Here is a 45,674-nt window from a genome sequence, read left to right as displayed (position 1 = left end):
ATATATAGACAGCAATCAGAATTGAAAGCGGGTGGAGGATAAGTGGAATTGCTTGAATGGATACATAATATTGATGCACAGATTCTGCTTTTTATACAGCAGTATTTAAGAAGTGATCTGTTTACCTGGCTGTGGAAGGGAATTACCTTTCTAGGAGACGGAGGCTGGTTCTGGATTGTTTTGGGGCTGCTCTTTCTTTTTCCAAAGAAGACAAGAAAGGCAGGTGTAACCGCACTTCTGGCACTAGCTATAGGGGCAGTGGTTACGAATTTATGCCTTAAGGATCTGGTAGCGCGTATAAGACCTTATGATTCTGTGGAGGGACTTGTGCCTCTGGTTGCCAGGCTGAAGGACTATTCTTTTCCATCAGGTCATACCTGCGCATCTTTTGCCTGTGCAGGCGTATATTATAAAGCCTTTCCTGGAAAATGGGGAAAAGCAGCCATGGTCCTGGCAGTACTGATCGCTTTGTCCCGATTGTACGTGGGAGTACACTATCCTACAGATGTGCTGGCTGGAGCCCTTGTAGGCACTTTTAGTGCGTTGGCGGCGCTGAAGCTAGAGCACGCTCTAGTTAGATATTATGAAGAACGAAAAGCAAAATAAAGATAAGGGAGAATTTATGGAAGAGAAAAAAACACAGACAGTCTGTCCATACGCAAAAAAGTGCGGTGGGTGCCAGTATCAGGGTGTGCCTTATTCCGCACAGCTTAAAAAGAAACAAAATCAGGTACAGGGGCTTTTGAAGAAGTTTGGGAATGTGAAGCCGGTAATTGGAATGAAAGATCCTTATTTTTACCGGAATAAAGTTCATGCTGTATTTGACCGTGACCGGAAGGGAAATATTATTTCTGGAATTTATGAGGCTGGTACCCACAGAGTGGTTTCTATTGAACAGTGTCTGATTGAGGATAAGAAGAGTCAGGAAATCATCCGTACCATTCGGGGAATGCTGAAGTCTTTTAAGATCAAAACATATGATGAGGATACCGGATATGGACTTCTGCGCCATGTACTGGTGCGTCGTGGCTTTTCTACAGGTGAGGTAATGGTAGTACTGGTGGTCGCCTCTCCTATTTTTCCATCCAAGAATAACTTTGTGAAGGCATTAAGAAAAGTTCATCCAGAGATCAGTACTGTGGTATTAAATATTAATGACAAAAATACAAGCATGGTTCTTGGCGAGCGGGAAATCGTACTTTATGGTAAGGGATTTATCCGTGATACCCTTTGTGGAAAATCCTTCCGTATTTCACCAAAATCCTTCTATCAGGTAAATTCAGTGCAGACCGAAATTCTTTATGGAAAAGCTGTGGAATTTGCAGGGCTGACAGGGAAAGAAAAAGTCATTGATGCATATTGTGGAATTGGCACCATTGGTCTGGTAGCTTCTGGTAAGGCAAGAGAAGTGGTCGGAGTGGAACTGAATAAAGATGCAGTCAGGGATGCAAGGATCAATGCAAGAGAGAATAAGGTGGTAAACATATCTTTCCGCCAGGGTGATGCCGGTGAATTTATGGAGGCAATGGCAGAAGCTGGTGAAAAGGCAGATGTGGTATTTATGGATCCTCCCCGCTCAGGCAGCAGCGAGAAATTCCTGAATTCCGTAATAAAACTCTCTCCGAAGAAAATTGTTTACATTTCCTGTAACCCGGAAACACTTGCAAGAGACCTTAATTTCCTTACGAGAAAAAATTATATAGTTAAAGAAATCCAGCCTGTGGAAATGTTTTGTTTTACAGATCACACAGAAGTGGTGACCTGGCTGGAGCAAAAATAAGAAACTGTTGCTGTTTACAGGCTGTGTAGCAATGAAAATATATTCTGTAAGAAAAGGTATCCTGTCAGCAGGAAAAAGGAGGTACCTATGATGACGACCATAACTGGAATTATGGAGTGGGTTCTGGAGAATATTGCTGGTTTCGCCATTGTAATTTTTGAGTTTATTGGAGTTGCCATTATTATCTGGAGTGGAATTACCGGATTTATCAAGTGGCTGAAACATGCCGGAGATACTGGTGTCTATCTGGCGAGGGGACTTGCCATGGGACTGGAATTTAAAATGGGAAGTGAGATTCTACGTACTGTAGTGGTACGTGAGTGGAAGGAAATCGGAATTGTAGCCGGAATTATTGCTCTTCGTGCAGCTCTTACGTTCCTGCTTCACTGGGAAATCAAGGAGGAAGAAAAAAGCGGCGGACATGAGGAATAGAGGTTCGCTGTTTATAGATGATATCTGCGGGTTTATAGGAGCACACATAAAGATTGATAAAGGTATAATAAACAATGGAAATGAAAGTAATTGCTCATATCAGAAGTGATTTTCCAACGAAATTTGGAATTCCCCATCAGAGCGGCAGAATACAGGAACTAAAGGCGGATATTATTTTTGAACCGGAATATCGGAACCATGAGGCATTTCGAGGGCTGGAAGAGTATACCCATATCTGGCTGATCTGGGAATTTTCACAGGCTGTCCGCAAGGAGTGGTCTCCTACAGTGCGTCCTCCAAGACTTGGGGGAAACGTCAGAATGGGCGTTTTTGCTACAAGGTCTCCTTTTCGTCCAAATCCCATAGGACTTTCCAGTGTAAGGCTGGAGAGCGTAGAGTTTTCTGAAAAGTATGGACCGGTGCTTCATGTATCAGGAGCGGATCTTATGGACGGAACACCTATTTATGATATAAAGCCCTATCTGGCTTACGTGGACAGCCATCCGGAAGCAGCAGGCGGATTTACCGACCAGATTCAGGATCATAAGCTGAAAGTAGAGTTTCCGGAAGAGCTTTTGAAGAAGATTCCAGTGGAAAAAAGAGAAGCGCTTCTTGCTGTCCTTGCAAACGATCCAAGACCTGGGTATCAGAAGGACCCTGAAAGAAAATACGGAATGTCTTTTGGATCCTGGGATATTCATTTTAAAGTAGATGGAGAACAGCTGCGGGTATTGGAGGTATTTAACACTTTCACGAATTAAATCGAAAAAACCCTTGCAAAAAGTCGAATTTTTTCATAAAATGGAGAAAAAGTTTTTGAGGAGCATAAGGATTATGAGAAAAGTTGTAAAGTTTGGCGGAAGCTCCCTTGCAAATGCGGAGCAGTTTGAAAAAGTCGGAGATATTATCAGAAGTGAAGAGAGCAGACGTTTTGTTGTTCCTTCTGCACCAGGTAAGAGATTTGACGGGGACACGAAGGTAACAGATCTTCTTTACAGCTGTTATGACGCAGCTGCAAATGGCGGTGATTTTGAAAAGGTTTTAGAAGAAATCAAATCTCGTTATTATGAGATTATTAAAGGGCTTGGCCTTGCTCTTTCCATGGAAGAGGATTTCCAGTTGATCAAAGAGAATTTTAAAGCACAGATTGGCAGGGATTACGCCGCTTCCCGTGGAGAATATCTGAACGGCAAAGTGATGGCTGCTTATCTTGGTTATGAATTTGTGGATGCAGCAGAAGTAATCCGTTTTGATAAAAACGGAAATCTGGATTCAGAGAAGACAGACAAACTTCTGAACAAGCGTCTTTCCAAATGTGAGAATGCAGTTGTGCCGGGCTTCTATGGTGCAAAGGACGATGGAACTGTGACCACTTTTTCCAGAGGTGGTTCTGATGTGACAGGTTCTCTGGTTGCCAAGGCAATTAAGGCTGATATGTATGAAAACTGGACTGATGTATCCGGTTTCCTTGTAACAGACCCGAGAATTGTAAAGAATCCGGCTGTGATTGAGACCATTACATACCGTGAACTTCGTGAGCTTTCCTACATGGGAGCTACTGTTCTTCATGAAGATGCTATTTTCCCTGTAAGAAAAGAGGGAATTCCGATTAATATCCGCAACACCAACCGTCCGGAGGATAAGGGAACTTTTATTGTGGAGAGTACCTGCCGCAAGCCGAAATATACCATAACCGGTATTGCAGGAAAGAAAGGTTTCTGTTCTATCAACATTGAGAAGTCCATGATGAACAGTGAAATCGGATTTGGCAGAAGAGTGCTTCAGGTATTTGAAGACCAGGGAATCAGTTTTGAGCATGTTCCATCCGGTATTGATACCATGACAGTATATGTTCACCAGGATGAGTTTGAAGAAAAGGAGCAGCAGGTAATTGCGGGAATCCATCGCCTGGTTCAGCCGGATTTTGTGGAAATGGAATCTGACCTTGCCCTGATCGCAGTTGTAGGACGTGGAATGAAATCCACCCGCGGTACAGCCGGAAGAATTTTCTCTGCCCTCGCACATGCAAATGTAAACGTCAAGATGATTGACCAGGGTTCCAGTGAGCTGAATATTATTATCGGTGTGGAAAACCGTGATTTTGAAAATGCAGTGAAAGCAATTTATGATATTTTTGTGCTGACACAGATTTGAAATTGAGTGGATAGGTCACCTGTCGGCAGCATTCACATATATGAAAATCTGCTCATACGTTCAGAACGTCTGGTATTCATGAATTCGCTGATGTAAGCATGTACCATTTCTGGCTGTCGTCCGGGAGCTTTAATAGTAAAAGAATGAGATAAGAGCCGTAAATCAAAGGTAGTGTTAGAATTAATCTTTGATTTATGGCTCTTTTTGTATAGAAAAAATTTCGTGCCGTTTTATGATATTGACAAAACAGAACATATGTTCTAAAATGAAACAAGAACAAATGTTCTGAAATTGAGAATAATAAAGAATGCGAAACACAGATTACATAAAAGGAGCTTTGTTACGGGATGATTATTCAGGAATCAATGACATTGAAGCGGAAGCTGGAGATTTTATCGGATGCCGCGAAATATGATGTGGCTTGCACATCCAGTGGTGTGGATCGAAAGGGAGATGGAAAGGGCATGGGAAACAGCATTGCTGCCGGAATCTGTCATAGTTTTGCTCAGGATGGCAGATGTATCAGTCTTTTGAAGATCCTTTATACAAATGAATGTGTATTTGACTGTAAATACTGTATAAACAGAGCCTCCAATGATGTGGTGCGTACCAGTTTTACCCCAGAAGAAGTGTGTCGTCTGACTATGGAATTTTATAGGAGGAACTATATTGAAGGACTGTTTTTAAGTTCCGGAGTAAAGGAAAGTCCAGACAGGACTATGGAAGAACTGCTTTGTACAGTAAATCTTCTTCGTAATAAATATCATTTTCAGGGATATATTCATTTGAAAGCCATTCCAGGTGCTGCTCCTGAACTGATCGCCAGGGCGGGGTATCTGGCAGATCGCATGAGCGTGAACCTGGAACTTCCTACTGCAGACGGGCTTAGGAAACTGGCACCGCATAAGAGCAGGCAAACCATTCTTCGCCCCATGAAGCAGATTCAGCAGCAGCGAGATCAGAATAAGGAGGAATTGGTTCTGTACCGTCATGCCCCTAAGTTTGTATCAGCCGGTCAAAGTACCCAGATGATTATTGGAGCTATGGGGGAGAGTGATTATCAGATCGTGTCAGTAGCAGAATCTTTGTATAAGAACTTTGCATTAAAAAGAGTTTTTTATTCGGCTTTTGTCGCCGTAAATGAAGATAAGGATCTGCTCATGTCCTTATCAGGTCCGCCTCTTCTTCGAGAACACCGACTTTATCAGGCAGACTGGCTTATGCGGTTTTATGGTTTTCGGGCTTCAGAACTGCTTTCAGAGAAGCATCCGGATTTTAACCTTCTTCTGGATCCCAAGGCAGACTGGGCAGTGTCACATCTGGAGTTTTTTCCGGTAGAGATCAACCAGGCAGATTATTATGAACTTCTTCGTGTACCGGGAATCGGTTATACCTCTGCCAGAAGAATCATTGGGGCCAGGAGAACCCATTCCCTGGAATTTGCAGATTTGAAGAGGATTGGTGTGGTTCTGAAGCGTGCCTTATATTTTATTACCTGTAATGGCCGCATGATGTACAATACCAGGTTGGAGGAATCTTATATTACCCGTAATCTTCTGGATGAAGAGAACTGCCGGAAGCATGGGAATGAAGCTGCATTTCAGCAATTATCCCTCTTTGGAGATGAGATGGGGAGCAGAAGACTGTATACAGAAAATACAAAGAATCATGTGGACAGAAAGGTGGGAGCTATATGAATCAAGAGAAAAGAATCCTGGTATGTGAGGACTCTATGGAGGGAATTTTTTCTGCTGTCTATGATGGATGGAAAGAGTGTGCAGGCGGCTGTAAAGTGAGCATTCAGACCAGTTTTCCTGTAAGCATGGAATTGTTCACTTCTTATCGGGAGATTGCTACAGATCAGAGTAAGGCTGGTAAGGTTATGAGGACGATTCTTATGAGACTGGGAAGCGAGGTTTACGAACAGATTTGTCTGGCGGCAGCTTCGGCAGATGAAGACAGGGGAACTGCCATTTATTATGTGCTGCACCGGGCTTTTTGGGGAGGCAGATGTGAAAAACGTGTGATGGAGGCACTGGCAGATCCATATGTATCCAGAGTTGCGAAACTGGCACTCTGTGTGAAAAGGGAATATCACCACTATTTTGGGTTTGTCCGTTTCAGAGAGATTAGCGGAAGATTTCTGTTGGCGAAGATCCAGCCGGGGAATGATATCCTGTCTCTTATGGCTCTTCATTTTTCCAATCGCTTTCCCAATGAGAACTGGGTAATCTACGATGAGAAGAGGCAGAAGGCGTTGTGCCATGAGAAAGGGAAGGAGTGCGTCATGAGAAAAGGGGTGCGTATACAGGTGCCAGGGAGCACCGTAGGGGATATGGGAGAGTACGAGGAACTGTGGCAGACATTTTGTGACAGCATATTCATTGAAGCAAGGAGAAATGAGAAACTTCAGAAGCAGATGCTTGCTTTGCATTTTCGGAGTAATATGCCGGAGTTTTCTATGAAAGGATAGGCCGATAAGTAAAATTCGTGTTATAATGCTTACAGATAAGGTATCTTTGTTTGGAAGGCAGCAGACCAGTAAAAGGCGGTAAATTGGAAATGGACAATCCGGTAACACGAATATCAGTAAGAAATCTTGTGGAGTTTATATTGCAAAGCGGTGATCTTGATAACCGAAGAGGTACTATAGACAAAGATGCTATGTTAAAGGGCAGCAGACTGCATCGGAAGCTTCAGAAACAAATGGGCGGAGACTACAGAGCAGAGGTTGCTTTGCGGATGAATTGCAGCTATGAGGACCTGGACATTCGGTTAGAAGGTCGTGCAGATGGAATTTTTACAGAAGATGAAGTTGTCTGGATCGATGAGATTAAAGGAATATATGGAAATGTGGAACAGATGGAAGAGCCTGTGAAGGTTCATAAGGCTCAGGCTATGTGTTATGGCTATATTTACGGTGTTCAGGAAGGCTTGTCGAAGATTGGAATCCAGATGACATATGCCAACCTGGAGACAGAAGTGGTGAAAAGGTTCCGGGAGGTGATCTCCATAGAGGAACTGAAAGAATGGTACCAGAAACTTCTGGATGAATATCATAAATGGCTCAGTTATCAGAAAAAATGGAAGGAAGAGAGAAATCATTCTCTTCAGAGCCTGGAATTTCCATTTTCCTACAGAGAAGGTCAGAGAAAGATGGTGAGCAGTGTTTACCATACAATTGGAGCCAGTCGTCAGATTTTTATTCAGGCACCTACCGGCGTAGGAAAAACCATGTCTACCATTTTTCCGGCAGTTCGCGCTGTTGGCGAAGGGAAAGGGGAGACGATCTTTTATCTTACAGCCAAGACTATTACAAGAACAGTGGCTCAGGAAGCTTTTGAGGTGCTGCGGGAAAAGGGAATGAAATACAAAGTGGTGACCATTACAGCCAAGGAGAAGCTGTGTTTTATGGACGAAACCAAATGTGATCCGGTACATTGTCCTTACGCCAGGGGACATTTCGACAGGGTCAATGACGCTGTCTATGAGCTGTGGACGATGAAGAGCAGATATGACAGGGAGACTATCCGGGAGCAGGCAGAGAAATGGCAGGTATGTCCTTTTGAAATGTGTCTGGATCTGTCTGTGTGGGTGGATGCTGTAATTTGTGATTATAATTATGTGTTTGACCCTACGGTTCATTTGAAACGTTTTTTCGGGGAAGGTGCAGGTGGAGATTATATCTTTCTCATTGATGAAGCTCATAATCTGGCAGAACGGGGAAGAGAGATGTACAGCGCTTCTATTTGCAGGGAAGATGCTGTTCGGGTTCGAAAAGTTATGAAAGAAAGAGCACCCCGGCTTTACCGCTCCCTTGGAAAGCTGGATAAACAGCTGAAAGAACTACAGGTGGACTGTGGAAATTACCTCGTTCTCCCAGGCACGGGTTCCATAATTATGACGATTTTAAAGGTTCAGGGAGAATTTGATGCTTTTCTGGAAGCACATAAGGATGTGGAACTGGAAGATGAAGCAATAAAGTTTTATTTTGATATTCGCAATTTTCTGAATATTGCAGAACTGATAGATGAGAACTATGTAGTTTATGCTGAGAATGGAGAAGATGGTCTGTTTCGCCTGAAACTGTTCTGTGTAAATCCGGCAGTGAACCTGGGGGAATATCTGAAGAAAGGCCGCAGTGCCGTATTCTTTTCTGCCACATTGCTGCCCATGAACTACTACAGGAAATTGCTCAGCAACAGGCAGGACGATTATGGAATCTACGTGGAATCACCGTTTTCACAGAAGAACCGCTGTATTTTAAATGCCGGCGATGTAAGTTCCTTATATAGCCGCAGGGGATATGAGGAATATCACAAAATTGCGGAATATATAGCGAGGACGGTATGGCAGCACAAGGGAAATTATATGGTATTTTTTCCTTCTTACAAAATGTTGGAAGAGGTTTATGCAGTCTACGAAGAAGAATTTTCTGTAAACTGGGTGAAGTGTATCTGTCAGAACAGCTCTATGAAGGAACAGGAAAGAGAAGAGTTTCTTCAGGAATTTGAACAGAATCAGGAATCACTGGTAGCTTTTTGCATTATGGGTGGTATTTTTTCAGAGGGAATTGATCTGCTGGGAGAAAAACTGATTGGAGCCATTTTAGTGGGAACCGGATTGCCCCAGTTGGGAAATGAGAGGGAAATTCTTCGTTCTTTTTACACAGAAAATGGGGAAAATGGATTTGATTACGCCTATAGGTATCCTGGCATGAATAAGGTTCTGCAGGCTGCTGGAAGAGTAATCCGCACAAGGGAGGATCATGGTGTTATTCTCCTTTTGGATGAACGGTTCCGGCAGAGAGAATACAGCAATCTTTTTCCGGTGGAGTGGAATGACAGGAAAACGTGTACATTGTCAAATGTGGAAGCACAGCTGCAAAAATTTTGGGAGAGTATTCCGGACAAAATCTCTCACAAATTGTGACGTACATCCTGCAGAAAGTCTTTTCAAACACATTCCAGAGCCTGTAAAAATGTTATGGAAAACAAAGAGGTTGCATACAAAGCAGAAACAGGTTATACTGCCCTTATTAAAAGGAGAATAACATGAAAAAAGGCAAAAAAACCAGATGGCTGTATAAAGCAGCTGGAATGGCAGTCCTTTTGGGGGCAGCATTTTGGTGCAGCAACAGCGGGCTCCTGTTATGGAAGCCTGAAGTTCTGACTGTATTGGCGGAATCAGAAAGTGGCGGCAGCCTGTCATCTGTTACAGAGGAAGCTAAGATACTTCCTATTCCCAACAGTGATGGCAAATATATGTTGAAAAGTGACGGCTTTTACTGTCTGAATGAAGATGGTTCAGGAGACTGCGTTCAGGCTATACATTATTTCGACCATTTTGTTGTAGATGGAACAGTGTTTAATGGATATTATTATCACGACGAGACAGGAAAATTTAAAGCTTCTGAAGCACATCTTACAGCCATTTCACAGGAAGCACTCCCGAAAGCAGAAGATGGAACTGTGGAAGCAGGATGGACTTCGGGGATTTATGTGGTAAATAACCTTGGAAGGCTTTCCAGTACCGGAAGAGTTTGTATTCTAAAAGAAGAGATTGGACAGATAAAACTAGATGGCGGGTATTATGTTGATAGGAATGGAAGAGTGTGCCAGGAAGGCGGTATTTATTATATCCCGGAAATGAATGTGGGAGAAAAGAGATTTTCCGGGTATTATTATTTTGATGAATCAAGCGGCGTATTAGCGGAAGAAGCTGGTACTACACCAGAGGGCTTGACAATCCAAAAAGATGGCAGCATCAAAGAACTGACGGATCCGGGGATCAAAAATCTGAAGAAAGCTGTGAAGAAATTTACAGAAAATTTGGAAGGGGACTGGAGCGTCTATGTGAAAGATCTGAAGAGCGGAGAGAAGTTCTCTATCAATGATAAAGCCATGTCTTCTGCAAGTCTGATAAAAGCATTTACAATGGCTGCAAGTTATGAAAATATGGAAAAAATCAGGATAGCTGAGGGGATGCTTCTGAAAGCAGATTCAGCTAGTCAGACTGTGACAGACAAGCTGTTTCGGCTTATGGAGAATATGGTAACCTACAGTGACAATGAGTCTTTTAATGAAATGGTAAGGCTTCAGACTGCTTCCAATCAATTCAATGCAGGTGCACGTGTAATTAACAGGTATCTTAGGGAACAGGGCTATAAAGAGACCGCTGTGCTTCATACGCTTGCGCCTTCGAATACAGATTCGGAAGGGATTGGCAGCAGTAATATGACCTCTGTGGAGGATTGTGGCACTCTGCTGGAGAAGATTTACCGAAGAGAATGTGTAAGTCCGGAGGATTCTGACCAGATGCTGTCTTTGCTTCTGAATCAGGATACCAGAACAAAGATTCCTGGCGGGCTTAAGGAATCTGTTCAGGTAGCGAATAAAACTGGTGAAAATGATAAAAGCCAGCACGATATTGGAATTGTCTATGGAGCTAGAACGGATTATATTCTGTGCGTAATGTCTGAGAATGCAGGAAAGGAAGCAGATGCTGTTTCCAATATTCAGAGGATTTCAGCGATGGCTTATTATTATTTGAATTAGAGCGTATTTGAAAAAGGCTTTCTACAAGATGTGCGTCACAATTTGTGGGAGATTTCGCCCGGATGAGGGCGCCGTAGCGGGCTACGGCAACCGAATTCGGGTGAAATCTCCCACAAAGTGGGGCGTGCAGATTGCGGGAATGATTTTTTAAACACGCCCTAAGACTGTGCAGCAAACATTATTTATGTAATAGGAAAATCCTGCAAGGCAGAATCCGTTCCAGACTTGTACAAAAAAATTACTTTCCAGATTCGTACAAAAAAATTGCTTGACACTAATAAAATTTTGCGATAGCATGAAGACAATAAAAGAAAAATTGAAAGGAGATTTACACCATGAAAGTAGTTTATACAGAGAAGGCACCAGCAGCAATCGGACCATACTCCCAGGCAATGATCTTAAATGGAGTATTATTCACATCTGGACAGATTCCGGTAAATCCTGCAACAGGCGAGATCAACGGAGATACCATTGAGACTCAGGCAGAGCAGGTTATGAAGAATCTTGGCGAAGTACTGAAAGAAGCAGGAAGTAGCTTTGAGAAGGCAGTTAAGACAACATGCTTCCTTGCTGATATGGGAGATTTTGCCAAGTTTAATGAAGTATATGCGAAATACTTTGTAAACAAACCAGCACGTTCCTGTGTCGCTGTGAAAACTCTTCCGAAGAATGTTCTTTGCGAAGTTGAGGTAATCGCAGAAGTTTAATAGTACTGTCCACAGGAAAATGTGTCAAATGTTTTTGTATTTAAAGATATGCAAATATTTAGAATATATATTGTCAGGCCTTCTGGGGTTCACCCGGGAGGCCTTTGTCATAAATAAAAATTGTGCAGAATTCTGTTGCAACGCAGTCTGGAATGTCAGACAGAAATCCCTGGCATATTAAACTGTTGACGGATTGCTTTTTAGTTGGAAATCATGTATAATAGCGAACGATAGCATGGGGATTTTTTGCTATGCAGGAAAATCCCTTTCAAGAAGAAAGGCAGGGACGAAATGTGGATAATCTTATGAAAGTGGGAATGGGATATGATGTACACAGACTGACAGAGAACCGGAATCTGATCCTTGGCGGTGTGAAGATACCGTGGGAGAAAGGCCTGCTGGGACATTCAGATGCAGATGTACTGATTCATGCGATTATGGATGCTCTTTTGGGAGCTGCAGCTCTTGGAGATATTGGACAGCATTTTCCAGATACAGATCCGGCATACGAGGGGATTTCCAGCGTAAAGCTGTTGGAACATGTAGCCTCTCTTCTGGAAAAAAAAGGATATGGTGTAGGAAATATTGACGCTGTGATCATTGCCCAGAAGCCGAAGATGGCACCTCATATTCCACAGATGAAGGAAAACATTGCGAAAGCGCTGCATATGGAGCCTGACTGTCTGAATATCAAGGCCACCACAGAGGAGAAGCTGGGTTTTACCGGAAGAGAAGAGGGAATTGCTTCCCAGGCAGTCTGCCTTTTATACAAGAAATAATGTTGTTGTGCGCACAAGTACAAAATGCTGCAGAAGTCTGGAATTGGTAGCTGCGAAATAACATTTAGAGAAATTGACCGGAGGGAGAAATAAAATGAAGATTTTTAATACGCTGACCCGTCAGAAAGAGGAATTTGTACCCCTTGAAGAGGGAAAGGTAAAAATGTATGTCTGCGGACCTACTGTATACAACCTGATCCATATTGGTAATGCACGTCCAATGATCATTTTTGATACAGTCCGCCGTTATCTGGAATATAAAGGATACGAAGTAAACTATGTATCCAACTTTACAGACGTAGATGACAAGATCATCAAAAAAGCAATTGAAGAGGGAGTTTCTGCAGAGGAAATTTCCCAGAGGTATATTGAAGAGTGCAAAAAGGATATGGCAGGAATGAACGTGAAGCCTGCTACTACACATCCTCAGGCAACTCAGGAAATTGACGGCATGATCAGCATGATCCAGACTCTTATGGATAAAGGATATGCTTATGCAGTGGCAGACGGAACTGTATATTTCCGTGTAAAGAAATTTAAAGAATATGGAAAGCTTTCCCACAAAAACCTGGATGACCTGCAGTCTGGATTCCGTGCACTTCAGGTATCAGGAGAGGACCAGAAAGAAGATCCGCTGGATTTCGTACTCTGGAAACCGAAGAAAGAAGGGGAACCATACTGGACTTCTCCGTGGTGCGATGGCCGTCCGGGCTGGCACATTGAGTGCTCTGTTATGTCTAAGAAATATCTTGGAGACGAGATCGATATCCATGCCGGTGGTGAGGATCTTATTTTCCCGCATCACGAGAATGAAATCGCACAGAGCGAATGCTGCAATGACAAAATTTTTGCAAGATACTGGATGCACAATGCGTTCCTGAATATTGATAACCGTAAAATGTCCAAGTCCCTTGGAAACTTCCGTACTGTGCGTGAGATCAGCGAGCAGTATGACCTGCAGGTGCTTCGTTTCTTCATGCTGAATGCACACTACAGAAGTCCGCTGAACTTTAGTGCTGATCTTATGGAGTCTTCCAAGAATGCCCTTGAGAGAATTACAGAGGCAGCAGGACGCCTGAAAGACCGTAAGGAGAAGGCATCTGCTGTTGAACTTACTGAGGCTGAGGAGAAACTTCTTGCAGAGGCAGAAGGATATGTAAAGAAATTTGAAGAAGCAATGGAAGACGATTTCAACACAGCTGATGCGCTTGCTGCTGTATTTGAACTGGTCAAATTTGCCAATACAAATGTAACAGAAGAAAGCAGTGCCGCTTTTGCAGAGGGAATTCTTGAAATTCTTGTGAAGCTTTGTGATGTGCTTGGACTTGCTGCTGTGAAGAAAGAGGAAATTCTGGATAAAGAAATCGAAGATCTGATTGCAGAGCGCCAGGAAGCAAGAAAAGCAAAGAATTTTGCAAGAGCAGATGAGATTCGTGATGAACTTCTTGCAAAGGGAATCATTCTTAAGGACACACGTGAAGGAGTAAAATGGAAACGGGCTTAAGTGAATTAAAAGAACTGTTTGATCTGAAAGACAGGGATCTGCGAACCTATTCCCCGCTGACACTGGCTTATATTGGAGATGGTGTTTATGAACTGGTGATCCGGACAGTCCTTGTTAAAAAAGGCAACTGTCCCGTGAATCAGCTTCATAAAAAGGCCAGCAGCCTGGTAAAGGCAGGAGCGCAGTCAAAGATGATGGAGCTTCTGGAACCTGATCTTACAGAAGAAGAATTGGCTGTCTATAAAAGAGGCAGAAATGCACATTCCCCTACAATGGCCAAGCATGCTACAATGGCAGATTACCGCAGGGCTACAGGCTTTGAAGCACTGATGGGATATCTGTACCTGAAAGAAGACTATTCCAGAATTGTGGAACTGGTGAGAAAAGGAATTCCGGAAGAGAATTTATAAAGAATAACAGCAACGATTTTACAAAGGCAATAAGAGACAGGAGGCTGCAAATGAGCGAGCAGATTGAAGGAAGAAATGCGGTATTAGAGGCATTTCGCTCAGGAAAATGCGTGGACAAGCTTTTTGTTCTGGACAGATGCCAGGATGGACCAGTACGCACCATTATCCGTGAGGCAAGAAAAAAAGATACGATCATTAATTTTGTACAGAAAGAGCGTCTGGATCAGTTAAGCGAGACAGGCGCCCATCAGGGCGTGATCGCGCAGGTGGCTGCATATGAATATTCCACAGTTGAGGATATTTTAAATAAAGCAAAGGAAAAAGGAGAAGCACCTTTCATTTTTCTTCTTGATGATATCGAAGATCCCCATAATCTGGGAGCTATTATCCGTACTGCCAACCTTGCAGGCGCACATGGTGTTATCATTCCGAAAAGACATGCGGCAGGGCTTACATCAACAGTTGCAAAAACTTCTGCAGGGGCTTTGAACTACACACCAGTTGCCAAGGTATCTAATCTTGGACAGACCATCGAAGAGCTGAAAAAAGAGGGTATGTGGTTCGTATGCGCAGATATGGGCGGAGATCTGATGTACAATCTGAATCTTACCGGTCCTATGGGTGTGGTAATCGGAAATGAGGGAGAGGGCGTGAGCCGTCTTGTAAAGGAAAAATGTGACTTTGTGGCAGCTATTCCTATGAAGGGAGATATTGATTCTCTGAATGCGTCTGTTGCAGCAGGAATCCTTGCCTATGAGGTGGTTCGCCAGAGAATGAAATAAAATCCGGAGGAAATATGGGAAAGTTCGATGGTGTAAGTGATGAAGAACTGATTGCCCGTCTGCGGGCTGGAGAGACAGCCATAGAAGATTATCTGATGGAGAAATATAAGGGGCTGGTGCGTCAGAAAGCCCGGGCCATGTTCCTCATCGGAGGAGATACAGATGACCTGATTCAGGAAGGAATGATCGGTTTGTTTAAAGCAGTCCGGGATTTTCAGACAGATAAGGAGGCATCTTTTGCAACTTTTGCCAGAGTGTGTATTGACAGGCAGATATACAGTGCCATTCAGAATTCTAACCGCCAGAAGCACCAGCCTCTGAATTCCTATGTATCGTTGAATCAGGAGGATGAAAGCAGTCCAATCTGGGAACTGAGCGTGGAGAATCCGGAATCTATCATTATTGATCAGGAGACTACAGAGGATCTTCGGAAAAGAATTTCAGATTATTTAAGTCCTATGGAAAATAAAGTGCTGGATTTGTATCTGAAGGGAAAAGGATATGTGGAAATTGGAGGAATCCTGAATAAATCTCCAAAATCTGTTGATAATGCTCTGCAGAGAATCCGCTCCAAAATCCGCGAGGTAATAAGCTAGAGCCTTTTCTAGTCCAGGAGCTGGTACAGGAAATAGAAAAATTCTATTTCCTGTATTGACTTTTTCAAAAAACATGTTATCATATCAATTAATCAATGCGTCACAGAAGACGCGTCAATTTAATCTTTAATTCAAATTTGTTAATTCAGTTATTAAAATCCATTTAATTAATTATTGTATCTTAGAAATTGTTAAAATATTAATAATTATAGTTTCTATTTATTTCACTGATCTCAGATGTATTTATAAATCAAATCTTTTATTCTTTTTACTATTTAATTTTCGAAAAAATCCCTAATGACAGATATGACCGTTCTGGTTCTTTGTAAAGGAGGTGGTACCCATGTGCTGATTTTATGGTTACTGGTCTTTTTGAGCAGTAGCTGTTTTGCAGCGGGTCTGCAAAATAACAGAAATTCCAGGAGGAAAGGAGTAAGCAGGAACGGTTCCTGCCGTGATTGATCCATGAGAAAGAAATGGATGCTGTTTGTACTAGCGTTCTGCCTTTTGGCGGGAGCAGCAGGTTCTATGGTGTATGCCTATTTAATTGACCGCCAGGAAACTGTTAACAGGATAAAGATAGTGGAGAATAAGACACACATTGAAGAAGAGTTTGATCCTCCGGCCGATCCTGGACCAGGATCGGTCATAAAGAAAAAGCCATGTATTGTAAATGATTCTGTGATTCCGGTATATGTCCGGGTCAGGGTAGTATTCAGCAATCTGGATGCACAGGCGCAGTGTGAGCCTATTAAGATAAAAGACAGTTGGAAAACAGGAGAAGACGGATACTATTATTATCAGAAACAGCTTCAGCCAGGACAGCGAACAGATACGGTTTTTGATAATATTGTTATAAAAAACATAGTAAAAAAAGAAGATTTAGTTCCATTTGATATTCTTGTGTATGAAGAGTCGGTTCAGAGCGAAGGATTTTCTTCTCCGGAAGAAGCCTTTGCAAGACTGTAAGGAGGTGCACATGAAAAAAATGAAAAAGGCAGCACTGATCTTTGGAACCGGGTTATGTCTGGCTGTGGGAACTGGCGGCACACTTGCTTATCTTGGTGACACAGGACAAGTTGCAAACAGGCTGACATTTGCCGGGGAAAAAGGCCTGGATGCAGTTCTTACAGAGCCGTCATGGAATCCACAGAAAGGATTACTTACTGTTCCAGGTTCTTCTGTTGCAAAAGATCCTCAGATAACCAATACATCAGAACTGAATATGAATGAGCTTGCAGCATTGAAATGTGAGTTCGTTTACAGTCAGAATTGCCCGGATAAGAGCAAAAGAGGAAAAGTCTTAAGCGCTCAGGATATGGAAAAAGTAGTCCAAGTTTATACCATTGATTATAACAGTGATGATGCCGCTAAAGGAGAATGGGTGCGATTTGCTGAGCAGAAAAAGACAGACCCTGTACAGTATTTTTACTACTCGAAAGTTTTGAAAAGGAACCTGAATGGTACAGGAGAAACAACTGTTCCTCTATTTACAAAGGTCTGGGTGGATAAAAAGGTAAATAACCGCAGGCAGACCTGGATTCAGGAAATGGGCGGGGTGGAAATTAAGATTTCCGGACAGATTCTTCAGCAGATGACAGGAGAAGAATATTTTGGTCTTAACAATCCAAAAAGTGCGTATGAAGCAGGATTGTTTCATTTTTAATGAGAGAAAGGAAGAGAAAATATGAAAATGAGCAGAGGAAAAAGAAATGTATTATTTGCGGGAGTACTTTCATGTGCCATGTTATTTGGAATTGGAAACACAATGGCTTATTTCACGGAAAATTCTGTGCAGACCAATGTTTTTACCACAGGGGACCTTGATATTGGTCTGAAAGAACCGGACTGGGATCCAAATGAAAACGATGGAAAGAATATGTATCCGGGATACACGGTATACAAAAATCCAACTGTAAAGAACATCACCTCCGACAAAAACGGGGACGAGCCCTGTTATGTGAGAATGAGTGTGGACATTCTGAATAGTCAGGGGACACCGATCACAGACGATCAGGCGTTGAATCTGATTTATAAAACCATTTATTTTGATAAGACTTTTACCGGTGGATATGACAAAAAAGAAGGTAAGGCTACCGGACTGATTCAGGATAGGATTCCTGGCTACAACCTTGCACAGCTGGCAGCCTATCCAATGGTAAATCCATTGTGGACAAAGGACACGGCACGCTCCACTGCTTCAAAACTTGTTTTCAATTATATGGGAGCAAAAGGGGATGGAATTTTAAATATTGGAGAGGAGTCTACCCTGTTTACCAATATTGCGATTCCTACAGACTGGAACCAGACACAGATGCAGAAAGTTGGAAATTATCAGCTGAAAGTAACAGCACAGGCAATTCAGAGCAAAGGATTTGCAACCCAGTCAGAAGCTTACCGTATGTTGGATGAAGAAATTAAAGGAGGAACCTTGCAGGAAATAAACCGCGGCAGTGAGAACTGATCAGAAAGGAAGAGATACCATGAAGAAGCATAAGTGCACAAGTATCTGCATAACTGTGGTGGCAGTACTGCTGCTTGCATGCGGTACTGCGCTGGCTGCCTGGAATGTATCTGAATATGCAGTAAATCTGCTGTCCATGTCCTCTTACAAAAATTCCATACAGGAAAATTATGTAAGGCCAGATCATGTAGATCCGGGACAGAAAGTGGTGAAAGAGGTAAATATAAAAAATGAAGGAACTGTGGATTCCTTTGTCCGGATAAAAATTGGAAGAGTGTTTGGGAGTATCAGTGAAACCGGTCAGTTTCTGGAAAATCGGGAACTGGATCCTGAGATGATCGAAATTCATTACAACACCGATCTCTGGAAGCTGTGTGAGGACGGCTACTGGTACTATAAGGATGTATTGCCGGCAGGAAAAACCACGAAAAAGCCTCTGATGGACAGCTACTATCTCTCTGAAAAAGCAGACAACCGTTATAAGAACAAAGAGGCAAGAATTATTGTAAATCTGGAGAGTATACAGGCAGAGAGCGGCGAAATGAAAGCAATATGGGGAAAAAATGAGAAGGATCTTGGAATTACCTATCAGCCATGTACTTGCGAAGTTGTTACCAGTGTGATTTTTGACAAAAATCATAAGCTGATCATTGGCGGCGAGAAAACAGATCTGTTTGCAAATTTTAAGAACCTGCAGCCTGGATGTACAAGAAGCCAGACAATAAGGCTTGCTAATAACTCGGATTTAAACATTAAGATGAGCCTTCGGGCGGAAGCTGCCAAACAGAACAAGTACAGCAAAAAGAATCTGGAGCTGATACGGAAGCTTCTTACCAGTTATGCAAAGATTGAAATTCTGGAGAACAATAAAGTTCTTTATCATGGAACTGTAGATGGAAATCTGACGAAAAAAGGCTGGAGCATGAAAAAAGACATTTCCCTTGGTGAGTTTAAACCAGGAGCAGGAAAAAATCTGATTGTAAAATTGTCTTTAAGTGAAGAGATGGATAATGAATATCAGGAACTGTTGGGAAAAGTGAAATGGGTATTTTCTGCGAGTCAGGCCTCTTCGGATTCATCTTCCGGTCAAAATGGAAATGGTGACCGGGGGCACAATGACGATGAGAACAATGGAGATGACGGAAATAACGGAAATAACGGCGGAAGTGGAAATAAAAGCGGAAATGGAAAGTATGGCGAAAACGGAAACAGTGGTGGAAGTGGATACAACAGTGGAGGGGAAAGCTTAAATGGAGCAGCAGGAGAAAAAGTGTATGCAACTGCGTCTGCAAGCCCTAAAACCGGAGATAACACAAATCTGCTGGCAAGATGGTTTGCGTTATTTGCAGCTGCGGTGGTTCTTGCAGTAACTGCAAGAAAACTGTACAGAAAGGAAAAAGACAGATGAGATTAAAAATCTGGGGAAAAGGTCTGTTGAAAATCATATGGGTGATTTTTGTCATTTTGTTAGTCGGACTTTCGTTTCCCCAGATATATGGCATGAAATGTTACAGCGTAATGTCTGGAAGCATGAGCCCTGATTTGCCAGTTGGAAGTGCCATATATGTGAAGGAAAAGGAGCCGGAAAAAGTAGAAAAAGGGGAGATCATTACATTTACCACAGAACAAGGGAGAACAATGATTACACACCGGGTAGCTGAAAACAATAAGGAAAAGCATTTTTTTGTAACAAAAGGGGATTCCAATCAATATCAGGATACAAAACCGGTAAAGTGGGAAAATCTGCATGGCACGGTTGTATTTTGCATCCCTTTTGCCGGATATGTGCTGAACTTTACAGGAAGCAGAACGGGTAAAATTGCGGCAGTCTTTTTCCTGTTTGCAATTTATCTGGCAACAGAAATTTTTGAAGGGCAGACAAAAAGGAGAGTGAGATAAGTTGAGGAAAAAAAGAAGCTTTTTGGCAGTTATGGGGCTGCTTGTCGGAACTATGTCTTTTGCCGGGGGAACAGCTGCGTATTTAAGCAAATCCGCCGGCGAAGTAAAGAATGTTTTTACGGCAGGATCTGTAAAGGCGCAGCTTACAGAAGCCCACTGGGATACGCAAAAAGCGTCAAAGGTTTATCCAGGTCAGATCCTGGAAAAAGATCCGGTTGTAAAAAATATAGGGGAAAACAGTGCAAATGTTTTTCTGGAGGTAAATGTTCCTATGAGAAGTATAGCTGTTCTGGATGGCAGTACAGGCAGAAAAACAATAAGAGAAAACAGAGAATTGTTTACATTTCAGGCAGACGAGACGAAGTGGACTCTTCTTTATCAGGAGAAAACCTCAGGAAACAAAAAATATATTTACGGCTATAAAAGTGTTTTGAACCCAGGAGAATCCACTACACCGCTATTTCGAAAACTTGCTGCTGTTTCCTATTTAGAGGGGGAATTGGATGCAAGTGTAAGCTATGATGTACCTGTGATTGCCAGCGTTATTCAGGAACAGGATGGAAGCAAAACCATGAAAGAAATCTATCAGGAATATTTGAAACAGGCTGATATTGACCAGAAGGAGGCGAGGGGATGAGAAAAAGAAATCTGAAAAAAACTATATTGGCCGCGGCTCTGGCTGTGCCTGTAGCGTTCTCCTATCCTGGCTGGGCAGTAAGGGCACAGGAAGATGAGAAGGTGTCAACTGAAACGGAAGCGCAGGAAGTAATGCAAGACAATACAGCGCCTGAAGAAGCTGAATGTGAAGAAAATCCTGCTCATGATGAAATGGATGGGGCAGAAACAGATAGTACAGAAACAGACAGTACAGAAGCCGACAGGAATGTTTCAGAAGAGGAGAAATTTTTTCAGAGTGGACTGATTGCAAATGAGGATGGAGAATTTTTGTCTTCTTTGGAGGAAATAGAAACTTCAGGAGAGGATTCCATGTTTTTTCAAGATGGTCTGGAAGTGCTTGAAGATGGCAGCACAGATGACTTGATTGATGCATATGTTGCTCCGGAAAATTATGCACAGGAAGGAACTCCTGTAAGAGAAGGAAAGGGCGGTTTTACCGCTGTTGCAAATGGAAGTACGCTTTTCAGCAGCAAATATACAAGACTTGGCTGGAATGCGGATACCCAGGTTTATTCATGGAACAATGCAGGAAATGACGTTATTTCAGGAATGAAGCAGGGAGCAATGGTAGAGGGACCGTATTTTGTTCCACTTAATAACAATGCAAAAGGAAAATTTGGTTTTCGTGTTACACATGTAGGATACAATAAAGAAGCAAATACGAAGGTAGACCTTCTTCTTACCTGTAATAATTATCAGGATTATACCTACGATTACAAGGGAAATAAAATAACGGGAATTTATCCTATGTTTGGTGTCAGCAATTCAAATGAATTGTGGATCAGCTTTAAGGATGAGCTCTCTACACAGGAAATCAAAATTGATATTGTAAAAAGCGGTACAGATATTCCGGTTGCAGGCAACTATCGTTTTCGATGGCTGGATATTGATTTGTACCAGAGATTTGGAATCAATCTTCAGAATGGTTCTATAGGACACCGGTATGCGACAACTGATTCTGTAGTAAATGTAGTGAAGAAAACTTTATTTTCCAAAAACTTTGAAGTTCTTACCGCACCGGCATCTGCCGTTGACGGAGAGATTCCGCAAAATACAGTTGTCTATGAGCTGGACAATTCATCCGGCTTCTATCTGGCAATTCTGCGGCCTGGTTGCGGAGCTTATTCTATTGAAACAGCAAGCAGGATCAAAAGTGTATTTGCTGATGTACAGACTGGAACCTGTAAAACGTCTGCCGGACTTAACTGGGATGCGAAAGGCTATGGTCCGGTAGAGTATCCTGGCCTTGTAAAAAAGACTGGAAATACACTGGCTTCCCAGGGAACGTCAAACACCTTGTCTGACAGTACCTCGGAATTTTATTATACCTTGCAGACAGATATCCCGGAAGAGCATTCAGCGTATTATTACAGCTCTTGCGAAGTCAGTGATACCCTGCCGGCAGGAGTCGATTTCGCTGGTTACGCAGCTGTAAAGATGCTGCCTTCAGAGAATGATGTAACCTCATGGTTTAGTATTTCTACAGATGGGGATGTGATAAATTTTCAGGCTACACAGGCAGCATTGTCACAGGCGGACTTTTATGGAAAAACATATGAGTTTCAGATAAAAGTGAGAATGGATCCTACTGAAATAACACCGGTTTACAGTGGTGACAGTTACCGTTATGAGGTAAAAAATAAGGCTTCGATTACCTGTCAGCATATAAATGGGCTCGCAGGAACTTCCTGGTCAGATGAAGTGACTACAGATTGTACAAGATATAAAAACAAAGTAGTGAATGCCTCTGTAAAGAAGTATACTGCCAATTTGCAGGATGGGGTATGGAGAGAAGACCTTCTTCTTCCAGGTCCGGACAGTGAGTATAAATATAAACTGAATATAAATGTGCCGGATAATGAATTTGGCGGGTATATGACCAGAATGGAAATTGCAGATACATTGCCGGCGGGAGCAGAATTGACAGCTGCAACAGCGGAGGTTTATGAAAACGGGCAGAACAGAGTGGATGGACGGTTCCAGATATCTGTAAATGGAAAGAACATTACCTTAAAGGCAACAGAAGCTGCTCTTGGTGACAGAGGATTTTATGGGAAATCCTATGATGTGATTTTTAACGCCAGAATGGTACCAGGAGAGATTTCCTGTACTTATAACGGAACTGTAGCTTCTTATGTGACCAGCAATCATTTTACTGTTACGACACAGCATAAAGGAGACTCGCAGGCTGTAACAATTACCTCGAACAATGTTGCAGATAGGGCAAGCGTAAACAGAACCGAACCAAAGAATCCTCAAAAATGGATTCTAAGGGAAAATCAGAGAATAGTTACTGCAGAGTATAATGGCAGAGATTTTGAAAGTGTGTTTGAAATTGTTCAGGAAATTCCTTCCAATAAAAGAGAATGGAAAATTTCCAAATTTAAAATCCAGGATACTTTGGCAGACTGTTTTGAACTGAAAGGGGTTCAGATATATCTTGATCAGACAGTAGAAGCTTCATTTGGCGCTTCTGACAGTGTACGCGGAGATTGGAGTCTGAATGTTGCTGGAAATTCGATTACCTTGTTTTCAGTGGCAGAATTGCCAGGGCGCTGTTATGGAAAATCCGTGCGTCTTTTACTTACTGTTGGATTGAAGAGTAACAGTGACTTACAGCAGTACTATGTAGCAAATCAAGATCCGGATGTACTGGAAGCCCATATATACAATATTGCTACAAGTACTTTTAACTGGATTGGAGGAGAACCTTCTTCCACATCAAAAAATACAGAAAAGACCAGGGTGATTGTAAAGGAAAAAGTTCCAAAAGGTCATATTACTATAAGAAAAGTGGATGAGACAGGAAAGGCACTGCAGAATGGAAAATTTCAGATCACAGCTTTGGAGGACATCCGTTCTGCTTCTGGAAATATTTTGCTGAGAGCTGGGACTGTAGCAGATACTATAGTAACGGATAGAAATGGAACAGCCATTTCAAAAGATATTTATCTTGGAAAATATAAGGTAAGTGAGGTAAGACCACCGGAGGGATATGCAATCAGCCGGCAGGTATTTGAGGCGAATTTAAGCAAAACAGAGCCTGAAAAAGCGATCCTTGTCAGAAATCAGAAAATGCATCTGTACATCAAAAAAGTAACAGAAACGGAAGAAGCAGGAGGAAATCGTCCTCCTATTGAAGGCGTAAAATTCCGTTTATGGGAAAGCAGTGCAAATGCAGATTCGGCGGGAACAACATACACAACAAACAAAAACGGATTAATAAAATTGGAAGGGCTGTCACCTGCCACATATTGTATACAGGAGACAGCAGTACCTGCCGGATATGTTTTGGATAACACAGTTCATAAATTTACTGTGGATGTAAATGGATTGGTAAAGAATGAGCAAGGTTATACAATGGTAATTGAAAACCGTTATATAAAAGCGGAATTTTTAAAGACGGATAAGGTGACAGGTGAAGCTGTTGCAGGAGCTGTTATGCAGTTGACGGATAAAAGCGGAAAAGTGATCGACACCTGGACGTCCGGGAAAACTGCTCATAGGATTAATAAACTGCCAGCCGGAGAATATGTACTTACAGAAATAACAGCTCCTTCCGGTTACAAAAAAGGAAAACCGGTGATTTGTACGGTAAAAAGTACATCTGGAGTTCAGAAGTTCCAGATGACAGATGTGAAGATGGTGACTCTTACAATAAACAAAATTCTTCATGGAGATGAAATTGTCTGGGGACAGGGAAATCCGGCCTTTACATTCACGGTGAAAGGAACAGATCTGGATGGAGAAGAACGTATTTACTCTAAAACTGTGGAATTTACAAAAGAAAACACAGACACCCGGGCAGATGTAAGCAAAAGGGCTGTATTCGCACTTCCGGCAGGGAAATACCAGGTTCAAGAGAGTAAAGTTATGCGGTATAAACTGGAGAAAATTGACCAGGTAGTAAATGGAACTGTACAGGGAAATACTGTTCAGTTTGATCTGTCTGGAAATCAGAATGGGACCGCTTCCTTTACAAACAAGAAAAGCGGAGATGGCTTACTGACAGATACAGATTATGTGCGGAATATTGTTATTCCTGAAAAATGAAAAATGCAGTATAGCAGTACCTGCCAGGTTGCAGCGGCAGGTGCTGCAGCAAAGAATTTTAATTATTTTATATTTTTTGAAAAAATTTGAAAATAGGTGTTGACAATAAGATAACCTTCTGGTAATATAATCAACTGTGAGCGGCAGAAATGCCGGACATGAGAGTGCTGATGTGGCTCAGTCGGTAGAGCGTCGCCTTGGTAAGGCGGAGGTCACGGGTTCGATTCCCGTCATCAGCTCTTTTTAATCCCTGATTATATATCAGGGATTTTTTTGTGGCATAAATTAATATATTCTCATAGATAGGGATAAAAATCAATATTTTTGTAAGAAAAACTTTTAAAATGCACCTATTTATGATAAGATAAATCATCAAAGAACAGAATATGTTTGAGAAATTATTCCCGATACACATATTGAAGAAAATTTTTTAACATGCTCTGACAGATATTGGAATTTATGCTATAAAAGAGTTGATATCAGGAGGGAGAACCATGGAGAACGAAAAGGTTTCCAAAAATTTTATTGAGAATATCATTGATAAAGACCTGGCAGAAGGAGTTTATGACACCGTTCATACACGTTTTCCGCCAGAGCCAAACGGTTATCTTCATATAGGACATGCCAAATCCATTCTTTTAAATGCTGGACTGGCGAAAGAGTACAATGGTAAATTCAACATGCGCTTTGATGATACCAATCCGACTAAGGAGAAATCTGAGTTTGTTGAGTCCATTAAAGCCGATATCAAATGGCTGGGAGCTGACTGGGAGGACAGACTGTTCTTCGCTTCCGATTATTTCGGACAGATGTATGAAGCTGCAGTAAAATTGATTAAAAAGGGTAAGGCATATGTCTGCGATTTAACTGCGGACCAGATCAGAGAATATCGTGGAACTTTAAAGGAGCCTGGCAAAGAGAGTCCGTATCGCAACAGAACTGTAGAAGAGAATCTTCAGCTTTTTGAAGAGATGAAAGAAGGCAAATATGCTGATGGTGAGAAAGTTCTGAGAGCAAAGATTGACATGGCTTCTCCAAACATGAACATGCGAGATCCGGTTATCTATCGTGTAGCTCATGTAAGCCATCACAGAACAGGAGATACCTGGTGTATTTACCCGATGTATGATTTTGCTCATCCTATTGAGGATGCAATTGAGGGAATTACACATTCCATTTGTACTCTGGAATTTGAAGATCACAGACCATTATATGACTGGGTTGTAAGAGAACTGGAATATCCACATCCTCCGAAGCAGATTGAGTTTGCAAAGCTGTATCTGACGAATGTAGTAACAGGTAAGCGTTATATTAAGAAGCTGGTAGAGAATGGAATTGTTGACGGATGGGATGATCCAAGACTGGTATCTATTTCCGGTTTACGTCGCCGTGGTTACACACCTGAATCTATTCAGAAGTTTGTGGAACTTTGTGGTGTATCCAAAGCTGACAGTTCAGTAGACTATGCAATGCTCGAGTACTGTATCCGTGAGGATCTGAAATTAAAGGCTCCTCGCTATATGGCAGTCCTTGATCCGATCAAACTGATCATTGACAATTATCCGGAAGGACAGGTGGAATATCTGGATGCTCCGAACAATATGGAAAATGAAGCCCTTGGTAGCAGAAAGGTTCCATTTGGAAAGGAACTTTATATTGAAAGAGAAGACTTTATGATCGATCCTCCAAAGAAATACAAACGACTTTTCCTTGGTACGGAAGTTCGTCTTATGAATGCATATTTTGTTACATGCACAGGTTTCGAGGCATTGGATGATGGAACAGTTACTGCTGTACATTGTACTTATGATCCGGAAACAAAGGGCGGAAATGCACCTGACGGACGTAAAGTAAAAGGAACCATTCACTGGGTTGAAGCGTCAAATGCAGGTAAGGTTCCGGTACGTCTTTATGAGAATATCGTAGATGAGGAAAAGGGTGTTTATGATAAAGAGACAGGAGAACTGAATCTGAACCCGAATTCTCTTATAGAGATGTCTGCTTATGTTGAACCAGAGCTTCTGAAAGCCAAAGGACTGGATAGTTACCAGTTTGTAAGAAATGGCTTTTATTGTGCAGACATTCATGATTCTAAAGAAGGGGCACCGGTATTTAACCGTATTGTTTCTCTTAAGAGTTCATTTAAACTTCCAAAAGCGTAAAAGAAACCCCCACGGAAAATTATATTCAAATTGCCGTGGGGGGTTTTACAATAGAAAATTCTGTTGGAACTTCTTCTTGCAAAGTGAAATCTAAATACTGTCAACGAAAGTGGCAAGCCTGATTGTCACTATTTGTAAAATGTGGAATAATTATGAATTTACCTGCAATTAATCAATGTGGATAGAAGCTTCTTCTTCGTCCTGCTCTTTCTCAGCTTCAGCAAGTTCTTCCTCGAATTTATCTTCATCTTTCGCTGCTTTTTCAAGAGCATCGGCTATAGCATTATCCTGCTCTTCTGCATTTTCAGCAGAATCCTCTTCTGTATCCTCTGAACTTTCTTGTGAATCAGGCTCCTCAGAGCCTTCGGTTTCATCATCTTTTTCATCTTCGGAAGTAGCTTCCCAGGTTACGAAATCTTCGTGGACATCCTTTGCTTCAGGCTGCTCGTCATCTTCCTGCTCATCTTCAAAATCATCTTCAAGGTCAGCTGCCTCTTCCAAAGCATGTCTTTTGGCAAAAGCTGCTGCTACGGCACCGGCTACTGCTGCTGTTGCTGCTCCGAGTGCAACCATTCCCCAATATTTGTTAATCTTAGCCATATTGTCTGCTCCTTTCGGTATTTTCCATCTGTCTAAACAAAGCTTAATGGAGTTGTCTATATTGTAATACTTTTTACGCAAAAAGAAAAGAAAAAAATCGTTGCACCCATATAAATGGAGGGTTATACTGTTAAGACAGAAAAGGAGAGATTATGGAGAAAATTGTTTTAGCTTCGGGGTCCCCACGAAGAAAGGAACTGCTTGCAAGAACCGGTGTGGATTTTTCTGTGGTTGTAAGCAATGGGGAAGAGAACACCAACCTGACAGATCCAGCGGAAACGGTGGAAAAGCTTTCGCAGGATAAAGCAATATCGGTTGCAGACAGACTTGAAAATGAAAGTGAACCTTGTCTGATCATTGGTGCGGATACCGTAGTTGCATTTGAAGGAAAGATTCTTGGAAAGCCGTCAGATGAAGAAGATGCATTAGATACATTGTTAAAACTTCAGGGGAAATCCCATCAGGTCTATACCGGTGTAACTCTTCTTGTAAAAGAACAGGGTATCTGGAAGCCTTATACTTTCAGTGAAAGGACCGATGTTGAATTTTATCCTGTTTCAAGAGAAGAGCTTCTGGAATATATAAAAACAGGGGAGCCTATGGATAAAGCAGGAAGCTATGGAATCCAGGGGAAATTTGGAATTTACGTAAAAGGAATCTGCGGAGACTACAATAATGTGGTTGGGCTTCCTGTAGGAAGACTGATTTATGAACTTAAGAAAATGAAAATCAATATAAGGGGAATGAGAAAATGATAAAAGCATGTATTTTTGATCTGGACGGAACTTTAGCCTACACATTGGATTCAATGGCTGTTGTAGGAAATGAAGTTGTAAGAAAATACGGTTTGAAACCAATGCCTATAGAAAATTACAGATACTATTGCGGAAACGGTGCTGACATGCTGGTGAAAAGACTTCTGGTCGATGCAGGAGATCCGGAATTGCTGCACTATGAGGAAGCAAGAGCGTTATATAGAAAAGAATTTGATAAAGACCCATTTTACAAAATACAGCATTATCCGGGAATGCCGGAAACCTTAAAAGAGTTGAAAAAAAGAGGCGTGAAGCTGGGGGTGTGCTCAAATAAACCACATGAAGCAGCCGTGAAAGTGGTAGAAAGAATGTTTGGGTCTCAGATTTTTGATGCAGTTATGGGACAGAGTGATTCTGTAAGAAAGAAACCAGCACCGGATGGTCCGCTTAAAATCGCGGAGCAGTTTGGAATTAAGCCAGAAGAGTGTATGTATCTGGGAGACTCCGGAACAGACATGCAAACTGGAAAAGCAGCCGGGATGTACACGGTAGGTGTTCTGTGGGGATACAGGGAAAAAGAAGAACTGCTGAAAAATGGAGCGGACTATCTTGTGGATTCTCCAGAGGATATTCTTGATTTATATGAGGAAAAATGCGAAGAGTAAAATTTTGATAATTATTCAGCATGCTCTAAACAGTTATAACTTTTATTATAAAACAGGAGGTCGGAAAAATGTATACAGAGGAGTGTATTCAGACATTTTTGGAAAAACAGGAGCAGCTTTTTGATGAACCGGTTGCAGAAACTTACGAAGAAGCAGAGGAATTCCTGGAGGATTGCATGGCTGTAGTTGCAGATTCTATTGACGAAGTGCGAAAATATCTGTCTGGAATGGGTGCAGATGTGGATGGCATGAGTAATGAAGAATTAGAAGAAGCAAGTGAAGTATTTGCCCTTCCAGATGGAAAATATCTGATTGTGGAGGGATGATCTTTTGAAGCAGAGGTTTGCAGCTGCAGAGTAACTGACTTTCACATAAGGTGATGAAACTGGCGAAAAGGCAGTATGTCCGGTTGGAATTCCGAACAGTTATCGGATAAATTCATATTACATAAGTATAAAATCAGGTTGCTATAATGACACTAAACAAGAGAACATAATGTGTTACTGTTCAGAAGAGAAGATACATCCCATAAGATGTTTTCCGGAGAAAGAAGTGACCAGCAACTATCGCGTTATGGTTCACTGGCAATGTTCCGCGAGGTGTTTTTTGTAAACAAATTTCACAGAAAACCCGAGAATCTGGGCGCGGAATCATGCGGATGCATGATTCCTGTGCAGCGCGAAGTGGTTGCGGTGCGCGGAGCGAACAGTAGCACTGTCACATGCACTGTAAGAATTACAATAAAATAAAAGTGCTTGTGAAAATGTTTAAAATATGTTACAATAATGTTACAGGTCAGCCTAAAAGGGGAATGTAAAGGAGGATGGCATATGAGACCTAGGAAAATTATAGCAATGGTCATGACTTTTCTTATGATGCTTTCATTGCTTCCGTCTCTGGTATTTGCGGCAGCAGCACCAGAGGGAGAACTTGGAGGTCAGCTTAAGATTAAGGGAACTGCAGCTGTAGGCTCTGAGCTTAGCGCCGATTATGAAAAGGTTACACCGGAAGGACTTACAGACGATTATGTAACGTTCAGCTGGTCAAGAAAAGTTGGAGATCAGCTTACTGAAGTAGGCACTGAGAAGACCTATAAGCTTGTTGATGAAGATCTTGGAAATAAGATCGAGCTGAAAATTACCGGAAAGGCCGAAATGGGCATAACCGGAGAACTGAAAGTAAATACAGTTGAAATTGTGGCTACACCGGAAGAAGCTCCGGAAGAGACAACAGAGCTTCCAGAGGGAGAGCAGGAGGCTGCACCGGCAGAGGAAACCCCTGCTCAGGAGATCGCAGCAGAGGATACACCTGCGGAAGGTTCCCAGACAGATGAGAACACACAGCCGGCTCAGGATGTAGCAGAAGATACACAAACCGAGGAAGTAATTGACATTGGTGCTGATGAACCAACTGATTCTTCCGCTGATGTTATGCAGCCGGCAGATGGACAGGACACAGAGAATTCTGCTGACAATTCCCAGTCTGAGATCACTACAGATGACAGTGTGATTAACATTGGAACAGAAGACTATCTGGAAGTTCCTGAAAATGGACAGGCTGAGGCTGCAAATCAGGGAGCATCAGCTGAATCCCCTGCCCAGCAGGAACCTGTGTATACAGCAGAAATTGTTGCAGAAAATACTGCAGAAGATGGTACTGCAGTACTTGATTTTGGAACCGTAAATGCAGGTTTCACACAGGAAAATGCGAATTCTTCTATGACTAAGACTGTAACTGTTAAGAATACTGGCAACAGCACTCTTAATTTCAAAGAAATCAGTCCGGAACATTTTATGGTGAAGGATCTGGGTTCTCTTGAGGCTGGAGAATCAGTTGATGCATGGGTTATGCCAAGAGAAGGTACAGCTGTTGGAGAATATAGTGATACGATCACTTATGAAACAGAGGAAGGTGTAAAGGTTTCCTTCATTGCAAAGCTTACAATAGCTGAGCAGAAGCAGGATGATACGAATACAGATCAGCAGCCAGCAGAGAAACCAGCTACACCGGAAACCACCCCGGAAGTGACACCAGAGGTAACTCCAGAAGTGACACCAGAAGTCACCCCAGAGGTAACTCCAGAAGTGACACCAGAAGTCACTCCAGAAGTCACCCCAGAGGTAACTCCAGAAGTGACACCAGAAGTCACCCCAGAGGTAACTCCGGAAGTAACACCAGAAGTCACCCCGGAAGTGACTCCGGAGATTACTCCAGCTCCTTCATTTACTACCGACATTTCCGAAGTGAAATTCGACAGTAAAGAAGCTGGTTACAAAGAAGCACCGGCGGCAGTTACAATCAATGTATCCAATACTGGAAATGTGAAATTAACCGGTATTGCTGTAAGTGTAAGCGGAAACGAATTTACAGTAAGTGCTCCGTCTGCTTCAGAATTAGAGGCAAATGCAAACCAGTCTGTATCCTTTACTGTTGCACCGGCAGTTGGATTGGCAGCAGGAACCTATACACAGACTGTTTCCATTAAGACAGATCAGACAGATTACCTGAATATTCCAGTAAGCTTTACAGTAACAGAAGCTACTGCCAAGCTTACAGCTGTAGGCAAAGTATCTGATATCAGTCTGGCAAACGGGGTTGAGAAGTCAGCAGCTGGACTGCAGCTTCCATCTACTGTTAAGATTACTACAAACAAGGGCGATATGAATGCCTCTGTAAAATGGGATGTAAAGGGCAGTGCATATAATCAGAACAGTACAGAAGCACAGAAGTTCTCTGTGAAAGGTACTGCTGCTCTTCCAGACGGTGTTACCAATCCGGATAACCTGAGCCTTGTAGTATCTGTTAATGTCACTGTAAGCCGTGGACCGATTGTATCTGATGCAGGGAATAACAGTATCACAGGAATCAGCTCCGATGGAAACTATACTACAGAGACCAAGATTACTTTCACTGCAGTTGGCGCAGGTATGGATATTGAAAATCCGATTAAGGGAGATGTAAGATATCAGCCGCTGAACTGGGAGGTTCTTGAGGCAAGAAGCTGGGACGGCGCACCATATTCTGCAACTTTCCGCATGGGCAAGAATGGAAATTATACTTTGACTGTCACATATAATCAGCAGCAGTTTGATGGAAGCAACTGGGTAAACACTGGAACACAGGATACCAAGCAGGTTAATTTCACTGTAAATGCTGCACCGAATCAGACTCTGACACCGGCTGCAGACAAAACAGATGCAAATCAGAAGAATGCAGTAAAGACCGGGGATAATACTCCAATCCTCCCATTTGTAATTATTCTGATTGTTGCGATTGTCTTAATTGCAGGAATTCTTGTTTACCGCAATAAGAAAAAATAATAGTGGATTCTCAAATAAACAGTAATTGTGAATGAGAGCAGAACGAATGAGGGAGACCAGAAATGGTCTCCCTTCTTTTAATAATAATTACTAGGTTACTGTTCACTCCGTGACCAGTAACACGCTTCGCGATGCACAGAAATCATGCATTCGCATGATTTCGCGCTGAGATTCTCGGGTTTTCTTTGAACTTTGTTCACAAAAAACACCTCGCGGAATGTTACCAGTGAACAGTAATATTACTAGCACTCAATTAAAATGAGTGCTAAATTTTCCTTGACTTTTAGTCAGTTTGGTATTACTATAGTTTGTATAATTAAGAAGACAAAGGAGAGTGAGCTGCATGGCTGAGAAGCATGGTAGTTTATCAATTAACAGTGAAAATATTTTTCCAATTATAAAGAAATGGTTATATTCTGATCACGACATTTTTGCAAGAGAGTTAATCTCCAATGGTTGTGATGCAATTACGAAGCTTAAGAAACTTGATGTTATGGGTGAATACACACTTCCGGATGATTACAAAGCTGAAGTACAAGTTATTGTGAATCCGGAAGAGAAGACTTTGAAGTTTATTGATACAGGTCTTGGTATGACGGCCGATGAAGTGGAAGAGTATATTACACAGATTGCTTTTTCAGGAGCTACTGAGTTTCTTTCCAAATATAAAGATAAGACCACGGATGATCAGATCATCGGTCATTTTGGACTTGGCTTTTATTCAGCATTTATGGTAGCAGATGAAGTTCATATTGATACTCTTTCTTATAAAGAGGGCGCTGCTCCAGTACATTGGACCTGTGATGGTGGTACAGAGTATGATATGCAGGAAGGCAATAAGACTACAGTTGGTACTGAAATTACTCTGTTTTTAAATGATGAGAGTACAGAGTTTTCCAACGAATATCGTATGAGAGAGATTATTGAGAAATATTGTTCTTTCATGCCGGTAAATATCTATCTGTCTAAGGAAAATGCACCGCAGGAGTATGAGACCATTGATGAGGCTGAGCTTCGTGATGATGATGTAATTGTAGAGCGTATCCACGAGGAGGCCAAGACTGAGGAGAAAGAGAACGACAAAGGTGAGAAAGAAGTCGTAGAAGTATCTCCTGCGAAAGATAAAGTAAAAATCAACAAACGTCCGGTATCTTTAAGTGATCCGGAGCCATTGTGGATGAAACATCCAAACAGTTGTACAGATGAGGAATATAAAGAGTTTTACCGTAAAGTCTTTATGGATTATAAGGAGCCTTTGTTCTGGATTCATTTGAACATGGACTATCCGTTTAACCTGAAAGGTATTCTGTACTTCCCGAAGATCAATACAGAATATGATTCCATTGAAGGTACGATCAAACTGTACAATAACCAGGTATTTATCGCAGATAACATCAAGGAAGTAATTCCAGAATTTCTGCTTCTTCTGAAAGGTGTAATTGATTGTCCGGATCTTCCACTGAATGTATCCAGATCCGCACTGCAGAACGATGGCTTCGTGAAGAAGATTTCCGAGTATATTACAAAGAAAGTAGCGGACAAGCTTACCGGAATGTGTAAAACAGACCGTGAGTCCTACGAGAAATACTGGGATGATATCAGTCCATTTATCAAATATGGCTGCATTAAGGACAGTAAGTTCTCAGATAAGATGAATGATTATATCCTCTTCAAGAACATTGATGGCAAATATCTGACTCTGAAAGATTGCATCGAAGAGAACAGGAAACCAGAAGCTGAGACTAAGACAGAAGAGACTGTTGAATCCACAGAAGAGAAGAAAGAGGACGGCGCGAAAGACGAGAAAGAGCCTGAGAAGACTACTATCTTCTATGTAACAGATGAGGTTCAGCAGAGTCAGTATATTAACATGTTCCGTGAGGCAAAGAAGGATGCTGTTATTCTGAAACACAATATTGACAGCGCTTTTATTTCCCATCTGGAGCAGAAGGATCAGACTATCCAGTTTAAAAGAATTGATGCAGATCTTACAGAAGAACTGCGTGGAGAGGAAGCTGCTGACGAGGAAACTTCCAAGACTCTTACAGAAGTATTCAGAGGAGCATTGAAGAATGACAAACTGGAAGTGAAGGTTGAGAATCTGAAAAATGAAAAAGTTGCTGCTATGATGACCCTTTCTGAAGAAAGCCGCCGTATGCAGGATATGATGAAGATGTACAATATGTACGGCATGGATCCATCTATGTTTGGCGGTCAGGAAACTCTGGTTCTGAATGCGAAACATCCGCTGGTTCAGTTTGTAGCAGATAACAAGGATTCTGAGAAGACCCCGGTTATTTGCGAGGAACTGTATGATCTTGCTATGCTGAGCCATAAACAGCTTTCACCGGAAGAGATGACCAGATTTGTTCAGAGAAGCAATGAAATTCTGCTTATGCTGACAAAATAAGTTATGACAAAAAGGGACAGACGTTTAAATGAGTATTGCATTTAGGACGCCTGTCCTTTTTATATGAAAAAATTGGAAAAGTTTATCCTGTTATTCGGTTTTTTATAGATTTTATCTCGAAATTCCTAAAAAATATTACAATTCTCTTAATTTTTGTCTCGAAATGCTAAAAAAGGCAAATTTAACTCGTATTATATGTAGAGGCAAATCAAGGGCTGACTGCAGATGCAGAATCAGAAGTATAACTTATTGTGGGAGGGACAAAAAATGAGAGAGGTATACGGCACGATACGCAAACTTGGTGCGACATCGAAATATAAAGGATACTATTTTGTGGCGGAAGCCATACGCATGACAATGGAATTTCAGGAAAGACCAATGAAGATCACAAAAGATATTTATCCAAAGCTTGCAAAGAAATTTAAATCCAAGCCATCTAATATTGAGCATGATATTCGTACAATTGTAAATGTATGTTGGGAAAATCATCGGGAAAGATTGGAAGAGATTGCCGGATATCCTCTGGAATACAGACCTACCAACAGTGAATTTGTAGATATGATCGCCTTTTATCTGGGAGATGAAAAAGAAAGCAAGGTTCCAGACGTGGAATGCCAGAATGGCTCTGTTGGAAAAATAATGGAGAACCTATTCTGACAGGATTAAACTTCTTCTACGGATAATCCGCTGCGATGAAAAAAATCCATCACATATTGCTCCCAAAGGTGGTCCAGTTCTTTACCGGGAAGAAAGGTTTTCATAGATGTTCCGGTAATACAAAACAAGGTCTTATTCTTATATTGGAGATTCAAATACAGACCTGTTATCAGTTCGGGAGAAAGTGAAAATGCAGAACTCTGCAATAATGCAGCGGTCTTGTTCGGAGAAAACTGAAGCACGATTTTGAAAGAAAGAGGCGCTTTTTTTCCACGGATAACAGAATAACAAAATGGTTTTACTTCTTTCCAGAGAGAGAATGTACGGTGGCTGGAAGCTAAAAATTCCTGCTCATCATTATCGAAAAAATCAGTTTGGAGTTTGCCGTCAATGGAAAAAACATTGCTGGTAATGATCTCTGCCTGGTTTAGCCAGAAGAGATCGAAGGTATCTCCAAGAAAAAGCTTATTGGTAAAATTCTTCTGGTCAGTGATTTTTAAAGCGAGCATAGGGACCTCCTTTCTAAAGGGCATGTCGTCTGTCGACGACATCAATATATGAAAATCAGTTGCTGATGAACAATAACCATTATAAAGCAATTTGGGGGAAAATGGAAGAAAAAACTCTTTTCAAACACATAGTAATGTGTTAATATAGATGTGGTATTTAAAACTACATATTACGGAAAAGAGGACGATATAATTGAGTTATAAAATTGTGATAGATAGCTGTGGAGAACTTCTGGAGCAGTGGAAACAGGATGAAAGATTTGCTTCCGTACCGCTTACACTGACTGTTGGAAGTGAGAATATAATAGATGACGAGACATTTAACCAGGCAGATTTTTTACAGAAAGTTGCTGCCTGCCCGGAATGTCCGAAATCAGCCTGCCCGTCGCCTGAGAGCTACAGAAAGGCATTTGACTGCGAAGCCGAACATATATATTGCGTTACTCTTTCCTCTGAACTCAGTGGTTCCTATAACAGTGCAGTGCTTGGAGCAAGTCTTCTTCATGAGGAGAAAAAAGGCGTTCAGATTCATGTTTTCAATTCCTGTTCTGCTTCTATCGGGCAGACTTTGATTGCAATGAAAATTGCACAGTGCGAAGATGCCGGCCTTCCGTTTGAGGATGTTGTCAGCGTTGTGAATAAATATATTGAAGAACAGCACACTTTTTTTGTGCTGGAGAATCTGGAAACCTTACGTAAAAATGGCCGCCTCAGCCGTGTGAAAGCGCTTGTGGCAACAGCCCTTAAGATCAAACCGATCATGGGATCTACTCCGGAGGGGACGATCTGCCAGCTGGATCAGGCACGAGGCATGAATAAGGCGCTTGTGAAAATGGTGGATAAAATTGTGGAAGTGACAGAAAACAGTGAGAACAAAATTCTTGCCATTTCCCACTGCAACAGCCCGAAGAAAGCAAATATGCTTAAAGAAGCCATCCAGGAGAAGATGAAGCTGGCTGATATTGTGGTTCTTGACACAGCCGGTGTCAGCAGTATGTATGCAAATGATGGAGGAATTATTGTAGCTGTCTGATGCTAGAGCCTGTTTGAAAAATCATTCCCGCAATCTGCACGCCCCACTTTGCGGTATATTTTGTCCGAATTCGATTGTCGTAGCCCGCTACGGCGCCCTCATCCGGACAAAATCTCCCACAAATTATGACGCACATCTTGCAGAAAGCCTTTTTCAAACATGCTCTAGAGCGTATTCACTGATAACATTTCGCGAGGTGTTTTTTGTGAACTGTAAGTGAACATACTTCCATTTTGTTGGGAAATATGATATACTCATCTAAGTTGATATTTTATCCCAAAGGAGACGTGCGGCTATGAGTCAGAAGAAAGTAGATGCCTATAAAGCAGAAAAAGCAAACCGTGAGAAAATTATGAAAAAGGAGAAGTTGATCCTTACTATTGAGAAGCTGGCAGCGCTTGTTGCGTGTATGGTTGCTGTATGCTGGATTGGTTATTCTGTTTACGGAAAGGTTACAGAAGGTCAGGAGACTGTGACGACAGAGACTGTTATGGATACTTCTGCACTGGATTCTTATCTGAATGGACTTAGTGCAGATTCAGAGGCGGAATAAGTATGAAATATAAGAAAATATAAGAAAAAACTGCCTGAGGTAGCTTAAAAAGATGGGGATGGATTTCGGATCTGTCCCCATTTTGTTTATATAATAACAATAAAAAGAATCCTGTCTACAGGACTCTCCGCCTACGGTGGGGCGTCTTGGGCGATATTTACCCTTCCGCTGCAGTGTAATCCTGCCAGATAGGGATTTTTTTATAATAGGAAATTCTGAGGAGATTTCTTATTACATAAAAAATCCCCTCGGATATGATTCCGAGGGGAAATTTCTGCTTCAGTTGCTTCAATTATAACTTAGTAACATTAGCAGCCTGCATTCCGCGAGCGCCTTCTGTTAAGTCATATGTTACAGCCTGGCCTTCTTCAAGAGATTTGAAGCCTTCACCATTGATTGCAGAAAAATGTACGAATACATCAGCTCCGTCTTCTCCTGTGATGAAACCATAACCTTTTTCAGCGTTGAACCATTTTACAGTGCCCTTGTTCATTTTGAGTTACCTCCATAAAAAATAAAAAATTAAAAAGATGTTCTGGCGAAAAAAATCACCAGATTTTACAGACTATATCATGTAAATATATAATCTCTAAAAACTAGTGATTTTACATTAAATAATCTTCGACATGGATTGATTATATAACCTGAACTAAAAAAAGTCAAGGATAATTAAAATTGTGCAACAAAAAATATAATTGGGTGGAAGATATAAGGAAAAATGCCGGAAGGGAAAAAAACTCTTTATTAAATGAAAAAATTCGTGTATGATAGGTTGTGATAAAGTTTACGTTATACCAGAAGGGAGAGAACCAAATGGGTATTCTGATTCGAGGCGGACGTGTTGTGGATGCGGCTGCTCAGATTGATAAAATTGCGGATGTTTATCTGGACGACGGCGTAATCCAAAAAGTGGGAGAGAAGCTGGAAGCAAAGGATAAAGATGACAAGATTATAGACGCTAAGGGACTGGTAGTAATGCCAGGCCTTGTGGATCTTCACGTACATTTTCGTGATCCTGGACAGACGGAGAAGGAAGACATTGAAACCGGTTCCCATGCAGCTGCAAGAGGCGGTGTGACTACTGTAGTGGCGATGCCGAACACCACACCGGTTATTGACAGCCCTGACCGTGCAAACTATGTGAAAAATAAAGCTGCGCAGGTTTCCGCTATTCATGTGCTCCAGGCAGGAGCCATGACAAAGGGAGAACTTGGGGAAGAGCTTTCTGATATTGCAGGCATGGCAGCAGCAGGAGTACCTGTTCTTTCCGAAGATGGTAAATCTGTTATGAAAGCAAGCCTTTGCAAGCAGGCGATGGAAGAAGCCGTGAAAGCCGGACTTCCTATTTTTGATCACTGTGAGGATATGTCTCTTCGTGGGAATGGCTGCATGAATGAGGATGAGAACGCCAAACGCCTTGGGCTTCCGGGAATCTGCAATTCCACAGAAGATACCATTGCGGCAAGAGATTCTTTGCTTGCCATTGAGACAGGCGCTAAGCTGCACCTTTGCCACTGTTCTACAAAAGGTGTTGCAATTATGATGAAGATGTTAAAGGCAGAAGGCGTTGAGAATGTAACAGCAGAAGTTTGCCCCCATCATTTTATACTCACATCTGATGATATTGAAAGAGATGATCCAAACTATAAAATGAATCCGCCTCTCCGTACCAGGAAAGATGTGGATGCGCTGATTGAAGGTCTGAAGGAGGGCTACATTCAGGTAATCAGCACGGATCATGCCCCACACACCCAGAAAGACAAAACCGGTTCCATGAGAACCGCAGCTTTCGGAATTGTGGGAATCGAGACCAGCTTTGCACTTAGTTACACCGCTCTTGTAGAGACTGGAATCCTCACTCTTTCCCAGCTTGTAGAGAAGATGAGTTACAATCCGGCTCAGATTCTGAACCTGCCATGCGGAACCTTACAGAAAGGACATCCGGCAGATGTGATAATCGCGGACATTAAGAATCCATATACCATTCACAAAGCGGACTTTGTTTCCAAAGGCAAAAATACACCATTTGAGGGCAAAGAGGTGAAAGGAAAGATCCTATACACTATTTGCAACGGTAAGATTGTGTACAAGGATTCTGCTGCTAAATAAGAAAAAAATGAAATTTCCAGGAAAACATATTAAGGAGGAAACACCCATGATCAACAAACTTATTGCCAACATCAAGAAAACAGGAGCCCCTATTGTAGTAGGCCTTGACCCAATGCTGAATTATATTCCGAAGCAGATCCAGGAAGCTGCATTCAAGGAATTCGGAGAGACGCTGGAAGGTGCTGCAGAAGCAATCTGGCAGTACAATAAAGGAATTGTGGATGCCACACATGATCTGATTCCTGCTGTGAAGCCGCAGATCGCTATGTATGAACAGTTTGGAATTCCGGGACTTATGGCTTACAAGCGTACTGTAGATTATTGCAAGGAAAAAGACCTTGTAGTAATTGGAGATATTAAACGTGGTGATATCGGTTCCACATCTGCAGCTTATGCCGTCGGACATCTTGGAAAGGTTCAGGTAGGAAGCAAGACTTATGTTCCATTTAATGAGGATTTTGCAACTGTAAACCCATATCTTGGAACAGACGGAGTGAAGCCTTTCATGGATGTTTGTAAAGAAGAGAAAAAAGGAATTTTTGTTCTGGTTAAGACCTCCAATCCGTCCAGCGGTGAGTTCCAGGACAGAATAATTGAAAAACGTCCTCTCTATGAGTGGGTTGGTGAGAAAGTTGCCAAATGGGGAGATGAGCTTATGGGAGATGGTTACAGCTATGTAGGCGCAGTTGTAGGTGCTACCTATCCGGAAATGGGCAAAGTATTAAGAAAACTTATGCCAAAAACCTTTATTCTGGTACCAGGATATGGCGCACAGGGTGGTAAGGGTGCAGATCTTGTACATTTCTTTAACAAAGATGGTCTTGGCGCTATCGTAAACTCCTCCAGAGGAATTATTGCAGCTTACAAGCAGGAGAAATACGCTAAGTTTGGTGAAGCGAACTATGCAGATGCTTCCCGTCAGGCAGTGAAAGACATGATTCTTGACATCAGCACTGCACTTGAGAACCGCTAGGAGGAAGAAAATGGGTACAAAGGTAAAAGAAACCTGTACAGTCCTCAGCCAGGAATGTATTGGAAAAGACATTTACAGCATGTGGATTCAGACAAAGACCATTGCAGGGAATGCGAAGCCGGGACAGTTCGTTTCCGTTTATACACAGGATGGAAGCAAACTGCTGCCACGCCCTATCAGTCTTTGTGAAATTGATAAAGAAAAAGGTGCACTTCGCCTTGTCTATCGTGTAACAGGTCCGAAAACAGGTACAGAAAGCTTTTCCAGACTGCATGCAGGTGCACAGCTTGAACTTCTTGGACCTCTTGGAAATGGATTTCCACTGGAAGAGGCTGCTGGCAGGAGGGTATTCCTTATGGGCGGAGGAATCGGTGTTCCGCCTATGCTGGAGACCATGAAGCAGCTGGATGCTAAGAAGATTGCAGTTCTTGGCTATCGTGATGAGCTGTTTTTAAATGAGGAATTTGAAAAAAATGGTGAGGTATACATTGCAACAGAAGACGGCTCTGCCGGAACCAAAGGAAATGTAATGGATGCGATCCGGGAGAATGACCTGGAAGCAGACGTGATTTTTGCCTGTGGTCCTAAGCCTATGCTTCGCGCCATCAAGGCCTATGCACTGGAGAAGGGAATCCCCTGCTGGGTTTCCATGGAAGAGCGCATGGCATGTGGTATCGGTGCCTGCCTTGGCTGTGTATGCCAGTCCACAGAAACGGATGCCCATTCTCATGTACACAATAAGCGCGTATGTAAAGACGGTCCGGTGTTCAGAAGTACGGAGGTGGAGTTATGAGCAAAATGAGCGTAAATCTTGCAGGAGTGACTCTGAAAAATCCAGTAATGACTGCATCTGGAACATTTGGTTCCGGTGCGGAATATAGTGAATTTGTAGACCTGAATAATCTTGGTGCAGTCGTGACAAAAGGCGTGGCAAATGTGCCGTGGCCTGGAAATCCTACACCCCGTGTAGCAGAGACCACAGGAGGAATGCTGAATGCTATCGGTCTTCAGAATCCTGGAATCGATGTTTTCTGTGAGAGAGATATTCCATTTTTGAAGAAATTCGATACGAAGTTCATTGTAAATGTATGCGGAAAGACCACAGAGGACTACTGTGAGGTTGTGGAACGTCTTGGAAATGAGCCTGTAGATATGCTGGAGATCAATGTATCCTGCCCGAATGTAAAGGAAGGCGGCATTGCCTTTGGACAGAATCCCAAGGCTCTGGAGGCCATTACAAGAGAAGTAAAAAAATATGCCAGACAGCCGGTGATTATGAAGCTGAGTCCTAATGTAACAGATATTACAGAGATGGCAAGGGCAGCAGAAGCAGGCGGTGCAGATGTGGTTTCCCTTATTAACACCATTACCGGAATGAAGATTGATATTAACCGCAGAACGTTTGCACTGGCAAATAAAACAGGTGGTATGTCCGGTCCGGCTGTGAAGCCTGTGGCAGTACGCATGGTTTATCAGGTGGCAAATGCAGTGAAGATCCCAATTATCGGAATGGGTGGAATTGCAAGTGCTGAAGATGCCCTGGAATTCATTATGGCGGGCGCCACTGCAGTATCTGTAGGAACTGCAAATTTCATCAATCCATATACTACTCAGGAGGTTGTGGATGGTATGGCTGCATTCCTTGAGAGACAGAAAGTGGAAGAGATTAATGAGCTGATCGGATGTGTGAAATAGGTTACTATTCACTGGTAACATTCTGCGAGGTGTTTTTCGTGAACGTAGTTCACAGAAAACCCGAGAAGTGTGGCGCGAAATCATGCGAATGCATGATTTCTGTGCATCGCGAAGCGTGTTACTGTGAACGGAGTGAACAGTGACACTGAAATAGGTTTTACTTCGCGGTTTAAAAGAGATTTTGACCACGCTCATATTTTGTGCTACTATAAAGAGAGCGCGAAGCGGTTACATTACTGTTCCCGGAGTGAACAATAATGTAACCGGGTTTTGCTTTGAAACTGGTGTATGCAAGAGTTTTTTTCAATATGCTTTAAGAAAGAACAATAACAGATACAGCCCATATACGAGGAGGATAAAAATGGAACAGTATAAACAGGAATTTATTGAGTTTATGATTGATTGCAATGTATTGAAATTTGGAGATTTCGTAACCAAATCCGGAAGAAAGACTCCGTTTTTTGTAAACACAGGATTTTATCGTACAGGAGCTCAGTTAAGAAAATTAGGACAGTATTATGCAAAAGCAATTGAGAGCAAATTCGGTCTGGATTTTGATGTGCTTTTTGGACCTGCATACAAGGGAATTCCGCTGACTGTTGCAGCGACAATGGCAATCAGCGAGGAGTATGGCAAGGATATCCGCTATTGCTCCAATCGTAAAGAGGTAAAGGATCATGGGGATAAGGGAATTCTTCTTGGAAGCCCGATTGAGGACGGAGATAAGGTTGTGATCATCGAGGATGTTACGACAGCCGGAACTTCTATTCAGGAGACTCTGCCGATCATCAAAGCCCAGGGTGATGTTTCTCCAATCGGTCTTGTGGTTTCTGTAGATCGTATGGAGCGCGGACAGGGTACCAAGAGCGCTTTAAAGGAGATTGAAGAGAAATATGGCCTTAAGACAACTGCTATTGTAACTATGGCAGAGGTAGTAGAGCATCTTTACAACAAAGAGTATAAAGGGAAAGTCATCATTGATGATACATTAAAAGCTGCTATTGATGCATACTATGAGCAGTACGGCGCAGAATAAGAGAATTCTATGCAGCATTAAAAATTCTGAAAGTGTGCTGCGGCAACTGGCGGCATAATGATAAAAGGAGGAAATGCTGATGAGTGAAAAGCTTTATAAAATCGTATCTGGCGTAGGTGCCGGAAGTATTGCACTTGGGATCATCACACTGGTGACAGGTGTGTCCACTGGTATTCTCATGATCGTGAATGGTGCCAGACTTCTGAAGGGCAAATCCGATATGATGATTTAAGGGGATTTTTTTGAAAAAGGAAACGAAGATTTTAATTCGCCGTATGGGAATCCTGCTGTTCGCCATCTATATAATCTTTCTTGTCTATTTTCTGTTCTTTTCAGAGGAATATGGCAGGGCGGCAGAGGCGCAACGGGTATACAGGTATAATCTGATTCCCTTTGTGGAAATCAGAAGGTTCTGGATATACCGGGAGCAGCTTGGCACATTTGCAGTATTTTCCAACATATTCGGAAATGTGATAGGCTTCCTGCCTTTCGGGTTTATCCTTCCTGTTATTTTCCGAAGAATGAACAGCGGTTTTCTCATCTGCGTATCAGGATTTATATTAAGTCTGACTGTGGAAGTGATCCAGCTGGTCACGAAGGTTGGCTGTTTCGATGTGGATGATATGATTTTGAACACCCTGGGGGCAACTTTGGGGTATGTTCTTTTTTTCATCTGTAATCATATTCGAAGGAAAGTTCTGGATGGCAGCCATGTATGAGCCATGCTTACCTAAGCGGATTTATGGATATTGCATGGCAGCAGCTGACTTTCATATTTTGACATGCTTGCGCAAGCAGACATGTCCATTTAGGAGAAAGTTCCATTATGGCAAGAAGATATAGATATTCATTTACAAAGAAAAAAGAAGCGAAAAAAGGGAAGCTGTCTGCCGGTCTGGCGGCAGCGTCCTTTTTGTTGTTTATAACGGCTGTTGTCCTGGCGTATCTTCTGGATGACAGCTTTGGGTTTCTGGTAGGAGGAGTGGGCTTATTTGCCACCCTTCTTTCCGTATACGGATTTATTATGGGACTGCTCAGCTTTTCTGAGGAGGGCAGAAGCCATAAAACCAGCATTATCGGTTCAATCAGCAATGGATTGTTTCTGATTGTGTGGATCGGAGTATACCTGACTGGATTGTAGAGCACGGCGTATGTATTGCGGAAATCTGTTTGAAAGCAATAATAATTGATCAGACAGGGGAAAGGGGAATATATATGGATGAACGTTTAAAAAAGCAATTAGACTTTATTCTGGAAGCAGATAAAGTGAAAAATATTATGCGTCAGACCTATCTGGCGGATGGAAAACGCAAGGAAAACGATGCAGAACATTCCTGGCATCTGGCACTTATGGCAGTACTTTTGAAAGAATATGCACCAGAGGAAGTTGATCTTTCCAAAGTCATTCCTATGGTACTGATTCACGATCTGGTAGAGATTGATGCCGGAGATACCTATGCTTATGACACTGTTGGGGGAGCTACCCAGCATACAAGAGAAGAAGCTGCAGCACAGCGCATTTACGGCATTCTTCCGGAAGACCAGGGAAAATGGCTTTATGATCTTTGGGAAGAGTTCGAAGCTTATGAAACACCAGAGGCCAAATATGCGCACATGCTGGACAACAGTCAGCCACTTTTTCTGAACAATGCTACAGATGGAATCAGCTGGGTAGAGCATGGCGTGAAGAAAAGTCAGATTTACACACGAAACCGCCGTACTGGTGAGGGAGCACCAAAAATCTGGGAATATATGCAGGAATTGATTGACCAGCATGTAGAAAAAGGACATGTGATCGACGATATGTCCAAAAAAGAATAAGAAGTGTGCTGATCGCGGAAACAATTATTCAAACAGGCGCTGTCAGTGCTGTGACGGATAGCTTCGTATAAAAATGAAAAGTGAGGGAAACGTGTGGACGAATTACTGATGGAACGTTATGCTCTTGCAAAAGAAAGAGTATGTGAGATCAAAGAGGAGAAAGCAGTACAGATGCCATATCTGGACTTTTTCCAGAAAACAGCTGCTTTTCTTGAAAAAAATGTGGAAATTATGGATGGCGTTGTATTTTTGGGAGAAGCCAGGGAACCAAGGAAACTTGCAGATGCGGCTGATTTATCTATAGATGAATGGAAAGAACTGAATCGTGATCTGTATGCAGATATCCTTCCGGAAAATTATAGAAACAGCTACGGAAATCCGGTTTATGCCTGTGAAAAGCTTGGGGAATACGGAAAAGACTTTTCTTTCCTGTATGCAGAGCTGCGTGGTATTGTGGTCTATGCCTTTGAAAAGAGGCTGTGGGACATAACTGTGCTTCTGGAGCTGTTTCTGGAAGTTTATGGCGCTTTTGCTCAGGAAGAGGTTCCTACAGAGGAAGAATTGAGGGGGATTTTAAATTC

General features: G+C 42.1%; 45 protein-coding genes, 1 tRNA gene and 3 pseudogenes. 44 read left to right on the top strand and 5 right to left on the bottom strand.

The features are described 5' to 3' along the window. Positions 1 to 42: 42 nt before the first annotated feature. The 9 genes and pseudogenes from AB5642_RS12215 to AB5642_RS12175 form a co-directional block, all read left to right on the top strand. Positions 43 to 606: a phosphatase PAP2 family protein gene (locus tag AB5642_RS12215; RefSeq protein WP_118579130.1), complete on the top strand. Its 564-nt coding sequence runs from the start codon at positions 43 to 45 to the stop codon at positions 604 to 606. Between the two features lie 16 nt (positions 607 to 622). Then, positions 623 to 1,780: a 23S rRNA (uracil(1939)-C(5))-methyltransferase RlmD gene (gene rlmD / locus AB5642_RS12210; protein WP_118579264.1), complete on the top strand. Its 1,158-nt coding sequence runs from the start codon at positions 623 to 625 to the stop codon at positions 1,778 to 1,780. Positions 1,781 to 1,867: 87 nt separating this feature from the next. Next, on the top strand, positions 1,868 to 2,212 hold the full coding sequence (locus AB5642_RS12205; protein ID WP_173718265.1) for a DUF1622 domain-containing protein: 345 nt from the start codon (positions 1,868 to 1,870) through the stop codon (positions 2,210 to 2,212). Positions 2,213 to 2,292: 80 nt separating this feature from the next. Then, positions 2,293 to 2,973, top strand: coding sequence for a tRNA (N6-threonylcarbamoyladenosine(37)-N6)-methyltransferase TrmO (gene tsaA / locus AB5642_RS12200; protein WP_173718284.1), 681 nt, complete (start codon positions 2,293 to 2,295; stop codon positions 2,971 to 2,973). 73 nt (positions 2,974 to 3,046) lie between these two features. Continuing rightward, positions 3,047 to 4,366: an aspartate kinase gene (locus AB5642_RS12195; protein ID WP_148462768.1), complete on the top strand. Its 1,320-nt coding sequence runs from the start codon at positions 3,047 to 3,049 to the stop codon at positions 4,364 to 4,366. 365 nt (positions 4,367 to 4,731) lie between these two features. Further along, positions 4,732 to 6,063, top strand: coding sequence for a putative DNA modification/repair radical SAM protein (locus tag AB5642_RS12190; RefSeq protein ID WP_368371648.1), 1,332 nt, complete (start codon positions 4,732 to 4,734; stop codon positions 6,061 to 6,063). Then, a complete protein-coding gene (locus AB5642_RS12185; RefSeq protein WP_173718267.1) occupies positions 6,060 to 6,839 on the top strand; it encodes a TIGR03915 family putative DNA repair protein in 780 nt (259 codons plus the stop codon). The genes AB5642_RS12190 and AB5642_RS12185 overlap by 4 nt, the downstream gene beginning before the upstream one ends. 89 nt (positions 6,840 to 6,928) lie before the next feature. After that, positions 6,929 to 9,298 (top strand): ATP-dependent DNA helicase, encoded by a 2,370-nt coding sequence (locus AB5642_RS12180; RefSeq protein WP_368371647.1) that lies wholly within the window; start codon positions 6,929 to 6,931, stop codon positions 9,296 to 9,298. Positions 9,299 to 9,420: 122 nt separating this feature from the next. Then, positions 9,421 to 10,830 (top strand): annotated as a pseudogene (locus AB5642_RS12175) (serine hydrolase); the annotation flags it as partial. Here the strand turns inward: AB5642_RS12175 and AB5642_RS12170 are convergent. Beyond that, positions 10,814 to 11,014, bottom strand: a pseudogene (locus tag AB5642_RS12170) (DUF6783 domain-containing protein); the annotation flags it as partial. The pseudogenes AB5642_RS12175 and AB5642_RS12170 overlap by 17 nt on opposite strands. Here AB5642_RS12170 and AB5642_RS12165 point away from each other — a divergent pair. The 16 genes from AB5642_RS12165 (at position 10,964) to AB5642_RS12090 (ending at position 26,957) form a co-directional block, all read left to right on the top strand. Further along, the gene (locus AB5642_RS12165; RefSeq protein WP_308768471.1) at positions 10,964 to 11,074 is read left to right on the top strand and encodes a DUF6783 domain-containing protein; all 111 of its coding nucleotides are present in this window, start codon (positions 10,964 to 10,966) and stop codon (positions 11,072 to 11,074) included. The pseudogene AB5642_RS12170 and the gene AB5642_RS12165 overlap by 51 nt on opposite strands. A 184-nt stretch (positions 11,075 to 11,258) precedes the next feature. Further along, positions 11,259 to 11,630 carry a RidA family protein gene (locus AB5642_RS12160; RefSeq protein WP_118579109.1) on the top strand — a complete coding sequence of 124 codons (372 nt, stop codon included), beginning with the start codon at positions 11,259 to 11,261 and terminating at the stop codon, positions 11,628 to 11,630. Between the two features lie 305 nt (positions 11,631 to 11,935). After that, positions 11,936 to 12,409: a 2-C-methyl-D-erythritol 2,4-cyclodiphosphate synthase gene (gene ispF, locus AB5642_RS12155; RefSeq protein WP_118579255.1), complete on the top strand. Its 474-nt coding sequence runs from the start codon at positions 11,936 to 11,938 to the stop codon at positions 12,407 to 12,409. Positions 12,410 to 12,503: 94 nt separating this feature from the next. Continuing rightward, complete coding sequence (cysS, locus tag AB5642_RS12150) at positions 12,504 to 13,913, top strand: cysteine--tRNA ligase (protein WP_368371646.1); 1,410 nt, start codon at positions 12,504 to 12,506, stop codon at positions 13,911 to 13,913. Continuing rightward, entirely contained in the window at positions 13,898 to 14,323 is a 426-nt protein-coding gene (locus AB5642_RS12145) for a Mini-ribonuclease 3 (RefSeq protein ID WP_173718270.1), read from the top strand. Before cysS ends, AB5642_RS12145 begins: the two co-directional genes overlap by 16 nt. A gap of 50 nt (positions 14,324 to 14,373) precedes the next feature. Then, on the top strand, positions 14,374 to 15,105 hold the full coding sequence (gene rlmB / locus AB5642_RS12140; protein ID WP_148462761.1) for a 23S rRNA (guanosine(2251)-2'-O)-methyltransferase RlmB: 732 nt from the start codon (positions 14,374 to 14,376) through the stop codon (positions 15,103 to 15,105). Between the two features lie 14 nt (positions 15,106 to 15,119). Continuing rightward, positions 15,120 to 15,701, top strand: a complete 582-nt coding sequence (sigH, locus tag AB5642_RS12135) for an RNA polymerase sporulation sigma factor SigH (RefSeq protein ID WP_118579097.1) — start codon at positions 15,120 to 15,122, stop codon at positions 15,699 to 15,701. Between the two features lie 480 nt (positions 15,702 to 16,181). Next, a complete protein-coding gene (locus AB5642_RS12130) occupies positions 16,182 to 16,670 on the top strand; it encodes a hypothetical protein (RefSeq protein WP_173716452.1) in 489 nt (162 codons plus the stop codon). Positions 16,671 to 16,680: 10 nt separating this feature from the next. Then, on the top strand, positions 16,681 to 17,367 hold the full coding sequence (locus tag AB5642_RS12125) for a hypothetical protein (RefSeq protein WP_173716453.1): 687 nt from the start codon (positions 16,681 to 16,683) through the stop codon (positions 17,365 to 17,367). A gap of 21 nt (positions 17,368 to 17,388) precedes the next feature. Beyond that, complete coding sequence (locus AB5642_RS12120) at positions 17,389 to 18,165, top strand: TasA family protein (protein WP_148462759.1); 777 nt, start codon at positions 17,389 to 17,391, stop codon at positions 18,163 to 18,165. Between the two features lie 19 nt (positions 18,166 to 18,184). Then, the gene (locus AB5642_RS12115) at positions 18,185 to 19,573 is read left to right on the top strand and encodes a hypothetical protein (RefSeq protein ID WP_173716454.1); all 1,389 of its coding nucleotides are present in this window, start codon (positions 18,185 to 18,187) and stop codon (positions 19,571 to 19,573) included. Next, on the top strand, positions 19,570 to 20,064 hold the full coding sequence (locus AB5642_RS12110) for a signal peptidase I (protein ID WP_173716455.1): 495 nt from the start codon (positions 19,570 to 19,572) through the stop codon (positions 20,062 to 20,064). The genes AB5642_RS12115 and AB5642_RS12110 overlap by 4 nt, the downstream gene beginning before the upstream one ends. A gap of 1 nt (position 20,065) precedes the next feature. Then, the gene (locus AB5642_RS12105; RefSeq protein ID WP_148462756.1) at positions 20,066 to 20,701 is read left to right on the top strand and encodes a hypothetical protein; all 636 of its coding nucleotides are present in this window, start codon (positions 20,066 to 20,068) and stop codon (positions 20,699 to 20,701) included. Continuing rightward, complete coding sequence (locus tag AB5642_RS12100; protein WP_368371645.1) at positions 20,698 to 24,795, top strand: SpaA isopeptide-forming pilin-related protein; 4,098 nt, start codon at positions 20,698 to 20,700, stop codon at positions 24,793 to 24,795. Before AB5642_RS12105 ends, AB5642_RS12100 begins: the two co-directional genes overlap by 4 nt. A 166-nt stretch (positions 24,796 to 24,961) precedes the next feature. Then, a tRNA-Thr gene (locus tag AB5642_RS12095) sits at positions 24,962 to 25,034 on the top strand. A 255-nt stretch (positions 25,035 to 25,289) separates the two neighbouring features. Beyond that, positions 25,290 to 26,957, top strand: a complete 1,668-nt coding sequence (locus tag AB5642_RS12090) for a glutamine--tRNA ligase/YqeY domain fusion protein (RefSeq protein WP_118579073.1) — start codon at positions 25,290 to 25,292, stop codon at positions 26,955 to 26,957. A gap of 168 nt (positions 26,958 to 27,125) precedes the next feature. On the opposite strand, the gene AB5642_RS12085 is transcribed toward AB5642_RS12090, so the two are convergent. Then, positions 27,126 to 27,557 carry a hypothetical protein gene (locus tag AB5642_RS12085; protein ID WP_148462754.1) on the bottom strand — a complete coding sequence of 144 codons (432 nt, stop codon included), beginning with the start codon at positions 27,555 to 27,557 and terminating at the stop codon, positions 27,126 to 27,128. A 152-nt stretch (positions 27,558 to 27,709) separates the two neighbouring features. Between AB5642_RS12085 and AB5642_RS12080 the strand changes: the two genes are divergently transcribed. From AB5642_RS12080 to AB5642_RS12055, 6 genes are all read left to right on the top strand, one after another. Beyond that, positions 27,710 to 28,312, top strand: coding sequence for a nucleoside triphosphate pyrophosphatase (locus AB5642_RS12080; RefSeq protein ID WP_173717270.1), 603 nt, complete (start codon positions 27,710 to 27,712; stop codon positions 28,310 to 28,312). Beyond that, positions 28,309 to 28,977 (top strand): HAD family hydrolase, encoded by a 669-nt coding sequence (locus AB5642_RS12075; protein WP_118579064.1) that lies wholly within the window; start codon positions 28,309 to 28,311, stop codon positions 28,975 to 28,977. Before AB5642_RS12080 ends, AB5642_RS12075 begins: the two co-directional genes overlap by 4 nt. A gap of 68 nt (positions 28,978 to 29,045) precedes the next feature. Then, a complete protein-coding gene (locus tag AB5642_RS12070; protein WP_118579061.1) occupies positions 29,046 to 29,303 on the top strand; it encodes a glyoxalase in 258 nt (85 codons plus the stop codon). 504 nt (positions 29,304 to 29,807) lie between these two features. Beyond that, entirely contained in the window at positions 29,808 to 32,297 is a 2,490-nt protein-coding gene (locus AB5642_RS12065) for a hypothetical protein (protein WP_226837711.1), read from the top strand. Between the two features lie 343 nt (positions 32,298 to 32,640). Then, positions 32,641 to 34,707 (top strand): molecular chaperone HtpG, encoded by a 2,067-nt coding sequence (gene htpG, locus AB5642_RS12060; protein WP_173718272.1) that lies wholly within the window; start codon positions 32,641 to 32,643, stop codon positions 34,705 to 34,707. A 267-nt stretch (positions 34,708 to 34,974) separates the two neighbouring features. After that, positions 34,975 to 35,364 carry a sporulation initiation factor Spo0A C-terminal domain-containing protein gene (locus AB5642_RS12055; RefSeq protein ID WP_118579052.1) on the top strand — a complete coding sequence of 130 codons (390 nt, stop codon included), beginning with the start codon at positions 34,975 to 34,977 and terminating at the stop codon, positions 35,362 to 35,364. Positions 35,365 to 35,369: 5 nt separating this feature from the next. Here the strand turns inward: AB5642_RS12055 and AB5642_RS12050 are convergent, their stop codons facing one another. Further along, positions 35,370 to 35,873: a DUF5721 family protein gene (locus tag AB5642_RS12050; RefSeq protein WP_173718273.1), complete on the bottom strand. Its 504-nt coding sequence runs from the start codon at positions 35,871 to 35,873 to the stop codon at positions 35,370 to 35,372. Positions 35,874 to 36,066: 193 nt separating this feature from the next. On the opposite strand from AB5642_RS12050, the gene AB5642_RS12045 reads away from it, so the two are divergent. Continuing rightward, positions 36,067 to 36,906: a DegV family protein gene (locus tag AB5642_RS12045; RefSeq protein WP_173718274.1), complete on the top strand. Its 840-nt coding sequence runs from the start codon at positions 36,067 to 36,069 to the stop codon at positions 36,904 to 36,906. On the opposite strand, the gene AB5642_RS12040 is transcribed toward AB5642_RS12045, so the two are convergent. After that, positions 36,890 to 37,042 (bottom strand): DUF6783 domain-containing protein, encoded by a 153-nt coding sequence (locus AB5642_RS12040; RefSeq protein ID WP_306467798.1) that lies wholly within the window; start codon positions 37,040 to 37,042, stop codon positions 36,890 to 36,892. The genes AB5642_RS12045 and AB5642_RS12040 overlap by 17 nt on opposite strands. Here AB5642_RS12040 and AB5642_RS12035 point away from each other — a divergent pair. Both AB5642_RS12035 and AB5642_RS12030 read left to right on the top strand, forming a co-directional pair. Further along, a complete protein-coding gene (locus AB5642_RS12035; protein ID WP_308768450.1) occupies positions 36,980 to 37,126 on the top strand; it encodes a DUF6783 domain-containing protein in 147 nt (48 codons plus the stop codon). The genes AB5642_RS12040 and AB5642_RS12035 overlap by 63 nt on opposite strands. A gap of 75 nt (positions 37,127 to 37,201) precedes the next feature. Then, complete coding sequence (locus AB5642_RS12030) at positions 37,202 to 37,459, top strand: hypothetical protein (protein ID WP_118579046.1); 258 nt, start codon at positions 37,202 to 37,204, stop codon at positions 37,457 to 37,459. Positions 37,460 to 37,751: 292 nt separating this feature from the next. Here AB5642_RS12030 and AB5642_RS12025 read toward each other — a convergent pair whose 3' ends face one another. Continuing rightward, a complete protein-coding gene (locus AB5642_RS12025; RefSeq protein WP_008705499.1) occupies positions 37,752 to 37,952 on the bottom strand; it encodes a cold-shock protein in 201 nt (66 codons plus the stop codon). 320 nt (positions 37,953 to 38,272) lie between these two features. Between AB5642_RS12025 and AB5642_RS12020 the strand changes: the two genes are divergently transcribed. The 10 genes and pseudogenes from AB5642_RS12020 to AB5642_RS11975 all read left to right on the top strand — a co-directional run. Beyond that, the gene (locus tag AB5642_RS12020) at positions 38,273 to 39,568 is read left to right on the top strand and encodes a dihydroorotase (RefSeq protein WP_195391934.1); all 1,296 of its coding nucleotides are present in this window, start codon (positions 38,273 to 38,275) and stop codon (positions 39,566 to 39,568) included. A gap of 46 nt (positions 39,569 to 39,614) precedes the next feature. Next, positions 39,615 to 40,541, top strand: coding sequence for an orotidine-5'-phosphate decarboxylase (pyrF, locus tag AB5642_RS12015; protein ID WP_173718276.1), 927 nt, complete (start codon positions 39,615 to 39,617; stop codon positions 40,539 to 40,541). Between the two features lie 10 nt (positions 40,542 to 40,551). After that, positions 40,552 to 41,334, top strand: a complete 783-nt coding sequence (locus tag AB5642_RS12010; protein ID WP_173718277.1) for a dihydroorotate dehydrogenase electron transfer subunit — start codon at positions 40,552 to 40,554, stop codon at positions 41,332 to 41,334. Further along, on the top strand, positions 41,331 to 42,236 hold the full coding sequence (locus AB5642_RS12005; protein ID WP_368371644.1) for a dihydroorotate dehydrogenase: 906 nt from the start codon (positions 41,331 to 41,333) through the stop codon (positions 42,234 to 42,236). Before AB5642_RS12010 ends, AB5642_RS12005 begins: the two co-directional genes overlap by 4 nt. 361 nt (positions 42,237 to 42,597) lie before the next feature. After that, positions 42,598 to 43,272 (top strand): orotate phosphoribosyltransferase, encoded by a 675-nt coding sequence (pyrE, locus tag AB5642_RS12000; protein ID WP_118579037.1) that lies wholly within the window; start codon positions 42,598 to 42,600, stop codon positions 43,270 to 43,272. 79 nt (positions 43,273 to 43,351) lie between these two features. Then, on the top strand, positions 43,352 to 43,504 hold the full coding sequence (locus AB5642_RS11995; RefSeq protein WP_173717277.1) for a hypothetical protein: 153 nt from the start codon (positions 43,352 to 43,354) through the stop codon (positions 43,502 to 43,504). A gap of 10 nt (positions 43,505 to 43,514) precedes the next feature. Beyond that, complete coding sequence (locus AB5642_RS11990) at positions 43,515 to 43,991, top strand: VanZ family protein (RefSeq protein WP_243252138.1); 477 nt, start codon at positions 43,515 to 43,517, stop codon at positions 43,989 to 43,991. 107 nt (positions 43,992 to 44,098) lie between these two features. After that, complete coding sequence (locus tag AB5642_RS11985; RefSeq protein ID WP_118579034.1) at positions 44,099 to 44,413, top strand: DUF6142 family protein; 315 nt, start codon at positions 44,099 to 44,101, stop codon at positions 44,411 to 44,413. A gap of 74 nt (positions 44,414 to 44,487) precedes the next feature. After that, positions 44,488 to 45,093 (top strand): HD domain-containing protein, encoded by a 606-nt coding sequence (locus AB5642_RS11980; protein WP_173718279.1) that lies wholly within the window; start codon positions 44,488 to 44,490, stop codon positions 45,091 to 45,093. A gap of 93 nt (positions 45,094 to 45,186) precedes the next feature. Next, positions 45,187 to 45,674 (top strand): annotated as a pseudogene (locus tag AB5642_RS11975) (leucyl aminopeptidase); the annotation flags it as partial.

The organism is Ruminococcus sp. 1001136sp1_2201st1_G3_2201SCRN_220225 (genome assembly GCF_040924365.1).
GTDB classification, from domain to species: Bacteria; Bacillota; Clostridia; order Lachnospirales; family Lachnospiraceae; genus Blautia_A; species Blautia_A faecis.
This window is presented reverse-complemented; position numbering and strand designations above follow the sequence as displayed.

Coding starts and splice junctions, on each gene's coding strand:
- rlmD (WP_118579264.1), top strand. CDS start 623: ATGGAAGAGAAAAAAACACAGACAGTCTGTCCATACGCAAAAAAGTGC.
- AB5642_RS12205 (WP_173718265.1), top strand. CDS start 1,868: ATGATGACGACCATAACTGGAATTATGGAGTGGGTTCTGGAGAATATT.
- tsaA (WP_173718284.1), top strand. CDS start 2,293: ATGAAAGTAATTGCTCATATCAGAAGTGATTTTCCAACGAAATTTGGA.
- AB5642_RS12195 (WP_148462768.1), top strand. CDS start 3,047: ATGAGAAAAGTTGTAAAGTTTGGCGGAAGCTCCCTTGCAAATGCGGAG.
- AB5642_RS12190 (WP_368371648.1), top strand. CDS start 4,732: ATGACATTGAAGCGGAAGCTGGAGATTTTATCGGATGCCGCGAAATAT.
- AB5642_RS12185 (WP_173718267.1), top strand. CDS start 6,060: ATGAATCAAGAGAAAAGAATCCTGGTATGTGAGGACTCTATGGAGGGA.
- AB5642_RS12180 (WP_368371647.1), top strand. CDS start 6,929: ATGGACAATCCGGTAACACGAATATCAGTAAGAAATCTTGTGGAGTTT.
- AB5642_RS12160 (WP_118579109.1), top strand. CDS start 11,259: ATGAAAGTAGTTTATACAGAGAAGGCACCAGCAGCAATCGGACCATAC.
- ispF (WP_118579255.1), top strand. CDS start 11,936: ATGAAAGTGGGAATGGGATATGATGTACACAGACTGACAGAGAACCGG.
- cysS (WP_368371646.1), top strand. CDS start 12,504: ATGAAGATTTTTAATACGCTGACCCGTCAGAAAGAGGAATTTGTACCC.
- AB5642_RS12145 (WP_173718270.1), top strand. CDS start 13,898: ATGGAAACGGGCTTAAGTGAATTAAAAGAACTGTTTGATCTGAAAGAC.
- rlmB (WP_148462761.1), top strand. CDS start 14,374: ATGAGCGAGCAGATTGAAGGAAGAAATGCGGTATTAGAGGCATTTCGC.
- sigH (WP_118579097.1), top strand. CDS start 15,120: ATGGGAAAGTTCGATGGTGTAAGTGATGAAGAACTGATTGCCCGTCTG.
- AB5642_RS12130 (WP_173716452.1), top strand. CDS start 16,182: ATGCTGTTTGTACTAGCGTTCTGCCTTTTGGCGGGAGCAGCAGGTTCT.
- AB5642_RS12125 (WP_173716453.1), top strand. CDS start 16,681: ATGAAAAAAATGAAAAAGGCAGCACTGATCTTTGGAACCGGGTTATGT.
- AB5642_RS12120 (WP_148462759.1), top strand. CDS start 17,389: ATGAAAATGAGCAGAGGAAAAAGAAATGTATTATTTGCGGGAGTACTT.
- AB5642_RS12115 (WP_173716454.1), top strand. CDS start 18,185: ATGAAGAAGCATAAGTGCACAAGTATCTGCATAACTGTGGTGGCAGTA.
- AB5642_RS12110 (WP_173716455.1), top strand. CDS start 19,570: ATGAGATTAAAAATCTGGGGAAAAGGTCTGTTGAAAATCATATGGGTG.
- AB5642_RS12100 (WP_368371645.1), top strand. CDS start 20,698: ATGAGAAAAAGAAATCTGAAAAAAACTATATTGGCCGCGGCTCTGGCT.
- AB5642_RS12090 (WP_118579073.1), top strand. CDS start 25,290: ATGGAGAACGAAAAGGTTTCCAAAAATTTTATTGAGAATATCATTGAT.
- AB5642_RS12085 (WP_148462754.1), bottom strand. CDS start 27,557: ATGGCTAAGATTAACAAATATTGGGGAATGGTTGCACTCGGAGCAGCA.
- AB5642_RS12080 (WP_173717270.1), top strand. CDS start 27,710: ATGGAGAAAATTGTTTTAGCTTCGGGGTCCCCACGAAGAAAGGAACTG.
- AB5642_RS12075 (WP_118579064.1), top strand. CDS start 28,309: ATGATAAAAGCATGTATTTTTGATCTGGACGGAACTTTAGCCTACACA.
- AB5642_RS12070 (WP_118579061.1), top strand. CDS start 29,046: ATGTATACAGAGGAGTGTATTCAGACATTTTTGGAAAAACAGGAGCAG.
- AB5642_RS12065 (WP_226837711.1), top strand. CDS start 29,808: ATGAGACCTAGGAAAATTATAGCAATGGTCATGACTTTTCTTATGATG.
- htpG (WP_173718272.1), top strand. CDS start 32,641: ATGGCTGAGAAGCATGGTAGTTTATCAATTAACAGTGAAAATATTTTT.
- AB5642_RS12055 (WP_118579052.1), top strand. CDS start 34,975: ATGAGAGAGGTATACGGCACGATACGCAAACTTGGTGCGACATCGAAA.
- AB5642_RS12050 (WP_173718273.1), bottom strand. CDS start 35,873: ATGCTCGCTTTAAAAATCACTGACCAGAAGAATTTTACCAATAAGCTT.
- AB5642_RS12040 (WP_306467798.1), bottom strand. CDS start 37,042: ATGTGCGTCATAATTTGTGGGAGATTTTGTCCGGATGAGGGCGCCGTA.
- AB5642_RS12030 (WP_118579046.1), top strand. CDS start 37,202: ATGAGTCAGAAGAAAGTAGATGCCTATAAAGCAGAAAAAGCAAACCGT.
- AB5642_RS12025 (WP_008705499.1), bottom strand. CDS start 37,952: ATGAACAAGGGCACTGTAAAATGGTTCAACGCTGAAAAAGGTTATGGT.
- AB5642_RS12020 (WP_195391934.1), top strand. CDS start 38,273: ATGGGTATTCTGATTCGAGGCGGACGTGTTGTGGATGCGGCTGCTCAG.
- pyrF (WP_173718276.1), top strand. CDS start 39,615: ATGATCAACAAACTTATTGCCAACATCAAGAAAACAGGAGCCCCTATT.
- AB5642_RS12010 (WP_173718277.1), top strand. CDS start 40,552: ATGGGTACAAAGGTAAAAGAAACCTGTACAGTCCTCAGCCAGGAATGT.
- AB5642_RS12005 (WP_368371644.1), top strand. CDS start 41,331: ATGAGCAAAATGAGCGTAAATCTTGCAGGAGTGACTCTGAAAAATCCA.
- pyrE (WP_118579037.1), top strand. CDS start 42,598: ATGGAACAGTATAAACAGGAATTTATTGAGTTTATGATTGATTGCAAT.
- AB5642_RS11995 (WP_173717277.1), top strand. CDS start 43,352: ATGAGTGAAAAGCTTTATAAAATCGTATCTGGCGTAGGTGCCGGAAGT.
- AB5642_RS11985 (WP_118579034.1), top strand. CDS start 44,099: ATGGCAAGAAGATATAGATATTCATTTACAAAGAAAAAAGAAGCGAAA.
- AB5642_RS11980 (WP_173718279.1), top strand. CDS start 44,488: ATGGATGAACGTTTAAAAAAGCAATTAGACTTTATTCTGGAAGCAGAT.